General features: G+C 38.0%; 54 protein-coding genes, 2 tRNA genes and 1 pseudogene. 15 read left to right on the plus strand and 42 right to left on the minus strand.

Annotated elements, in window-relative coordinates; all coding sequences use genetic code 11:
- Window positions 1-303 precede the first annotated feature (303 nt).
- The 7 genes from lpdA to CBF29_RS10895 form a co-directional block, all read right to left on the minus strand.
- The gene (gene lpdA / locus CBF29_RS10865) at window positions 304-1,710 is read right to left on the minus strand and encodes a dihydrolipoyl dehydrogenase (protein WP_126809754.1); all 1,407 of its coding nucleotides are present in this window, start codon (window positions 1,708-1,710) and stop codon (window positions 304-306) included.
- Window positions 1,711-1,722: 12 nt separating this feature from the next.
- The gene (locus tag CBF29_RS10870) at window positions 1,723-3,336 is read right to left on the minus strand and encodes a dihydrolipoyllysine-residue acetyltransferase (protein WP_126809755.1); all 1,614 of its coding nucleotides are present in this window, start codon (window positions 3,334-3,336) and stop codon (window positions 1,723-1,725) included.
- Between the two features lie 34 nt (window positions 3,337-3,370).
- Window positions 3,371-4,348 (minus strand): alpha-ketoacid dehydrogenase subunit beta, encoded by a 978-nt coding sequence (locus CBF29_RS10875; protein ID WP_126809756.1) that lies wholly within the window; start codon window positions 4,346-4,348, stop codon window positions 3,371-3,373.
- Window positions 4,349-4,350: 2 nt separating this feature from the next.
- Window positions 4,351-5,463 (minus strand): pyruvate dehydrogenase (acetyl-transferring) E1 component subunit alpha, encoded by a 1,113-nt coding sequence (gene pdhA / locus CBF29_RS10880; protein WP_126809757.1) that lies wholly within the window; start codon window positions 5,461-5,463, stop codon window positions 4,351-4,353.
- A 733-nt stretch (window positions 5,464-6,196) separates the two neighbouring features.
- Window positions 6,197-7,186 (minus strand): aldo/keto reductase, encoded by a 990-nt coding sequence (locus CBF29_RS10885; protein ID WP_126809758.1) that lies wholly within the window; start codon window positions 7,184-7,186, stop codon window positions 6,197-6,199.
- A 252-nt stretch (window positions 7,187-7,438) separates the two neighbouring features.
- Window positions 7,439-7,918 (minus strand): flavodoxin domain-containing protein, encoded by a 480-nt coding sequence (locus CBF29_RS10890; protein ID WP_126809759.1) that lies wholly within the window; start codon window positions 7,916-7,918, stop codon window positions 7,439-7,441.
- Between the two features lie 199 nt (window positions 7,919-8,117).
- On the minus strand, window positions 8,118-8,726 hold the full coding sequence (locus CBF29_RS10895; RefSeq protein ID WP_126809760.1) for a TetR/AcrR family transcriptional regulator: 609 nt from the start codon (window positions 8,724-8,726) through the stop codon (window positions 8,118-8,120).
- A gap of 407 nt (window positions 8,727-9,133) precedes the next feature.
- Between CBF29_RS10895 and CBF29_RS10900 the strand changes: the two genes are divergently transcribed.
- Both CBF29_RS10900 and CBF29_RS10905 read left to right on the plus strand, forming a co-directional pair.
- A complete protein-coding gene (locus CBF29_RS10900) occupies window positions 9,134-9,715 on the plus strand; it encodes a transposase (protein ID WP_126809761.1) in 582 nt (193 codons plus the stop codon).
- Window positions 9,601-10,302, plus strand: a complete 702-nt coding sequence (locus tag CBF29_RS10905) for a transposase (protein ID WP_245987363.1) — start codon at window positions 9,601-9,603, stop codon at window positions 10,300-10,302. Before CBF29_RS10900 ends, CBF29_RS10905 begins: the two co-directional genes overlap by 115 nt.
- Before the next feature lie 360 nt (window positions 10,303-10,662).
- Here the strand turns inward: CBF29_RS10905 and CBF29_RS10910 are convergent, their stop codons facing one another.
- The 12 genes from CBF29_RS10910 to CBF29_RS10960 all read right to left on the minus strand — a co-directional run bounded on the left by CBF29_RS10910 (window position 10,663) and on the right by CBF29_RS10960 (window position 18,835).
- Window positions 10,663-11,079, minus strand: a complete 417-nt coding sequence (locus CBF29_RS10910) for a type II toxin-antitoxin system death-on-curing family toxin (RefSeq protein ID WP_126809763.1) — start codon at window positions 11,077-11,079, stop codon at window positions 10,663-10,665.
- A gap of 10 nt (window positions 11,080-11,089) precedes the next feature.
- Entirely contained in the window at window positions 11,090-11,338 is a 249-nt protein-coding gene (locus CBF29_RS10915) for an AbrB/MazE/SpoVT family DNA-binding domain-containing protein (protein ID WP_126809764.1), read from the minus strand.
- A 285-nt stretch (window positions 11,339-11,623) separates the two neighbouring features.
- The gene (locus CBF29_RS14055; protein ID WP_245987364.1) at window positions 11,624-11,866 is read right to left on the minus strand and encodes a GNAT family N-acetyltransferase; all 243 of its coding nucleotides are present in this window, start codon (window positions 11,864-11,866) and stop codon (window positions 11,624-11,626) included.
- Between the two features lie 63 nt (window positions 11,867-11,929).
- A complete protein-coding gene (locus tag CBF29_RS14060; protein ID WP_245987367.1) occupies window positions 11,930-12,091 on the minus strand; it encodes a hypothetical protein in 162 nt (53 codons plus the stop codon).
- A gap of 124 nt (window positions 12,092-12,215) precedes the next feature.
- Complete coding sequence (gene pcp, locus CBF29_RS10925) at window positions 12,216-12,857, minus strand: pyroglutamyl-peptidase I (protein ID WP_126809765.1); 642 nt, start codon at window positions 12,855-12,857, stop codon at window positions 12,216-12,218.
- A 171-nt stretch (window positions 12,858-13,028) separates the two neighbouring features.
- The gene (locus tag CBF29_RS10930; RefSeq protein ID WP_126809766.1) at window positions 13,029-13,958 is read right to left on the minus strand and encodes an aldo/keto reductase; all 930 of its coding nucleotides are present in this window, start codon (window positions 13,956-13,958) and stop codon (window positions 13,029-13,031) included.
- Window positions 13,959-13,983: 25 nt separating this feature from the next.
- Window positions 13,984-14,649 (minus strand): GntR family transcriptional regulator, encoded by a 666-nt coding sequence (locus tag CBF29_RS10935; protein ID WP_126809767.1) that lies wholly within the window; start codon window positions 14,647-14,649, stop codon window positions 13,984-13,986.
- Window positions 14,650-14,672: 23 nt separating this feature from the next.
- On the minus strand, window positions 14,673-15,797 hold the full coding sequence (locus tag CBF29_RS10940) for an ATP-grasp domain-containing protein (RefSeq protein WP_126809768.1): 1,125 nt from the start codon (window positions 15,795-15,797) through the stop codon (window positions 14,673-14,675).
- A gap of 61 nt (window positions 15,798-15,858) precedes the next feature.
- Window positions 15,859-16,500 (minus strand): glycoside hydrolase family 73 protein, encoded by a 642-nt coding sequence (locus CBF29_RS10945; protein WP_126809769.1) that lies wholly within the window; start codon window positions 16,498-16,500, stop codon window positions 15,859-15,861.
- Window positions 16,439-17,257, minus strand: coding sequence for a M15 family metallopeptidase (locus tag CBF29_RS10950; protein ID WP_126809770.1), 819 nt, complete (start codon window positions 17,255-17,257; stop codon window positions 16,439-16,441). The genes CBF29_RS10945 and CBF29_RS10950 overlap by 62 nt, the downstream gene beginning before the upstream one ends.
- Window positions 17,258-17,267: 10 nt before the next feature.
- Window positions 17,268-17,816 (minus strand): hypothetical protein, encoded by a 549-nt coding sequence (locus CBF29_RS10955; protein ID WP_126809771.1) that lies wholly within the window; start codon window positions 17,814-17,816, stop codon window positions 17,268-17,270.
- A gap of 71 nt (window positions 17,817-17,887) precedes the next feature.
- On the minus strand, window positions 17,888-18,835 hold the full coding sequence (locus tag CBF29_RS10960; RefSeq protein ID WP_126809772.1) for an aromatic acid exporter family protein: 948 nt from the start codon (window positions 18,833-18,835) through the stop codon (window positions 17,888-17,890).
- A gap of 121 nt (window positions 18,836-18,956) precedes the next feature.
- Between CBF29_RS10960 and CBF29_RS10965 the strand changes: the two genes are divergently transcribed.
- The 3 genes and pseudogenes from CBF29_RS10965 to CBF29_RS14065 all read left to right on the plus strand — a co-directional run.
- Window positions 18,957-19,562 carry an FUSC family protein gene (locus tag CBF29_RS10965; protein WP_126809773.1) on the plus strand — a complete coding sequence of 202 codons (606 nt, stop codon included), beginning with the start codon at window positions 18,957-18,959 and terminating at the stop codon, window positions 19,560-19,562.
- A gap of 513 nt (window positions 19,563-20,075) precedes the next feature.
- On the plus strand, window positions 20,076-20,546 hold the full coding sequence (locus CBF29_RS10970; RefSeq protein ID WP_126809774.1) for an ASCH domain-containing protein: 471 nt from the start codon (window positions 20,076-20,078) through the stop codon (window positions 20,544-20,546).
- A gap of 171 nt (window positions 20,547-20,717) precedes the next feature.
- Window positions 20,718-20,922: pseudogene (locus tag CBF29_RS14065) on the plus strand (helix-turn-helix transcriptional regulator); the annotation flags it as partial.
- Between the two features lie 639 nt (window positions 20,923-21,561).
- Here the strand turns inward: CBF29_RS14065 and CBF29_RS10980 are convergent.
- From CBF29_RS10980 to CBF29_RS11010, 8 genes are all read right to left on the minus strand, one after another.
- Entirely contained in the window at window positions 21,562-23,019 is a 1,458-nt protein-coding gene (locus tag CBF29_RS10980; RefSeq protein ID WP_126809776.1) for a flotillin lipid rafts scaffold protein FloT, read from the minus strand.
- 18 nt (window positions 23,020-23,037) lie between these two features.
- Window positions 23,038-23,559 (minus strand): NfeD family membrane protein, encoded by a 522-nt coding sequence (locus tag CBF29_RS10985; RefSeq protein WP_126809777.1) that lies wholly within the window; start codon window positions 23,557-23,559, stop codon window positions 23,038-23,040.
- A 370-nt stretch (window positions 23,560-23,929) separates the two neighbouring features.
- On the minus strand, window positions 23,930-24,100 hold the full coding sequence (locus tag CBF29_RS13795) for a hypothetical protein (protein WP_170170057.1): 171 nt from the start codon (window positions 24,098-24,100) through the stop codon (window positions 23,930-23,932).
- Between the two features lie 124 nt (window positions 24,101-24,224).
- Window positions 24,225-24,464, minus strand: a complete 240-nt coding sequence (locus tag CBF29_RS10990) for a hypothetical protein (RefSeq protein ID WP_126809778.1) — start codon at window positions 24,462-24,464, stop codon at window positions 24,225-24,227.
- A 208-nt stretch (window positions 24,465-24,672) separates the two neighbouring features.
- A complete protein-coding gene (locus tag CBF29_RS10995; protein ID WP_126809779.1) occupies window positions 24,673-25,356 on the minus strand; it encodes a hypothetical protein in 684 nt (227 codons plus the stop codon).
- A gap of 167 nt (window positions 25,357-25,523) precedes the next feature.
- Window positions 25,524-28,298 carry an ABC transporter permease gene (locus CBF29_RS11000; RefSeq protein WP_126809780.1) on the minus strand — a complete coding sequence of 925 codons (2,775 nt, stop codon included), beginning with the start codon at window positions 28,296-28,298 and terminating at the stop codon, window positions 25,524-25,526.
- 8 nt (window positions 28,299-28,306) lie between these two features.
- Entirely contained in the window at window positions 28,307-29,008 is a 702-nt protein-coding gene (locus tag CBF29_RS11005; RefSeq protein ID WP_126809781.1) for an ABC transporter ATP-binding protein, read from the minus strand.
- 25 nt (window positions 29,009-29,033) lie between these two features.
- Complete coding sequence (locus tag CBF29_RS11010) at window positions 29,034-29,603, minus strand: TetR/AcrR family transcriptional regulator (RefSeq protein ID WP_126809782.1); 570 nt, start codon at window positions 29,601-29,603, stop codon at window positions 29,034-29,036.
- A 118-nt stretch (window positions 29,604-29,721) separates the two neighbouring features.
- Here CBF29_RS11010 and CBF29_RS11015 point away from each other — a divergent pair, with 118 nt between their 5' ends.
- Genes CBF29_RS11015 through CBF29_RS11025 form a run of 3 tightly spaced genes read left to right on the plus strand, consistent with a single transcriptional unit; the run spans window position 29,722 to window position 31,579 of the window.
- A complete protein-coding gene (locus tag CBF29_RS11015; protein ID WP_126809783.1) occupies window positions 29,722-30,423 on the plus strand; it encodes a DNA/RNA non-specific endonuclease in 702 nt (233 codons plus the stop codon).
- Window positions 30,424-30,425: 2 nt separating this feature from the next.
- Window positions 30,426-30,821 carry a hypothetical protein gene (locus tag CBF29_RS11020; RefSeq protein WP_126809784.1) on the plus strand — a complete coding sequence of 132 codons (396 nt, stop codon included), beginning with the start codon at window positions 30,426-30,428 and terminating at the stop codon, window positions 30,819-30,821.
- Between the two features lie 59 nt (window positions 30,822-30,880).
- On the plus strand, window positions 30,881-31,579 hold the full coding sequence (locus CBF29_RS11025; protein ID WP_126809785.1) for an alpha/beta fold hydrolase: 699 nt from the start codon (window positions 30,881-30,883) through the stop codon (window positions 31,577-31,579).
- A 135-nt stretch (window positions 31,580-31,714) separates the two neighbouring features.
- Here CBF29_RS11025 and dltD read toward each other — a convergent pair whose 3' ends face one another.
- The 10 genes from dltD to CBF29_RS11070 form a co-directional block, all read right to left on the minus strand.
- On the minus strand, window positions 31,715-32,980 hold the full coding sequence (gene dltD / locus CBF29_RS11030; protein WP_126809786.1) for a D-alanyl-lipoteichoic acid biosynthesis protein DltD: 1,266 nt from the start codon (window positions 32,978-32,980) through the stop codon (window positions 31,715-31,717).
- Window positions 32,981-32,982: 2 nt separating this feature from the next.
- Entirely contained in the window at window positions 32,983-33,222 is a 240-nt protein-coding gene (gene dltC, locus CBF29_RS11035; RefSeq protein WP_126809787.1) for a D-alanine--poly(phosphoribitol) ligase subunit DltC, read from the minus strand.
- Window positions 33,223-33,233: 11 nt separating this feature from the next.
- Window positions 33,234-34,466 carry a D-alanyl-lipoteichoic acid biosynthesis protein DltB gene (gene dltB, locus CBF29_RS11040; protein WP_211334286.1) on the minus strand — a complete coding sequence of 411 codons (1,233 nt, stop codon included), beginning with the start codon at window positions 34,464-34,466 and terminating at the stop codon, window positions 33,234-33,236.
- Window positions 34,463-35,977, minus strand: coding sequence for a D-alanine--poly(phosphoribitol) ligase subunit DltA (gene dltA / locus CBF29_RS11045; RefSeq protein WP_126809788.1), 1,515 nt, complete (start codon window positions 35,975-35,977; stop codon window positions 34,463-34,465). The genes dltB and dltA overlap by 4 nt, the downstream gene beginning before the upstream one ends.
- 136 nt (window positions 35,978-36,113) lie before the next feature.
- Window positions 36,114-36,275 (minus strand): teichoic acid D-Ala incorporation-associated protein DltX, encoded by a 162-nt coding sequence (locus CBF29_RS11050; RefSeq protein ID WP_126809789.1) that lies wholly within the window; start codon window positions 36,273-36,275, stop codon window positions 36,114-36,116.
- A 669-nt stretch (window positions 36,276-36,944) separates the two neighbouring features.
- Window positions 36,945-37,784: a VanW family protein gene (locus tag CBF29_RS13865; protein ID WP_342775207.1), complete on the minus strand. Its 840-nt coding sequence runs from the start codon at window positions 37,782-37,784 to the stop codon at window positions 36,945-36,947.
- Between the two features lie 3 nt (window positions 37,785-37,787).
- Window positions 37,788-38,324, minus strand: coding sequence for a YqeG family HAD IIIA-type phosphatase (locus CBF29_RS13870; RefSeq protein WP_211334287.1), 537 nt, complete (start codon window positions 38,322-38,324; stop codon window positions 37,788-37,790).
- Between the two features lie 4 nt (window positions 38,325-38,328).
- Window positions 38,329-39,033: a hypothetical protein gene (locus CBF29_RS11060; protein WP_126809790.1), complete on the minus strand. Its 705-nt coding sequence runs from the start codon at window positions 39,031-39,033 to the stop codon at window positions 38,329-38,331.
- An 895-nt stretch (window positions 39,034-39,928) separates the two neighbouring features.
- Entirely contained in the window at window positions 39,929-40,543 is a 615-nt protein-coding gene (rpoE, locus tag CBF29_RS11065) for a DNA-directed RNA polymerase subunit delta (protein ID WP_126809791.1), read from the minus strand.
- 74 nt (window positions 40,544-40,617) lie between these two features.
- Complete coding sequence (locus CBF29_RS11070) at window positions 40,618-41,061, minus strand: YwiB family protein (RefSeq protein ID WP_126809792.1); 444 nt, start codon at window positions 41,059-41,061, stop codon at window positions 40,618-40,620.
- A gap of 190 nt (window positions 41,062-41,251) precedes the next feature.
- Here CBF29_RS11070 and CBF29_RS11075 point away from each other — a divergent pair, with 190 nt between their 5' ends.
- From CBF29_RS11075 to CBF29_RS11095, 5 genes are all read left to right on the plus strand, one after another.
- A complete protein-coding gene (locus tag CBF29_RS11075; RefSeq protein WP_126809793.1) occupies window positions 41,252-42,133 on the plus strand; it encodes a lipoate--protein ligase family protein in 882 nt (293 codons plus the stop codon).
- Window positions 42,117-43,484 carry an HD domain-containing protein gene (locus tag CBF29_RS11080; protein ID WP_126809794.1) on the plus strand — a complete coding sequence of 456 codons (1,368 nt, stop codon included), beginning with the start codon at window positions 42,117-42,119 and terminating at the stop codon, window positions 43,482-43,484. Before CBF29_RS11075 ends, CBF29_RS11080 begins: the two co-directional genes overlap by 17 nt.
- 100 nt (window positions 43,485-43,584) lie before the next feature.
- Window positions 43,585-44,391 carry a sugar-phosphatase gene (gene yidA, locus CBF29_RS11085; RefSeq protein WP_126809795.1) on the plus strand — a complete coding sequence of 269 codons (807 nt, stop codon included), beginning with the start codon at window positions 43,585-43,587 and terminating at the stop codon, window positions 44,389-44,391.
- Between the two features lie 75 nt (window positions 44,392-44,466).
- Window positions 44,467-44,841 carry a lactoylglutathione lyase gene (gloA, locus tag CBF29_RS11090; protein ID WP_126809796.1) on the plus strand — a complete coding sequence of 125 codons (375 nt, stop codon included), beginning with the start codon at window positions 44,467-44,469 and terminating at the stop codon, window positions 44,839-44,841.
- Between the two features lie 231 nt (window positions 44,842-45,072).
- Window positions 45,073-45,894: an NUDIX domain-containing protein gene (locus CBF29_RS11095; protein ID WP_126809797.1), complete on the plus strand. Its 822-nt coding sequence runs from the start codon at window positions 45,073-45,075 to the stop codon at window positions 45,892-45,894.
- A gap of 162 nt (window positions 45,895-46,056) precedes the next feature.
- Here the strand turns inward: CBF29_RS11095 and CBF29_RS11100 are convergent, their stop codons facing one another.
- From CBF29_RS11100 to CBF29_RS11110, 3 genes are all read right to left on the minus strand, one after another.
- The gene (locus CBF29_RS11100) at window positions 46,057-46,500 is read right to left on the minus strand and encodes a GatB/YqeY domain-containing protein (protein ID WP_126809798.1); all 444 of its coding nucleotides are present in this window, start codon (window positions 46,498-46,500) and stop codon (window positions 46,057-46,059) included.
- 24 nt (window positions 46,501-46,524) lie between these two features.
- The gene (rpsU, locus tag CBF29_RS11105; protein ID WP_023605663.1) at window positions 46,525-46,701 is read right to left on the minus strand and encodes a 30S ribosomal protein S21; all 177 of its coding nucleotides are present in this window, start codon (window positions 46,699-46,701) and stop codon (window positions 46,525-46,527) included.
- Window positions 46,702-46,805: 104 nt separating this feature from the next.
- Window positions 46,806-47,273: a Fur family transcriptional regulator gene (locus tag CBF29_RS11110; RefSeq protein WP_126809799.1), complete on the minus strand. Its 468-nt coding sequence runs from the start codon at window positions 47,271-47,273 to the stop codon at window positions 46,806-46,808.
- Between the two features lie 72 nt (window positions 47,274-47,345).
- Between CBF29_RS11110 and CBF29_RS11115 the strand changes: the two genes are divergently transcribed.
- A complete protein-coding gene (locus tag CBF29_RS11115; protein WP_126809800.1) occupies window positions 47,346-48,173 on the plus strand; it encodes a pyruvate, water dikinase regulatory protein in 828 nt (275 codons plus the stop codon).
- 260 nt (window positions 48,174-48,433) lie between these two features.
- Window positions 48,434-49,309: a carbon-nitrogen hydrolase family protein gene (locus CBF29_RS11120; RefSeq protein ID WP_126809801.1), complete on the plus strand. Its 876-nt coding sequence runs from the start codon at window positions 48,434-48,436 to the stop codon at window positions 49,307-49,309.
- A gap of 240 nt (window positions 49,310-49,549) precedes the next feature.
- On the opposite strand, the gene CBF29_RS11125 is transcribed toward CBF29_RS11120, so the two are convergent.
- Together CBF29_RS11125 and CBF29_RS11130 are read right to left on the minus strand one after the other, a co-directional pair.
- Window positions 49,550-49,631, minus strand: a tRNA-Leu gene (locus tag CBF29_RS11125).
- A 58-nt stretch (window positions 49,632-49,689) separates the two neighbouring features.
- A tRNA-Asn gene (locus tag CBF29_RS11130) sits at window positions 49,690-49,763 on the minus strand.
- Window positions 49,764-49,815: the final 52 nt, after the last annotated feature.

Here is a 49,815-nt window from a genome sequence, read left to right on the forward strand (position 1 = left end):
TTAGGCGCTTTAACCATAACAGATTGGGGCTCTTTTTGTACACCCAAAGGGTGTTAAAATAAAACAAGATAAACACCGTCACAAAAGTGTTTATCTTGTTTTTTCAAATAAGTATGAATTATCCAGGTTAATGGTAAAAATGTAAATTCTTTGTTTTTGCTACTAAACAAATCGGGTCTTTTAAAAAATGATATGATGAAAATCTAGTTTTTTCTTACTGACATCATAAATCGTTACTTTTCAAACCAACACAAAAAGAGGTGCCGCAGCACCTCTTCTCAAAATCTATTTTAATTCTTTTAATTAAGCGTGAATCGGCAACCCTAGCGCCAATTCTGCTGCGTCCATAGCAGCTTCTGCTAAAGAAGGATGGGAATGAATAGTCAAAGCAATATCCTCAGCATTCATACCTGATTCAATCGCCAAACCAAGTTCCGCAATCACATCACTAGCACTTACACCAGCAACTTGTGCACCCACCAGAACATTGTCATTCTTAGTTGTCACTAAACGGACAAACCCTTCCGTTTGGTTTAATGACAGCGCACGCCCGTTGCCTGCTAGCGGAAACTTCACTGCTTTCACATCTAAACCGGCTTCTTTGGCCTCTTTTTCAGTATAGCCGACGGTTGCCAGTTCGGGATCAGTAAACGCTACTGCAGGCATTCCGATATAGTCTACAGCGACTGGTTTGCCAGAAATCGCTTCAGCAGCAATCTTGGCTTCATAACTGGCTTTATGTGCAAGAGCTGCACCGGGAACGATGTCGCCGATAGCAAAAATACTTTTGATATTCGTACGTCCTTGCTCATCCACAATGACATAGCCTCGATCGTTCATTTCAATGCCGGCAACTTCTAAGCCAAGATCATCGGTATTTGGACGACGACCGACCGTGACCATCACATAATCAGCATCGATTTTTTCTTCCTTGCCATTCGCTTCATAAGTCACAGTAACACCTTCGCCATTATCGACCGCTTCTTTTGCCATCGCGTTGGTAACCACTTTGATTCCTTTTTTCTTAAATGATGTTTCAACTAAGCGAACCATGTCTTTTTCAAATGTCGGCAAAATCTGTGGTGAACCTTCAAGGATGATTACTTCCGCACCTAAATTTGCATAGGCGCCCCCTAATTCTGCCCCAATAACTCCGCCGCCAACAATCACCAGCTTTTTCGGTACTTCTGTTAGATTCAAGCCGCCTGTGGAATCAATGATGCGTCCGCCAAACTTAAAGCCTTTAATCTCAATTGGTCTGCTTCCTGTTGCTACGATAGCATTGTTAAAGGTATAAGTTTGAGCGCCATCTTCATGAATGACTCGCAATGTATGTTCATCATTGAAAAAAGCTTCTCCTTCAATAATCTCAACTTTATTTTTCTTAAGAAGACCTTTCACACCACCGGTCAATTTAGCAACAACTGTATTATCTTTCCAGTCTTGTGTTTTAGCAAAGTCTAGTGTTACATTCTCTGCTGTAACACCAAAAATATCTGAATCAAGTGCATCTTGGTACTTATGCCCTGCACTGATTAACGCTTTGGAAGGGATACATCCAACGTTTAAACAGACACCACCGATATATTCCCGCTCAATAATAGCAACTTTTTGTCCCATTTGAGAGGCACGAATTGCTGCGACATATCCGCCAGGACCAGCGCCAATGACCACTGTATCCAATTCTAAAGCAAAATCTCCTACTACCATACGTCACTCACCTTATCCTTCCATCAATAATAATTCTGGATCTGCCAGCAATCTCTTAATATTATTCATTGCCTGCTGAGCAGTAGCACCATCCACGATACGGTGATCGAAACTCAGTGACAGCTTCATCATACGTCCTACAGCTAATTCTCCCTCAGCATTGACAATAGGTTCCTGTTTGATTGTACCTACACCTAAGATCGCAACTTCCGGGTAATTGATGACCGGCGTAAACCACGCACCGCCAACTGAGCCGATATTAGTGATAGTAACAGTACCATTGCGCATATCCGCAGCGCCTAGTTTGCCTTCATGAGCCAAAGCTGCTTTTCCGCTGATTTCGTCTGCAATATCAAACATACTCTTCATGTCAGCTTGTTTGATGTTTGGTACGTACAAACCATGCTCAGTGTCTGTGGCAATTCCGATATTATAGTAATGTTTATAAACGACTTCGTTTGTTGTGTCATCAATTGAAGCATTTAACACTGGATATTTTTTCACTGTTGCCACTAAAGCTTTCACAACATACGGCAAGAATGTTAGTTTAGTGTCACGTGCAGCTGCAATATCTTTAAACTTCTTACGGTGATCCCATAATTGAGACACTTCCACATCATCGTGCAAGGTCACGTGTGGTGCTGTGTGCTTACTATTAACCATTGCCTTAGCAATAGCTTTTCTTGTCATACTCATTGCTTCACGGGTTTCCTGTTCAGGCATTCCCACAAATGGCTGTGCAGCTGCTGGAGCCGTTGAAGACACCGGTGCCTGCGTTTGTGCCGGAACTTCAGAAGAAACAACTGTTGCCTGAGCTGGTGCCGCTTGACCGTCTTGGGAGAAGGTATCAATATCTTCACGAACGACTCTTCCGCTTTTTCCAGTCGGTGTCACTAATGAAATATCTACGCCTTTTTCACGTGCATACTGACGGACAGATGGCATAGCCAAAACAGATTTAGAAGGTGTGCCGGTAGCTGACCCAGTTGAAGCATTTTTTGATTCCGGTGCAGAAACGGCTGTTTCAGCAGGAGCTGCTGCTGCGGATTCTGACACTACGACTGAATTATGTCCTGGAGCATCGATTTCAATCAGTACGTCTCCGACATTTGCTACTGTGCCTTCTGGTGCAACGATACGCACCACTTTACCTGTCACAGGAGAAGGGATTTCCTCCACTGACTTATCATTTTGTACTTCTAACATTACATCGTCTTCATTGATGGTGTCACCTTCTTTAGCGAACCATTTGACGATTTCTCCTTCGGCAATACCTTCGCCGATGTCCGGTAATTTAAACTGGTAGACAGCTTGACTTCCTGTATCAGATGTCGCTGGAGCGGCTGTTTCAGCTACTGAAACATCTTCCGGTTCATCATCCTCATGACCCGGTGCATCGATTTCAATCAGTACATCCCCCACGTTTGCTACTGTTCCTTCAGAAGCCACTATTTTTAAGACTTTACCTGTCACAGGAGAAGGGATTTCTTCCACAGATTTATCATTTTGTACTTCCAGCATCACATCGTCTTCATTGATGGTGTCACCTTCTTTAACAAACCATTTGACGATTTCTCCCTCGGCGATGCCTTCGCCGATATCTGGTAATTTAAATTTAAAAGCCATGCTATTGATCTCCTTTTCTAATGAATACTATGGATTAAAATTCGTAAATTTCTCTAACTTTTTCTTCAATATCCTTTGCATTCGGCAACCATGAACCTTCAGCTTGTCCAAAAGGAAAAATTGTATCAGGAGCAGATACGCGTCCAATCGGTGCCTCTAATGAAAGAATCGAACGTTCAGAAATTTCAGAAACCACTTGTGCACCCACACCACCTTGTTTCTGGGCTTCTTGAACCACGACCACACGACCTGTTTTCTCAACAGAAGAGATGATCGTCTTAACATCCAAAGGAGCAACAGTACGCAAATCGATAATTTCAACATTGATGCCGTCTTTTTCCAAAACTTCAGCTGCTTTCAACGCTTCACGAACCATAGCACCATAAGTAATGATCGAAACATCAGTACCTTCTTTTGTCACCGCTGCTTTATCCAACGGTACAGTATATTCTCCTTCAGGTACTTCTTCACGGAAAGAACGATATAGTTTCATATGCTCTAGGAAAACCACCGGATCATTGTCACGGATAGCTGAAATCAAAAGACCTTTCGCATCGTAAGGATTACTTGGAATCACTACACGAATTCCGGGAGACTGTGCAATCAAGCCTTCAAGGTTGTCAGCATGCATCTCAGGTGTGTGAACGCCTCCGCCAAACGGCGCCCGGATGGTTATCGGCATTTGGCGAGTGCCTCCCATACGATAACGAGTACGAGCCATTTGACCGATAATTTCATCAAAAGCTTCAAAAACAAAGCCGAAAAACTGTATCTCAGGGACTGGACGGTAGCCTTCCAAAGCTAAACCAAAAGCTAAACCGCCGATGCCTGACTCTGCTAAAGGCGTATCAAACACGCGCTCTTTACCAAATTTTTCTTGTAAACCTTCCGTGGCACGGAATACTCCGCCATTATTCCCAACATCTTCACCAAAGACTAACACATCTTCGTTTTTTTCAAGTTCAATTGCTAATGCATCTGTAATTGCTTGAATCATAGTTTTTTGTGCCATGTCTACTTCGACTCCTTCGCTTTGTAAATTTCAATTTGTTCTGCTATGTTCTGAGGTGCCACTTCAAACATTGATTCTAAAAATTCAGATACTTTTTGTTTTGGTGCGGCATCTGCCTCTTTGATTGCTTGGGCAATTTCTTCTTTTGTCTGGTCAATGATTTCTGTTTCTTTTTCCTCAGACCACAAACCCTTTCCAGTCAAATAAATCCGCAAACGATTTAACGGGTCACGTTTTTCCCAGTAATCTTCTACATCTTTTGTACGATATCTCGTTGGGTCATCCCCAGACAATGTGTGCGGACCATAGCGGAATGTCAATGTTTCAATCAAAACAGGACCATTGCCTGCGAGTACCCATTCCCGTGCTTGTTTCGTTACAGCATAGACTGCCAATGCATCCATACCGTCTACTTGAATACCGGGAATTCCTGCTGCAACAGCTTTTTGTGCCAATGTTTCAGCAGCCGTTTGCGCTTCTCGAGGGGTAGAAATAGCATAGCCGTTATTTTGTATGAAGAAAAGTGCATTCGCTTTATAAGCGCCAGCAAAGTTGACACCTTCGTAGAAGTCTCCTTGAGAAGATCCTCCGTCACCTGTATAAGTTACAACTAACGCTTGTTTGCCTCGCTTTTTCAATCCTAGGGCTACTCCAGCAGCTTGAACGTACTGGGCACCAATAATGATTTGCGGCGGCAACGCATTCAAATCAGGAGCATATTTGCTGCCGTCAACATGGCCACGTGACCATAAAAAAGCATCTCTCAATGACAAACCGTGTTGAATTAATTGAGGTACATCTCGGTAACCCGGTAAAACATAGTCTTCTTTAGACAACGCAAAGTGACTAGCCAACTGACTAGCTTCTTGTCCTGCAGTCGGTGCATAAAAACCTAGTCGTCCTTGACGGTTTAAAGCAGTGGAACGTTGATCCAACACACGTGCCCAAACCATTTTACTCATTAAGTCCACAAGTTCCTCATCAGATAAATCCGGCATCAAGTCAGGATTAGTCACTTTTCCATTTTCATCCAACACTTGCAGTGTGGAAAATTCTTGATTAATTACCTTCAATTGTGCTTCAAAATCAATCGTGTTTTTCTCTTTCTTCGCCATAGCTACACAATCCTCTCTTTTTCTTTTCATTAAGTCACAAAACAGATCAGCGAACTGTATCATTTTTATGTTTTCACATTCTCAATTTATCATGATGAAATAATTTATGCAAGCATTACGCTTCAACTGAACTGACTTTACGATACTGCTGAAAAGCTTTAAATAACCGTTGTTTGTGAAACATTAAACATGTTAATGTTTCTTTTCATTATTTCCTCCTTACTTATTAATTTTCTTTGTTTGTACTATTACATAAAACAAAAACTGTTATAGTATTTTTCGAAACAGTTTGTCAGCCAACTCAGACTGTCAATGAAAATCAAAGGATGCAAGATTGCTTTTTAAATATAAAAAAGCCAAACAGTCAAAGTCGCTGTTTAGCCTTTTCTGATGTTAGTGAGCCGCTAAGAATCATTGAAAAACTCACATTGCTAGAGTTGATCTTCTCTTTCAAAATTCTTTTTATAACTTTTTTCATACCAAATCTATACTTTTTTAAATATATTATTATTTAATCTCGAATGAGCAACTCAGCAAAGTTGCTTTTTTCCCCTAAAAATATTTCCTTCTTCGATTATGTTTGACTATGAAGGAATAATTGTGACACAAATCACATCAATCATGTTTAAAAGGAAACAACTATCTGTTAACTGTTTAAAAAAATTTACACATTTCAGAATATTTTCATCGGCAGTTAAAATGTCTGTCAGAAGAGATAAGCATCTAGTCTTTGCTATACCCTATTTTCTGCCATCACACCAACTAAACTATGAGGGACATAACTTTCCTCTAGATATTCAATTTCCTCTTTAGTTAAAGATACATCCACTGATTTCACTGCGCCTTCTACATGATGTAGTTTTGTAGCCCCTACTACTGGGGAAGTGGTCTTTGTTAACAGCCACGCAAGGGAAATCTCTGTCATGGAAACATTCTTTTCAGAAGCCAGCTTCGCAACTCTTTCGATAATGACATGATCATATTTCTCCATGTCGCTGTATTTCATTTTTGCATAGCTGTCTTCAACCAAACGTTTGGACGTTTCACCGGGATGCTTCGAAAGTCGTCCGCCAGCCAATGCACTGTACGGGGTCAAGGCAATATTTTCTTCTTTGCAATAAGGAATCATTTCCCGTTCTTCTTCTCGGAAAATCAGATTATAGTGTCCTTGCACAGAGACAAATCTAGCAAAGCTTTCCCGTTCTGCTAATGCATTGGCTTTAGCCAGCTGCCACGCAAAGCAATTGGAAATCCCAATATACCGTGCTTTCCCTGACTTCACCACGTTATTCAATCCCTCCATAATTTCAAAGAGGGGGGTATGATAGTCCCACATATGATAAATATATAAGTCGACATAATCCATCCCAAGGTTTGTGAGACTTTTGTCGATCATTTTCTCGATATGCTGCTGTCCGGAGACGCCGGCTGCAATCTCTTCCTGTGTACGAGGAAGAAATTTTGTTGCAACAACAACCTCCTCACGTGGAGCATAATCACGTAAAGCTCTTCCTAAATACTGTTCACTGGTTCCTCCCTGATACGCAAGTGCCGTGTCAAAAAAATTAATTCCTAATTCCAAGCCTCGTTTGATAATTTTACGGGAATCCTGCTCGTCAATCGTCCACGTATGCTGCCCTCTTCCTGCTTCCCCAAATCCCATACATCCCATACAAATGCGAGATACATTCAAATCTGAATTTCCTAATTTAATATAGTTCATTTTTTCCTCTCCATCCGATAGTACTAGACTGCCTAATTACTACATTATTTTTTCAAAAACAATCTCAGCCCAATTTAAAAGCAGAGTATTACAACCATTGTTGGAACACTTTTCGTGTATTTTGACGCAAGGTATCTAAGACAATTATCAACCTATATACCTTCCCGCTGAGGAATAGCTAGCACGCTTTTTGGCTACTCCTGCTAACAGGTTTGCGACGCTTTGATTTCTATTTCTTTTTTTTAGAATAAACTATTGATATGAATCGATAAATTCGATGAGTTTATCCATATTTTGATACAACATTTCCGGCTGTATATCAACCTTTTTTGAAACTATCTCTGTTAGTTTCCTTTCAAAGAAATTCAACTTATCTGGTTGAAGTTTCCCGCCAAAGTTGGTCCTGTATTTTGCAGAGTCATAAATTTTCTTTGGAAAACCATCTTGAATATATTTTTCTGCATCCCCAGGTATCATACAACACACGAATAAGGCCAGATTTTTGGTGGCAAGTTTATCCGTATTTTCTTCTAAGAAAACTTTGATTTTTTTATTTGTCTTACCGACATACACTGGACTTCCGATAATCACCCAATTAAATTCGTCATAATCAATTTTAGATGTTGTATTGATATTTACAACCGTCACATCGTGTTTAAAGTTATCTGCAAGATATGTGACACATTCCTCAGTAAATCCGTATTTGCTGGAATAAATAATAAGGCTCTTCATTTATCTTTTCCTCTTTCCTTGATTGGGTTTTCAACCATTTGTCGTATCATATGACTGTTAGTTCATGTTATATATTCCAAAGTAATACATTGTTTGTTGCAAGAGGATAGTAGCAAAAAATGCAGCGGCTAATCAAAATAGAAAAACTTGTTTTTGTCATAAATAGTTGGACTATTAAACGGATTTTTTTGGTTTTACATCATTTTCCACTTCCTTTGACCATACCATACATAAGAATATCAACAAACATTTCCACCAATTCTTCCCAATTATCTAGAAGATATAATTGGTTTTCGATAGCATTCATCCCAAAACCGATGAGTGCTGTTATAATCATCCAGTAAGAATGGCTGTCCAGTTGTCGGAGAACATCTTCGGAGTAACCTTTTACGAGCAGCTGGTGCAATAAATTTTCGTTATTTTTATCATCACTTTTCATTTTAAACATTGTATTCGAACCGCTTTTGATAAACGCTTTTCCCATTTCTGGATAGCTGGTCATGCTAAAAATAAATTGCATGAAAGAATATTTTAACTGCTTATCAATTGTCAGATGTTTATTTTTATTCACAGTATTGGTGACATCCATGACCATTTTTTCGTAAATTTCAATTCCTATATCCTCAGCAATTTCAGCTTTATTTTCATAATAAATATAGATGGTTGTTGGAGAATAACCAATCAACTCTGCAATCTTCCTCATTGATAATTTTTCAAAACCATCCTCATTGATAATTTTTATACCGGCATCTAAAATCAACTTCTTCATTTTCTCTTTTTCAAGCGTGCGCCTTTTTTCCATAGTCATTATTTACCTTCCCATTAACACTGTTAATATAGTTAACATCGTTAATGTATCACCACTTTATATTTACGTCAAGAGATAGCCTGTGTATTATCTTATGATTGGTGATTATTTATGAAGAAAAACATAGCAACAAGATTGTTTTATTTTCAACTCTTAAGTCATTTCATAAAATAAGGTGAGAATACTTTCTACCTAATGCCTACTGAATAATTGAGCTAATTTCATAATTCCAAAGCCTTATGGCAAAAGGGTTCAAATGAAATAAAAATAGGGAACCTCCCCATTTTTGATATAATGTAGTTACTACAACAACATCATCAAAAAGGAGTGTTTCCCTATGACCATTATACAACAACCAACATTTATTGACATAGAAATCTTAATGACCCTAGATATAAAAGAACGACATGCCCAAATCTTCTCCCCAATTGATTTTTATCCAATCATTTCCTTGTTTCAAAAAAGAAAATCAACGAGGTGCCCCGGTTTCTATCAATTACGAAGCAAGCATTAGAGCGATGATCACTCGTTACATAGAAGGTATCCCATCAGTTAAAGCCCTCGTTCGAAGACTAAACGAAGATGTTGCCTTTAAACTAAGTTTAGGGTTTCTTTACTCTGAGCGTGTGCCTTCAGAAGCAACATTTTGTAGAATGATGAAAAAATTAAGTAACCAGCCCACTGTTTTGAATCAATTGAATGATGAATTACTTTCTAAAATAAATCAAGAATTTAATGTTTTTTCTGAAGAGGTTGCCATTAATGCGACAGCTGTTAAAGCTCATTCCAAGTCTAAAAAAACCGAGAATACCAAAGTATCATCGACAGTAAATCAAAAAAACATGTCAGTGAAGAACGACTTCTTGAGCTGCCTATGTATCCTTCATGGGGAGTTAAATCCAATAGCCAAGGGAGACATAATTACTGGTTTGGGTATAAAGCTCATTATGCAACCACTGCAAGCACACACTATTTACTGGCTGGAATAACCACGTCGGCATTTATTGCAGATGTGAGTGTGGCCATCCCATTAATGGATAAGATTGCTAGTTTGGGTGTAAAAAACACGTTTGTCTTAATGGACAAAGGTTATGACCCCCAAGCCATCTATGAAAAAGCACATGATCTTAGTTTTGAGCCTATCATAGATTTAAAAAGAGTTCCTAAAAATGATGGAGAAATTGATAGCTTTTACGCTCCTACATGTGTTTTAGAATATAGCTATCAGTATGAGAGCTTTGATAAACGCTATTATGCCTTAAAATTCAAACGACCAGAAACCCGTTGCCGGGATTGTCCACTGAATAATGAAGGTTTATGTCAGAAAGTCATTAAAATAAAACAAGGGACAGATGTCAGAAAATATGCTCATCCTAGACGAGGGTCATTAGCGTGGAAAAAGCTGTATAAGAAACGGTCATCGGCAGAGCGTGTAAACGCCTATTTAAAAGAAAACTATCAACTAAATAATACGAACTATTATAAAGCCAGTCGAGTGGTCGTTGAACATCAATTGATCCAATTAGCTTACAACTTAAAAACATTTTGCCAGCAGAAATTAATCAAAAATAAATAGTCATATCTTTTCAAAAAAAGGTACTTTTGAAATTGGATGAGTGTTTACTTTTTGAAAATCTGAATTATGAAATTAGCTCACCTAGTTTTTTAAAAAAAAATTACTATCTTTTTCTATAATAATTGATTTTATTTGATTTTCCAATCAATGTAGTTTTGCTTTTAGAACAATATTGCATAAAATAATAGAAAAGAGAGACGCGCATAAACCTATCTCCCTTATACCATTAACACAAAGTCTGGAGTAGGAATAAGAAAAAAAGCCCTAAAGACCTTTGTTTATCGGTCTTTAGGTTTTTTTTGTACGACTGCATCAATTTTGCAACCAATTTACTAATCTGAAAATTTATCTCTTACAGAATTATATAGATGAAATATGCTTTGTCGTATTTAGGAAGTTTATGACATATTTTTTTAATTGGTCAAATTCCCCTTGGAATGTGACTATATTCATGATAACTTCTTTTGCAATCTCTTTTGGGAAATCTGTTGTATACCCGTTTGATTTTAAAAAAACGTCCATGCTGATCCATGCGGTCCTTTTATTGCCATTATAAAATGGGTGTTTTGTTGCCAAGTTGATCAATAGGATTGCTGCTTTAGAAATAATATCAGGATATATTTCTTTACCAAAAGCTTCTAATCTGGGTTGTGACACACACATTTGCAGTGCTCCTGGCTCCTTAACACCTAGCTGTTCTTTGGCGGAATATTTTACAATGACCAAAGTGTTGATTCGTATAATTGTCTCTTCTGTTAAATACACTGGTTTAGCCATATGCTCTCCTTTACATATCAACAAGATCTTCTAATAGTTCATGGTACTGGTTGATAGAATCATCTATTAAGGCCTCAATGTCAATTTTTGGTTCCTTTTTAACAATTTTTACAACGCTGTTTTCGACCACGAATGCCACTGTATCTCCTTCTTCTATGTCGAGGATTTCTTTAACTTTTGAAGGTATTGTTACCACATCACTATTCCCAGATCTCCTGACTTTATATCCAGTTAACTTTGCGTCTTCAGTCTTCATCATGACTAGGGCACCCCTTTTCTTAATTTAATTAAGTGTTTTCTGTATATACAGAGTAAAGGATGTGAGTATATTTGTCAAGTAATCACTGTATAAAAGTATATACTTTTTGGTTTACGTTTCAAAGACGTTAAAAAAACAAACCCTCTCACAGGTTTGCTCTTAATATTTTTTAAATTCTGAATATTTCTTTACTAACATTAGTCTTGCTGCCAATGACGTGTCAGCTTTGTCACCCAATCAGGCTATTTTCACTGGTTAATCTTTTTGTTGAAAGTATTGCCGTCATTATAGATAATAGGATAGAACAAGCAGTTCTCCTTTTGGTCCTTCAACACGTACTCCTTCATCTTTAAATCCGCAAGTCAAATATAATTTTTGCGCCACAGTATTGCGAACATTTACCGCTAATACAACTTCATTAACTGCAGGATGTTTTTCTAACATGTATTGAGGAAGGAGTCTCAAAGTTTTTTTGGCATACCCTCTTTTGATATATCTGGAATCTGTCGAAAAACTGCGCAATAACATTGAAGCACTGTTGTCTGTGCATTTTAATCTTTCGGTTCCCTCGTCCAAAACAAAAAATGTGACTTACTTTTTCTCATCTAAACATAAAACCGAGTGATGGTGTTTATTTTTGAGAGATAGTTCAACATTTTCCTGTGGTGTTGAAGTAAAATAGCTCATCTCAGTCGTCAGAAAATAATCTTCTATCTCTTTTTGATATGTTGATTCATACTCTATTAATTTCATTATTTCTCCTCAGAAAACTTCAGATTCTTTCATTTTCCCATAGTATACTACGAGTCTCAGTTCAATACATCAAAATGCTGTCTTCTATTGTTTACGCTAGGCTTTCCACTATCAGGTTCTTTGTTTAATGGGTTGTTCCGCCTGTCATTTTAATGTCTGTATCGTTATCCACAATTGCTTCAATGGCATAAACAAGCCCTTCAACAATGACATCTAAAGACATGCTGGGTATCCCATTTTTATCAATCACTTGTTCAGGAAGGAAAGGAATATGGATAAAACCAGAACGTTTTCCCGGGAATTTCGTCTGGACTAAATGTTGCACACCATAAGTGACATGGTTGCAAATAAATGTTCCTGCCGTATTAGAAATCGAAGCAGGAATGTTCCCTGCTCGAATATTCGCAACCATAGCTTTGATCGGCAAGTTGACAAAGTAAGCTGCTGGCCCATCTTCACAAACAGGCTCATCTATTGGCTGGTTGCCTTCATTATCAGGGATTCGGCAATCATCCACATTGATTCCTATCCGCTCCACTATAATGTCTGGTCGTCCTCCAGCCTGTCCAACGGAAAGTATCACGTCTGGATTGTGTTTCGCAACCGCCTCTTCTATTTTAGCAAGTGATTTTTTTACTACCGTCGGAATTTCCAACGTGATGATTTGTGCTCCATTGATTATTTCAGGCAATCTTTTAACTGATTCAATGGCTGGATTCACTGGCTCTCCTCCAAATGGATCAAATCCTGTGACTAATATTTTCATTTATTTCCTCCCAAAATACTTATAGCAATCTGTATCAATAACGTGATTTTAGCAAATATTTCTTCCGAAAACTAGCTATCTAAAACACAATGACCCCAGAAGTCAGATGAAAATTGACTTCTGGGGGTACGCCATAAATGTTTTTATTCCTGCTATTAAAACTTTTTTCTTCTAAGGCAACTTATTGCCCGCAGCACGGTACAATTCATACCAGTCCTCACGACTTAGCTGAATATCTGCCGCGTCTGTCACTTCTTTGACACGCGTTTCAGTCATTGTGCCAATAATGGTTTGAATATTAGCTGGGTGACGACTGATCCACGCGACAGCCAAACCTGTTTTAGTCACACCGTATTTGTCAGCCATTTTCTCCATGACATCATTTAACTCTTTGAATTTTGGATTATCTATAAAGACACCTTCAAAGAAACCGTACTGAAACGGCGACCACGCTTGAATCGTCACGTCATGAAGACGGCAATATTCAAGAATGCCTCCGTCTCGATTGATGGCTGGATCGATTTGCATGTTCACATTAAATCCTGCATCAATCATCGGTGTAAATGTCATACTTAGTTGCAGCTGATTAACGATGAGAGGAATATTTTCTTGATCAAGATATTTTTTCAACAACCTCATTTGTCCGGGATTTTGATTGCTCACGCCAAACTGTCTGACTTTACCAGCTTTTTTTAATGCAACAAAAGCTTCTGTAACTTCTTCTGGTTCCATCAAGGTGTCAGGCCGATGCAGTGCCAGTACATCTAAATAATCTGTGTCCAGTCTTTCTAAAATACCGTCCACAGCGGACAAAATATGTTTTTTGGAAAAATCAAAAAATCCAGGGCGAATGCCGCACTTCGATTGCAAGAAAATATCTTCCCGCTTAATAGAAGTTTCCTTAAACCCTGAAGCAAATTTTTCTTCACATTCTCCCTTTCCATAGATATCTGCATGATCAAAGAAGTTTATTCCTTGTGCCACCGCATGTTCTAAATAACGGCTGATTTCAACCGTTTCCAATTTAGTCATGCGCATACAGCCAATGGCAATTTGTGAAGCTTTCATGTCGGCATTTCCACCAAGTTCCAAATACTTCATTTCGCTAACCTCAACTTTCCTCTGCTTAAGATTGATATTTATTCTGAATAATCTCCTGTTTGTCTAATAGCTGAAGCGACACACGATTAACAAACAACCGGATTTCCTTGCGTGCGTATGCATACTTCCGTAAAAGCAAATTGGAGACAATACTGCTCAAAAATTTGATAAACAAGGACATAAGATCCGCTTGTCTGATACTATACCTAGAAAAATCTGCTGCTAGAAACTCATCGACTATGGTCATCATGAGCTCTCGGTAATAGTGATTTTTCTGAAATATTAAAATCTCTGTCAGCAAATCTTTTATCAGATACTCTTGTTCTTCCGTCTTTTGTACTTCGGTTAGCTTTTCTGTCAGAGGTAAAATTTTTTCTTCAGAAAAAATTTGTTCCCATCTCTCAACGTCAAACATATATTGACTAAACAATAATTCAAAAACTTGCATGCGATCTATAAATTCTTGTTGGGTCAAGTTTTTTTCTCGCACGAAGGCACCTTTATTGGGTCTTATCTCAAGGTAGCCTAAGGATTCAAGTTTCTTAAAGGCCGCACGCACAGGGGAGCGACTCACATTCAGCTCTAGAGCAACATCAACCTCATTTAATTTCATTTTCGGTGTTAATTTTCCGTTAGTTATTTGTGTCATAAGATAGTCTAGAACCCGTGTTTCTGCTTTTTTTTTCCCCATAGTTTTTCCTTTCGGTTATTGTTTTAATCACTCCAAATCTGAGACTGAATCACTTTAGCAATACTATCTGATAACTCACTTGCTGGGATGTTCACAACACCCATCAATTCATCTTTACGCGTCATCTCACGTCCAAAAAAGTGAAAGTACCAGTCAGGCTGATAAGGAATCTGCCCCAGTGCACGACTATATTCACGACCTGTCACTTTAAGTGTCAGCCATTTCCCATGATGTTTCATCTGAGGTATCGGCCAGCCGCAAATCCCTCTGATGTGTGCATCATAGTGCGAGAGCGAACATCCCTGTTCGCTGTAAAATCCATCAGTTTCTGGGATAGAAGTGATGGAGTTTACATAAATCGTTCCCACATCATTGACAAACATCTTAATATTTAAAATGCCCTGAACGTGAAGTGTCACAGAGAGAATATCAGCAATACGATAAATTTCTTCTGCTGTTTCTTCTGGCAGATCCACTGAACCAACCGTACCTGACAACCGACTTGACAATGAGATTTTTTCTGCAATCGGGAAAAAGACAGGTTGAGCATCGCCATTACTTGCTACCATAACTGAAATTTCCCTAGCTTCAGAAATCATAGATTCCATCAAACAAGGACCATTCGAAATCAAAGGTATACAGTCAGTCAAATCTTCCAATCGATAAATCATTTTAACATTACTGGGATTCTCACGGTCATAAGCTGTTTTTAGCACGCAGGGATATCCAATTTGCTCCAACGCGTTATGGACATCCAGCATTGAGTAAACTTCTTGGTAGGGAGCAATATTTACGTTGCTTTCTTCTAAAAATCTCCGTTCTTTTATTCGGTCCTGAGCAAAAATAGCCGTCAATAACCCTTGAGGAATGGCTACCTTTTGATTTAGTGACACTAATAATTCTTCAGGAAGATTTTCATTTTCATAAATGACCACATCACATAATTCTGCCAGTCTTTTCAAGCCATTTTGACTTGTGACATCAGAAATAATCTGCCATGAAGCCACTTGCCCGGCAGGACAATTTTCATCTGGGTCGATTACACCAACTTCAATACCAATTTTTTGTGCTGAAATACACAACATTCTGGCAGTGTGTCCGCCGCCAATAATACCCAAAACCTGACCTGGAATAAACAAACTCGACATGTTGCCTCCCTACTCTGCTTCACATTTAAACTTCTATTTCCAATACTTCTCCTGCTTTTATCTAATCGTATGCAGACAGCTGATATGTTTCAATCACACTGATGATTTTACTGGCATAATCAGGGTCTGTCGCGTACCCGGCTCTTTCCAGCGCTAAGGAAGCTTCGCGATAATCCGGTGCACTTAATACGCCATGATAGAGAGTCGGGTCCCAAGAAACACCGTTGACAAAGAGCAAACTATGATCCCGCATCGAATCCGCCCAACTGTCATATACTTTGAAATTCCCGTCAATTTCAATCCACTGATTATTTTCAAATTCTTTTGTTTTTAATATAACTCCCTTACCTTCTTCATGATTCTTGACCCCAAAAAGGTTGTGGTATTTTGCCGCCAATTCACTGCGGCCCCAATCTGATTCTAGGATTGCCTGCCCTAAAATGATGCTGGGGAGCACACCGAACTCTTGCCTAAGAGACTGTGCGACTGGCACCAGCTCACTGATAAAGTCCTCTTTGCTTGTATCCGGCTCTTGGACTTCTGAAGTATTCCTATCTAAAAAAACAACACCGACCACATTTACTACGATTGAACTTAAACCAATCAAAGCAAAAAGAAACACCGCTAGTGTTATCAAATGTCTAAGATTTTTTTGTCGTTTCTTTTGACGTCGATTTTGACGTCTCACTTTCTTTTTTTTCATGTTGTTCATTTTCCAAAAGCTCAATATATTCCTCCAAAACTAATCCGTGAGTTTTCATATACTGGGCGTGTTCCTTTCCTATGTATCGTAAATGCCATGGTTCATACTGTATTTTGGTAATATCCTCTTTATCTTTTGGATAGCGGATAATAAAACCAAATTCTGCACAATGTTCATCCAACCATTTTCCTGCCTCAGTTTCACCAAATTCTCCGACCAGACCATTACCGCTGTCCAGCCATGTGACATCTAATACATCCAAAGCCAAGCCCGTATGATGCTCACTTGTCCCGGGCTTTGCCACGTAATCTTCCGTTAATTTTTGCGCTTCTTTTTTTGTACTTCCTTGATTTAAATTCTCAGATAAATTATCCTGATAGACTTGTTCCTGATAAGAAACTGAGCGATAAGCAGAAATAATTTTCAATGTGATCCCAGCTTTATTCGCTGCCTTTTCCATTGATTCATAAGGAGCCACAACAACTTCCGCAACTTCGTACCCCTCTGCCAACGGTTTTAAGGGCATCGTCAAATCTTCGTCTGTAAAGGAATGGTCACTATTAATCAATCTTAGACAATAATCTGATAAATCAGACTCTGGCAGTGTTTCTTTTTCGATTTCCTCCGCCGTTCCCTTAGAATAACTATATTTTTCAAAAATTGGCACGTCCAGCTGACGTTCTTTCAATTCTTTTAAATGAATAAAAAGGAAAAAACTTGCCAAGGCACTCAATACTATCAATATCTTTTTAGACATCTACTTCATCTCATTCTTCCTGCTCAGAATACAAATAGCTTTCTGTCAGATTTTCATTTACCCATTCTAATAAATCTACTGGCGAATCTTCAATTTGCCGTTGAATCATTGTTGGAAGATGGAAGGTCAAAATATCATCATACCCCCATGAATCATACTCCAGTGAGACTTTTAAGTGAATCATACTGTTAATTTTCCACGAACGTTCACGATGAGATTGAGAGTCCTTTTGGGTAATCAGCTCGACTGTAGCTTCTCCCGTTTGAATCCATTTTTTTGCAATAATTGTCTTTAGACGTTTATATTCTGAAACGATATAATTTCTTTTTTCAGGAAATAGTGCCGCTTGCCGAATCATCTTTTGAACAAGCATCCATTCATAATCTGAAAATAAATTTTTGATTTTCTGAACGGTCTCATTGTTTAGTGTGTTTCCGCCAAGTTTCCACTCTTCCCACCTTGCGGCTTCCACGTTTAAATAACTTTCGCAGAAATCCTGTTCTGTAGAAAACTGATTGTGAACCCGGTCAACAATAATTGCTACCAATGCTTGATGCATTCCTATCACCTCAATTATTATTTGCTTTCTTTCATCATAACAAATTTTTGGTTAAGTCTGTGTCAAATCCATTAAAATTTAAAGAAACTTTTCTTAATCTCTAAGAAATGTTCAAATTCAGTGAGAAAATAAAATAATTGTGCCCGATATTCAAATTCTTCACGGTTTTCCGGCAACTCGCTGCGACGGTAAAAATCATACACTTCTTCTAACCGTTCAAGTAATTCCGTCCCGTCATTTTCTTTTGAAAAACGATAAACAGTTTCCCGCAACAATCCAGCAATGATCCGCCCTTGACCTTGTTCCAAAGGTAAGACGCTTTGAATGACAGAATTCATTTTTTCAAGGGACTGAACTTGCAAGGCACGCATGGAAAAATAAGAGGCATAATAACTTTCATCCCTGAACAAAAAATTATCATCATGTTTTCTTGCCCATTCTTCTGACTGTTCCAGCGTATTTTTTAAAATAGCCAGCTTATTATCACAATTGCCGGATCTTTTAGCTTCAAGCAAATCTGCAAAGCTCGTTAACACTTGCGTCAGTTCCATATCGATTAACTCTTGTTTTTCCTTTAGTTTATCTTCTGTGTTTGGCATATAAAGATTCACTAATAATGCAAATCCTACCCCAATAATCAACAGCATATAGGCATTTTTTATCAACTGAAAATTAACATCACCTGCCATCAAAAATTGCGAGATCAGTACTGAACTGACTGGAATACCTTCGTTTAAATGAAAATGATTAGCTAAGACAATAAATATCAGCAAAAAAAGGCCAAAAGACAACGCGTGATAGCCTAAAGAAGGAAAAATCAGCCAAGCAATCAAGGCCGCGATACTTAGGGCTACCAATCTTTCGATTCCAACTCTGATCGTTGATTTTTTTGTTGCAGTCACACTGAGTAAAGCAATGATGCCCGCAGACGCTGGGTTCAATAACGCGAGTTGTTTGGCAACAAAAATAGCGGCTGTGGCACTGACTGCCGTTTTTATCGTTCGCAAACCAATTTTCATACAACGATCCCCTTTTCTATTCTCAAACTATTTTACCATGTTTTTTAATATTGGCTAGTCCCTGATTTTTTTAAAAAATTTTGTTATAGTATAAGTAGGAAAACAGGAAAGAGGAAGAAAAATGACATTAGGATCTTTCAGACTAGGTTTTCGGACATTTAAAACAGCATTATCAGTTGCCATATGTATCATTTTGTTTAATTTTTTTGGCGACCATTCGCCAATGATTGCGTCATTAGCAGCCGTTTTTGCTTTAAGGGAAGACCTTTCCAGCACCTATTCATTTGGCGGCTTAAGAATTTTTGGTACGGTTATCGGCGGATTAGCAGCAATCGGCTACTATTTCTTACAACAGCCCTTTCACCAAAAAGACATTATAGAAATTATTCTGATTCCTTCCTTTGTTGCCGTGATTATCATTTTTTTAAATGGTATCAATATGAACAAAAGTATTATTGCCAGTGTTGCTACCTTTTTAGTCATTGTCTTTGGGATTCCACAAGGTGAAGCTTACCTTTATATTATCCAACGGACATTTGATTCTTTCATTGGGGTCATCATTGCTGTGGCCGTCAATCGTCTCGTAAAATCACCGCCACAAGAAATTGAAGAAGCCATCAGCCAAAAAGAAGCTGCTGAAGAAGTTGAAAAACTAAAAATCAAAGAACTTGAAAAAGAAATCAGCGAATTGAGAAAAAAATTAGAAGATAAAAAATCATCTCACTAGTTTAGCTATTTGATAAGGAGTGAGAAAAAGCCTTTCCCACATTTTACTTCCTGTGTTTACTTGCTAAAATCAAGACCATTAACCAAACTAACAGGGAAAATTAAGATAAATCAAATCATAGGCAAACCAATCTTATGATTTGATTTATTTTTTAGCTTAGTTCATACGTCTTTTAGACGGTCAGGGCAAGTCCTAACAACCCTGAACCAAAAAAGTAATGACTGACATCCATGAAAAAGGTAAAAGAATAACCGTCTATTTTTCATCGAGATAACGATTATAATTTAATTAAAAAATTGCCGCCAGCTTAAACGGTACGATCGCTCTTTATAAGTGTATTGTATCATTTTTGAACTTTTTTGCTAAACAGCAAACTCAATTAAACAGCTCTAACGGGCTCTCAGGACCTCTTGTAAGTTTTTGAAGAGTTGGCAACACGCTTTTAGGCAACATAGCTGGAGATTATATCGTTTAAATAATGTATTATATTTATAGTTAAGGGGGATGATGATTATGAATAAGGAGCAACAAATATTTTGGGAAGAGTTTAAAAAACAGAATTCAAATTTAGCTGAAATAAATTTTGGCCATGCTTGGGGATTTGGAGATTCTTCTGAAATGGCCGATAGATTAGCCAATCTAGTCTTAAAAGGAGAAAAAACAACGACTACAGGTTCATTAATTGAATATGAAATTGTTAATGAAAAAGTTCCTGAAGTTGATATGACACTATTTGACATTTTATTAAATGGAAGTGACAAACCAGTAGCTATTTTAAGAACTACAAATATTTTTGTAACGCCTTTTAGTAAAGTTACAGAAGAACACGCTTATAAAGAAGGGGAAGGAGACAAGACTCTATCTTATTGGCGTATGTCTCATGAAACATACTGGAAAAGAATTTTTAAAGAATTAAATATAGATATTGATATCCCGACAATGGATGTTGTGTGTGAAGAATTTGAAGTCTTTTGGAAGCCTTAAAATAGCTATTTAAGAGTTAAATCATCACAATCTCGATTATATGAAGTTAAAATAAAAGTTCATATTTAAGCGTCAAAAGACCTTTACATTGCTATAATTGCAATAAATGTAAACTACCTTTGATGGGAAAAACATAGAATATCGAATAAGATAATGAGTAAGGAGAATGAAATGAACATTGGAGAATCCATAAAAATTAATCGTAAAAAATTAAGTTTAACTCAAGATGAATTGGCAGAAAAAATTCATGTATCTCGGCAAACTATATCTAGTTGGGAGAATTTGAAAAGTTTACCTGATATTACGAGTTTAATTTTATTGAGTGATGTTTATGAAGTCTCCTTAGATGAATTAATAAAAGGAGATATTTCTATGGTTAAAAAATTAGAGTTCAAAAAAAGTAAAGTTAAGTTCAAGGAAAAAATTATTCCTAACTTGATTATCAATTTATTGTTACTTGTAATAGTATTTATTCTAGGTTTTACGGGTTATAAAAATGACATTGTTTATTACATTATAATAATTTTATTTTGGCTTAATCTTCATGCTATTCCATCTGAATTTAAAGAATATAAAGACATATCTAAAAAAATGGATAAAATTAAGGAATAAATCTAATATCAAAGTACTTTTAGCGGAAAGAGTTTAAATAAAATATCTAGTTAATGAATGGCTTAGTAAACATATTAAAGAATTATGCGAAGTACTTACTCCCCAAGAAATAGAGACGAAGAGATTTTGAAAACAATGTGGCATAGCTCAAGGCGTACTGACAATGTTTATTGGTACGTCTGTTTCTTTTGTCAAAAGATCGTGGATTGGATCAAAAAAAGAGATGAACATCAATTAAAATATTCTATTGATTGAATAAACGTTGCCAAAACCTTTAACTGTCCGCACCGGATCTTCACTGGCCTGCTATTAAATCTCAACTGGAGTCAGTTCTTTGCAAGGTCAAAAAAAACGAAAAAAAAAAATCAAATCCACGCTCAGAAATCGAGCGCGGATTTTTTGATTATTTATTTTCAGTATCAGAAATATTTACTACCTTGTGTTCTCCACGCTTAGAAAAATTTTCTATCAATTCTTTGACATCTAAACCTGTCGTTTCTTTCAAGGTTTCTTGTGTGGCAGCCAGCAAATTAGTCGCATAATCCGTCACACGATTAGCCCCGCTTCCCTCGCCGCCGTGACCGGTATCCACGACAGAAATTTTATCAATGTTACCAAGAGGTTGTGCCGCCTCTTTAACAATTGACGGAAGCATTTCTATGACCATGCTAAGGACTGCTGCTTCACCATATTGTTTGAATGCTTCTGCAATCTTCTCTTTTGCTTCTGCTTCAGCTTGTCCTTTTGCCAAAATAGCTTCAGCAGCTGCCAGACCTTCCAAACGTACTTGTGAAGCATTTGCTTCAGCCATTGCTTCAATTCTAAATCTTTCGGCTTCTGCCTGAGCAACTTCACGTGCCTTCCCTGCTAAAGCTTCTTGTTCTTTGGCATAACGGTCAGCATCAGCTTTTTTCTTCACTTCAGAATCATATTGTTTCTCACGACGAATGATTTCTTTTTCTTCCAGCTCGATTTGCTTTTGCCTCTCGATGACTTTAACTTCCATCTCTTGGGCGATTACTTCTTGTTGCGCCCTGGCACTTTCCAACCCGTAAGCTTGGTCAGCACGTGCTTTAGCAATATCTTGTTCTTCTTTATACGCTGCTAATTTCAATTCTTTTTCTTTCGCTGCTTCGGCAATTTCAGTCTGCCGTTCCAGTTCAGATTTTTGTGATTCTTTTTCAGCTTGCGCCCGCTTGATTCTAGTTTCTTTATCTGCTTCAGCTTCTGCAATGTTTGCATCACGTTTGACTTGAGCGATCCTCGGTTTACCAAGAGAATCAAGGTAGCCGTTTTTATCTTTCACTTCCTTGATAGTAAATGAAACAATGATCAGACCCATTTTGGCCAAATCGACACTGGCAACTTCTTGAACACTTTGACTAAATTTATCTCTGTTTTGATAAATCTCTTCAACGGTCATGGAGCCAAGAATCGAGCGCAAATGACCTTCCAATACTTCACGGGCCTCGTTCTCTAACTCGTCCCTTGTCTTACTTAAAAACTGTTCCGCTGCAGTAGCAATTTCTTCCACAGAAGAACCTATTTTAATAATGGACGTACCGTCAGCCATCACTGGTACACCCTGTTCTGTGTACACTTCCGGTGTAGAAACGTCTAACTTGCTTGATAATAGGCTTAACCGATTCGAACGTTGAAAAACAGGAAGTACAAAGGCTCCGCCCCCACGAACGATTTTTACTTTATTGCCAGCCTCGTCACTATGAACATTTTTAGTTCCTAAATAGGAACCACTGATAATTAAAGCCTCATCAGGTTTTGCTGTTTGATATTTTGAGACAAACACTATCAGCAGCATTAAAAAAACAAATACTGCAATACCAATGGGTATAAAAAACATTTTCTTTTCCTCCTGACATCAAATAAAATTCTCTTTATACGGAACAACGTAACAAACTCTTTCTTTGATTTCGATAATCAAAACTTCTTTTCCCGCAAGTATAGGCTCCTCTTGCGGTTCGTAAAGTGTTGCTGGCCGAGTCAAAGAACCAGTGACACTTTTAAACTGAATTTCTCCCATTCCTTTGACGGGGATTGGTGTGACCACTGTTGCAATTCGTCCTTCCATATCTTTCTCCGAAATCGATATCGTCGCTTCAGAATTTCTCAAAGGAACGATGATATAAAAATTAAGCAAGAAAACTAGCAAGGTGGAAATCCCGCCACTGAGCAAGAATATAGAAATGCTGCTTAAATCAACAAATTGTTCCCCTAAATATCCAAAAAGTGACGTAAACGCAACCCAAGGCACAATCAGCATCGGATCAACAGGACCGTCAAAATCAAAAATATCTCCAAATAGAAAAAGCAATACTGCTATCCCGGCACAAATCAATAGAGCATAAAAGTAAATGGTTTCTAATTGTACCCCTTCAATCATTTCATCACTCCCTTTCCTCCAACAAGCGTATCTCTATTTTATCAATTGTTAGTTAAAAAGAATAGTAATTTCATCGAAAACTTACATGTTATAAAAAAATAAGACACTGTCTGTCTGTTATGTCTCTTTGTCAGAAATATAAGAGTGTCGCTTATCTACTTTCACCAATTTTTTTTGCTTTCCGAAGGCTAATTTCCTAGAAATTAGCTACGTGACTAAAAAAATTCTAAAGAAAATAAAATTGCACAGCAGACATTTTTGATAATGCGCCGCGCAATTTAGTCATGGTAAAGTATTGAATTGTCTCTATTTCGAAAATTGTCAAAAATTTCCTAACCCTTTTTAAATACTCTGACCTCATCACAAAAAATCAGAATGGCTTAAATTTCTTTACGAGAGAAACGTAAATAACAAGTAAGACAATTCCCACCATCGCAACACTTTTTAATGTGACATAACTGAACAAATAATCAGCGATATTAACGCCAAAAAAGACTAAAATCAAAGCCAACTCCAATTTATACTTTTTTATAAAGTTCACACCAACCACTCCTTTTTTTGCTAACCAATGCCATTATATCAACTAATTTCAGCAATGAACAGAAAAGTACCAAAACATAGAACGACTATCCCTGAATAAAACTGTTATTAAAAAACGCACAGGACTAACCTATACGTTTGCGTTTCTTAGTGATTTCTTTCTGACAATTCGGACAAATAAATTTTGCGTGATTTCCGGTAACGTGGCCAAGTATCTCATTTGCTTGCTGTTCATTCTCAAAATTTACCGTAGAAAACTCAGAGTCATCCGTGTCTAAAGAGACTGTTGGGGGTTCAAAAGTGACACCTGTGAACTGCATACCGCAAGAACAGCGGATTTTGTACTTCAACTTGTCATTCTCCATTGAATCACCTCTATCCAGATTATACGCCTTGGTAGAGAAAAAACAAAACAAATATACAAGCCAAAGTTAAAGTCCTAGCCAGCCCAAAGATTATTGGAAAACAAGTTATAGATAACCCAAATTCCGCCATTGTCAATAACACATATAACACTTGGCCTAGCTGCCTGAACAAAAATTTAAAACCCTCTCTTTAGGAACAAAATCAATCTTAATGAATAACCATGACCTCAATCAATTGTCTCACTAGCGCTGGATCACCTGCCGGAATTTCTACGATATGTCTTTCATCAACTATTTTTTGCGTTATCTGCCTGATATATTCTTCATCGCTCCGATAAGGTTCATCTATATGCCAATGGGAAGGAACATTATACTGAGTAATCGTTCCATTATGATTACTCGAGTAAATAACGTGCCCTTCAACCGTCATATTTCCAGACAACACTGTCACATCTTCCGGATAGGAAACACTTCCTTGATCGTACTGATCGATGGGACTCCCAGCTTTAATTTTAGCTACGTTAAGATTAAAATCAAAGTCTGGTGAGGACATGTATGGAATAAAGTTTTCACCCATCACTGCGAGCCACACTCGCGCATACTCAATTTGCAAGTCCGAATATCCGGATAAAATCTCCAGAACGGCCTCTGCTTTCGCCTTCGAACTATCGCCACTTGACATATCAGATTCACCAGCATCTTTTTTTACAGAAGCAATCTCCTCTGAATGACCAGTAGTCGTACTATCAGCAGTTTCCTCTTTTATTTTATTTTTGGTCGCCAAGGTGGAGTCATCTCCAGATTTTTTTGTTTCTTTATTCTTAGCAGAACATCCCCACATCAAACCTAAGCAAATAAGGCCCGCTGAAAATACTAAAAGCATTTTTTTCATATTCTACATCCTCCAATCACCTACATAACATTATTATTACACAACCGTCGCCAAAATTATACCTTCGTTAAAATATATAAAGCAGGTTCCCAGACATAATCAGTCTAGAAAACCTGCCTCTTTTGATTTTCTCTTATCGTTTACTACTTAACTCAAACAATTAGTCTTTATTCATTAGATTTCAATGCTTCAATCATATCGATGTTTTTCAATTTCCGGTGCATCACATACATCACGATTCCTGAAAACAGTAAGGTCAGGATACCTGCGTAAACAAAACTCTCCCAGTGTATCGTTGGAGAAAACATCACCATATCCACTTCTGCTGTTTGAAGAACAAACGTATGCAGTAATTTTCCTAACACCATGCCCACAATGATTCCCAGCCACGTTAAGATATTATTTTCCCGATACACATACATGGTGACTTCATTGGGATAAAAGCCAAGGACTTTGATCGTTGACAACTCTCGGATACGCTCTGAAACATTAATGTTGGTCAAATTATACAGGACAATAAATGCCAACAAACCTGCACAAATAATCAGAACCCAAACAACGATGTTCAAACTGCCGATCATATCAGACATCGACTTACTTGCATCACTGGTAAACGTGACGTTTAATACATTGTCTACTTCCATGAGCTTGGTCGACAGAACATCCTCTTCTTTACTGGTCAGCTTCTCATTAAAAATCAGCAAATCCGTTTGATACGAGGGACTTTCTCCAAACATTTTTTCATAATAAGCCGGTGTCCCGTAAACATAGTGCATTGCATAGTTTTCAACAATATCTGCAACTTTAAATTCATAGGTTTGATCCTCATCGTCTGTCATTTCAAAGGTATCACCTACACTTAAATCAAAGAGTTTGGCCAGCTTTTCTGTCACCAACACGCCATCATCGACCATTTTATAGGTTTCACCTGATTTGCGATCATTGAATAATACAAATTTATCCATTTCCTCAGCTTTTTCAGGAACTTCAAAAATCACATCTTGATTTAAAACATCTTGGCCGTTCATGGTAAAGTTTTTCATTGCCACTGCCATTTTTTTATCATAAGCATCTTCTTCAGCTAAAATTTCTTTATAAACTTGTTCCTCTGTTTCTTCATCCTCGTCTTTAGTCACTATCGCTTGATACTGCCAAAGCTTGCCATACTGAATAGAAACGACATCTGAAATGGAATCTCTGATACCAAAGCCTGTGACCATCAATGCCATACAACCCGCCACGCCGAAAACCGTCATAAACATTCGCTGCTTGTAGCGAAACAGATTACGAGCCGTCACCTTGTGATTGAAATTCAGCCGTTTCCAGATAAAAGTCATTCTCTCCAGAAAGATACGTTTTCCGGCTCGTGGTGCTTTAGGCCGCATCAATGTTGCCGGCTTGCTGAATAAATCGATTCGCAAAACTACCAATGTAGAGAGTAGCGTACACGCAATAGCAACAATAAATGACTGTATAGCATAACTAGTATAATAGGTAATCTCCACTGTAGGCAGATCATACATTGCCCCATAAGCATCAAAGATTATTCTTGGGAACAAATTAAATCCAATCACTAACCCCGATACCGTACCAATAATCGTGGTAATTGTCGCATAGACGACAAATTTTTGGGAAATTTCAAAATTCGTATAACCCAAAGCTTTCAGAGTCCCAATTTCCCCTCGCTTCTCCTCAACCATTCTAGTCATTGTCGTTAAACAGACCAAAGCCGCAATCATGAAGAAAAACACAGGAAACACGGTTGCAATGGAAGAAATCCTATCTGCGTTTTCGCTGAATTCCAGATAACCCGGATTATCATCGCGAGAAGAAAAAAGGTATTCTGGTAGTTTCAACTCAGCTAACTCTTGCTCTTTCTCTGCTAATTCACTCTTAGCATCCAGTAACTTTTCTTCTTCCTCTGCCAGCTCTGTTTCAGCCTCAGCCAACTTTGTTTTGCCTTCTTCAATTTCCTTTTTAGAAATTTCTATCTGGGCGGCGATTTCCGGTAACTGGGTCATGCCGCTTTGTTCTGCTTGGTCAACTTGAGCTTGAGCAGCATTCAGTTTATCCTTTTCATCTGCCAGCTGTGCCTTGCCCGTCGCCAATTCTTGTTCCCCGTCGGAAATCTTCGTTTTGGCTTCCTCAATTGGTTCGGAAGCTTCTTTCTTTATTTCCGCTAGGCGTTCTTGGGGACGAGAAGAAAAATCTTCTTCCAATTGTTCCAGATGGTCCTCAATTTTATCATCATAATCATCAGTGTAGACAATTTCTTTCGCTAAATCTCTATAGGTTAGATAGATTGTCGTATAAGTCTCCATCTCAAAATCATCTTCAGAAATCACCGCAAAATAATCAATGGAGCCTTTGCCGACATTTGTTCTCCCACGGGAAGTTTTTTCAATGTATTGGGGAGAATACACAAAGCCTACAATTTCAAAAGAGGTTACCTTGAATTGATCCTTTGTTTCTTTATCAGTCACTAGCTTGTACTGATCACCAATTTGATAATCGTCCAGCGTTTGAGCCGACTGGTCCAGCACAATCTCACCGCTTTTCTTCGGCAAACGACCTTCTGTCACGACCAGTTGATTCAACGCTTTTTTATCTGACGGGTCAAAGGAAAGTACACGAATTGTCCGACTGTCTTCTTCAAAATTCACATCCAAATCATAACCTGGCTGGATTTTATCAATACTTTTATTTTTCTCTAAGATGGCCACATCATCTTCTGTCAGCCCCATAGTAGAGACGATACTTGCTTCCATCAACGACTGTTTTTTATAATACTTATCTACTGTGTCCAGCATGTTAGGGCCAGTTGCCTTGATCCCTACATAAAACGAAACACCCAGCATGATAATCCCGAGGATGGAAAAAAATCTGGATTTTGATTGCCAAATTTCTCTAAAAATTGTTTTTCGCAACGATTTTTTTCTCACAGTCTCACCTACCACTCAATCGTTTCTACAGAAACTGGATTTTCATTGATTTCAATCTCACGTACTGTGGCATCATTGATATGAATCACTCGGTCTGCCATCGGTGCAATAGCAGAATTATGCGTGATGACTACTACCGTTTTCCCTGTGATACGGCAACTGTCTTGAAGTAATTTTAAAATTTGTTTCCCTGTTTTATAGTCCAAAGCCCCTGTCGGCTCATCACACAACAGCAGCTTAGGATTTTTAGCCAGCGCCCGTGCAATCGCCACTCTTTGCTGCTCCCCGCCGGACAATTGTGCCGGAAAATTATCTTTACGGTGAGATAATCCCACCTGTCCCAAAACTTCATCTACGTCAAGTGCGGCAGAAGTCACCTGAGAAGCCAACTCCACATTTTCTTTCGCAGTCAGGTTTGAGACTAGATTATAAAATTGAAAAACAAATCCCACATCAATCCTTCGATAAGTCGTGATTTTTTTCTCGTTAAACGTAGCAATATCCGTCCCATCCACAATGATCTGTCCCTCATCACAATTATCCATGCCTCCGAGGATATTCAAAACTGTAGATTTTCCAGCACCGCTTGGACCAAGAATGATGGCAAATTCCCCTTCATTGATTGAGAAGTTGATATCATTATTAGCCACAATAATATTTTCACCCATGTGATAACGCTTATAAACATTTTTTAATTCTACGTAGCTCATTTTTTACCTCATTTTGATTTTATTTTTATTCTTTACCAATATAACGCGTCCCTTGAATGACTGTTTGATACAATAAATGACCCATTTCTTCTTCTGATTCCTGCATTCCCTCTTCGAACCATTTTAAAATTATCCCCGCACTGCCGCCAACAATAAATGTGATGAGATAGTTAGTCCAATTGGAGCTGGAATTTGATAAATCAAATTCTTCTGCAAAATCGTCTTTAAACAACCGGCGAACAAGCTGATCCATCTGATAAACAAAAGTCAAGGTCGTATCAGTTGATAAAATCAGGGAAGCAATCTTCTCATTTTCTCGAATACAACGGAACACACCGTAAAATGCCGCCATCGTTGACTTTGATGTTTCTTCTTCAATCATTTTCACTAACTCTGTCAATAGTTGTTGGCTAAGTTGTTGGAGCATGTCGTCAGGATCTTTATAGTGCAAATAAAATGTAGCTCGGCTGATACCTGCTCTTTTAGTCAATTCACTCACACTGATAGCATTGATCTCTTTTTCTTTTGATAACGACACAAAGGCATCCAATAATTCTTGTTGTGTTTTTAAGATTCTCTTGTCCGTCTTTTTCATCAAAACTCCTCCAAATCTGTATAAATTTTCTCACAATAATTGACAACTGTCAATTATTTTATCTGTTTGAAATTTCCATATTCTTTTGTATAATAGTCATACTTAATGGAGGTTGAAAATGAAAAAGAAGCCATATAAAAAGAAATCATATAAATCTAGTCTTGCCAGAAATAAAAAAAAGAACAAACTGTTCCTCATAGGAGCCATAGTGGTTTTAGTTCTTGGGCTCATCGGTGTTGAATTACCAAAAGCAATGATGGATTTTTTTGATGTGCCAGAAGTCGGCACAGTAACTAAAATCCAACCTGATGATCAACAAACAAACAATGGTTCCGACGAGAAAGCCTCGCATTTTTCTGCTGAAGACTTAGCATTTGAAGGGAAAGGCTGGATCGCCTACGGTCCTCTTGATAAAGATCAGCGGGCCACCGGTGCAGACGCTCTGATTACTAAAGAAATGATTGGTACCGGCACTAAAGCAAACAGCAACATTCGCCCCCCCGGCTTTATTTCTGGACTGGCACCCCACGGACATTCTCGGGGACACTTGATTGGCAAACAGTTTGGCGGCAGCGGAGATGACGAACGAAACCTGGTCACTTTATTTCAATATCCCGTCAACTCGCCTTACATGACCAAATATGAAAACAGAATTCGCCAAGCCGTAGATCAGGGTGAGACAGTAAGGTATCGTGTAACGCCTCTATATGATGGAAACGAACCGATGCCCGCTGCTATCCAACTAGAAGCTAAAAGTATTTCTTCTAACGGCAGCATTGACTTTGATGTGACGATTATGAATAAGCAGGAAGAGGAATAATCATGATAGGACAGTTATTTATTACTCAGCTGCTGGCATTAGAGGATGATTCGATAGTCTCCTTCAAAAAGATGCTTGCCAGCGAAAAAATTGAAGAGGTCAACGATGTGTTGATTTTTCAACAACCAATGGTGACAGATGTTTTTAATAACGTGAGTCAATCTTTGTACTCTCCTTATACTATCTCCAATAATTTTTTGCTGGAAAATGAAGCTGAAGTTTTGGCGATGACGATTGATGGAGATTTTATTTGCGGCAATGAGCAGTACACCTATTGCATACCAAAAAATCTGCTTAAATCCGATATGGAAAAATTTAATCTGCCTATAAGGAGTTTTTTTCTAGCACTGGAATCCGGTGAAGAGCAATCTCAAATCCTTCCCGATCATCTTTTTTGAAACACTCTGCCGGAAAGAAACAAGCCTAAGTAGCAGCAGCTTTTGAAAAGAGGGATTTAATGAAAAAAATCATGCTTACTAAAGACAATAGTCCTATCTATTATGATGTTTTGGGCGAGGGGAAACCTCTATTATTTCTCCATGGCAACAGCCAAAATAATCGTTATTTTGAAAAACAAATCAAGGATTTCTCAAAAAATTACCAATTATTTTTGCTGGATACAAGAGACCATGGCAAATCCAGAAATACCCAGAAACATTTGGACATGGCTTTAATCATCGAAGATATCCGCCAACTGATGACAATTGAAAAATTAGCCTCCCTTAGTATGATTGGTTTCAGCGACGGGGCGAATATTGCTCTGACCTATGCTTGCAAATATCCTGAACAAGTAGAAAAATTAGTTTTATCCTCCCCTAACGTTTATGCAGAGGGACTTAAAGCTGCCCATCTTGTAAAATCAACTGCTTTACTTCGTTTGACACGTTCATTTAAACTGACAAAAATCAGCCGTGTCATCAATTTAAGCCTAACCGATTTACCCATCACTAAGGGGGAAATGAAAAAAATCACCTGTCCAGTCTTAGTTATAGGAGGAGCTTTCGATATCATCAAGCTCAGCCACATGGAAAAAATAGCAGAGCAACTGCCCAACGCTTCTTTTATCGTGGCTAAAAATACAGGCCATTCTGTGCCGAGACTGCGGCCCAAATGGTTCAATCACCATGTCTTGTCTTTTTTAGCTGAAAAAAATTAGTTGATTGCCTTTCGTACAAACAAAAAATAAAAAAATTCCCCATGAGATAGATTCATTGATTCTGTCTCATGGGGGTCATTTTCAATTTTTTAATTCTCTCAAATATAGACATTTATAAGCTGCCAACAACGACAATCAAAACTGTCGTTCTTTTTGCCATTCTTCCGATAAAAAGTAATGATTATCAATTTTAATTTTGTCTTTAGGTTCCTTTTTATCTTTTAAAAATGTCTGCAAGTCCTGATCTAACAGTAACCAGCCGCGCCAGCCAATATGTATTGTATCTTCCATAAAGTAATCTTCTCCACGAAGGTGTGTGTAATCTGCTACTTGGTTAAATCCTTGGGAATGCAGCTGCTTTGTAATTTTTTCACTAAAGTCATCCAGCATCTCTCTAGACAACCCCGTATAGTCCGACCAACGTTGATTGACTGGCGGGATAACGAACAAGGCATCCACATTATTTTCTGCCAACTCATTTAAAACCAGTTGGAAATCCGAAAATTCAGGGGACTCAAGATAATCATAAGATGTCTGAGAATTTTCCAGCTTGTCTTTTAACGGTGCAATCCGCTGTGAATAAAAATTATTGGCAATGCCAAAGTCATTATTAGTTGTTTTCTGCTCGCCTATTTTATATGCAAGTGTCTCTAATTTCCCCAATGAATAATCTTCCGGAAGTTCATTGATTGCTTTTTTAATCCGGCTTTCCTTGTGTTGAATGGCTATCCGACTGAAAATCAAATCTTCGTGCGCCAGCAAGTTGTATTGCCGGCGACAATTTTTAAGTTCCAGCTTTGATAATTTTTGCTGCTCTTCGATTTTCCCCAACATCTGACTTAACCTAGTATCAGAAGTAATGCTAGAGAAGCTCAATAATCGCTCCGCTACAAACTGTTCATCTTCCCCAATTTCTTTTCCTTCAAGGGACAGCAGCCACTGATAGGTTTGCAAAGGCGAGTAGTAAACTGAAAACATCTGATCACTCACACCGTTCTTGACGAACCACTGTGGAGAAATGATAAACACAATCTGCTTTCCTTTCAGCTCATCCTTCATCGAATGAAGCATAAAAAAATGCGACAATGATTGTGTGCCCGGTGCCCCCAAAAGAAACGGCTCATATCCCCGATGATACTTTCTTGCCATCACTGTAGGATGAAAAGCATTGATCCGACTCAGCTCAGAAGAACCCAAAAAAGGCAAGTAGTCCGAGGAAGCGGCCGCACTATTTTTATAGGTATTCCCTTTAATCACATTGATGGACATGGAGGGGGCAGACTTCTTCAATTCTTTTTGCGACGGTGCTTTGAGCCAGTCTATCGGAGAAAAAAACAGTGCCAATAAGAGCAGTACTGCAAGCACTAGCGGGCCCAGAGCCATTGTTATTTTCTTTTTCATGATTATCCCTGCAAGCTGACTACTTGATCAATAATTTGTTGAGGTGTGCCCCAATCTGATCGATCAAATTCTGACACTGGCACCGTCACATCCAGTTGATTTTCAAGTTCTACTAACAACTGTACGGTTCCCAATGAGTCTAAAATACCTTCGTCATAAAGGTCCATATCTAAGACTTCTTTGACCTCGTCACTTCCAGTGATTGATTCTAATATATCCAAAACGGTTTCTTTTGTTGTCATAATAAATCCTCCTAAATGTTATAAGTGAAAAAAAGTTTGAGCAGTGTATCAAAGTAGCCTGAAAAAATCAGTAAACTAAAGCAAACAGCATGAAAAGTCAGAAAAATAGATAATCCTTTTGTTGCCATATTGCTTGGGATTTTTTCCTTGTGTTTCTTTTTAAAGCGAATCCAAGCATCCGTCAAACAGATGAGTGACGCATGGAATAATCCGTAAACGATATAATACCATGTCAGTCCGTGCCAAACGCCCATAATGAGAAATAAAGCAAAGTAGCCCACATTAGAAGCTACGATTCGACTTTTGAATACTTTTTTCTTTATTAATGTAAACATCAAACGCATATAGACATAATCTCTGAACCAAAATGACAGAGACATGTGCCATCTGTTCCAAAACTCTTTGATATTGGCACTGATAAAAGGTTTGTTAAAGTTTATCGGTGTTTCATGCCCTAATAGGTAGCTGACACCGACAGCAAACAAACTATATCCCGCAAAATCAAAGAACAAATAAAAGCTGTAAGTATACATGTAACCTAAACTGCCTAAGAAAAGAAAGCCTTGATTCACCGCCTTATCTTGGATAATCGGTAACAGCTGGCTCCCTAAAACATAACCGATAATAAACTTATACAGACAGCCGATAATGATGTAATGAATACCTTTGCCCAATAGTTCAACATATTTTTCGCTGGAAGGCGGTTGATGAAGCTCCGCAGTAAACCGGCGAAAACGATCGATAGGTCCGGAAGATATGGTTGGGAAAAAAATCAAAAATTGTATGTAATCTCTGAGTCTCAGCTCTTTGATTAATCCGTCCCGTATTTCCATTATTACTTGAACTGATTTGAACGTAAGATATGAGTACCCTAAAAAATATAATAAGGGCTGTGTTTCCGTATAAAGTGGCAAAACTTTGATTAATATCATCGGCAAAAGACTTAAAAAGATACTCAGATAAAACCAGCTGCCACGGTTCGCTGTTTGCCGGTAGCGAACATAACTAGCAGCTATTAAGAGTTGCCACACCACATAAGCAATTAAAGCAAACCCTTGCTGACGATGGGGTCCGCCAAAACTCATCCACAAGAAAAATAATGTGAGAAAAGCTTGATATCCTCCTAATCGTTTGCCTTTCAAAGAAGCAAAAATCGACGGCAGCAATAAAATTCCCAATATGACAAAATAAAAAGGTTTTTCATAAGGGGTTAAAAATGGGAAAGCACTCAACCATTGACTCATGACGGATTCACCTCTGCCATCAGCTGTTTACGATCGATTTTTCCGTTGCTGGTCAAAGGCAGCTGCGAAGCAAACACAAATTTTTGCGGCATCATATAAGCCATTAATTTTTCTTTCAACAAGCCTTTTAATGCTTTGGCAGTTTCTCTAGGATTTTCCGGCTCCCCTTGTTCCAAAACCACATAAGCAATCAACTGCTGAACTTTATGATTTTGATATTTAGGAACCACACAGGCTTTTTGGACCGATGACAAACTCAAAAGATGGTGGTCAATGTCGCCCAGTTCCATACGATACCCATGCCATTTGATTTGGAAATCCAACCGTCCCTGATAAAACAGCAGACCATCCTTCAAGTAACCCCCATCTCCTGTACGATAAGCTGGTAATCCTTGGTAGGAAAAAAAGGATTCAGCCGTTTTGTCTGCATTTCTGAAATATCCTCTAGAAACACTTGGCCCTGCAATCACTACTTCACCAAACTCGCCCTCTGACAAAGGTTGGTCCTGATCGTCAAAAATATATATTTTAGTATCTTCTTTTACTTTTCCTAGGGGTAATCGTTCATATTTCTCTAAAATTTCTTTGGTGATTTGAACACCAGAAACCGCAACCGTAGCTTCTGTCGGTCCATAAGTATTATATATTTTTGCTTGAGGAAAACGTTCCAATAATTTATCAGCGACTTTATGAGGCAGCTCCTCGCCGCAAAACAAAAAATGAGATAGCTCCGGCAGTGTCCCTGCCCTGAAGTCGGGAGTCACTAAACAAATTTCTATTAAAGAAGGGGTAGATACCCAAACATTTAATTTCAAATCAGGCAGTGTTCGAAATAAAACCGGGAAATTATCAACCGTGTCTTTTTCAAGGGGAACCAGTGTCCCGCCCGTCAATAGTGCAGGAAAAACATCCATAACAGACAAATCAAATGAAAATGGTGCCTGACATAAATACCGCTGACCTTGAGCAAGACTAAAATCTGTCATCATCCACTGAAGAAAACTTGCCAGATTATTGTAACTGATTTGAACTCCTTTAGGTTTTCCAGTGGTCCCTGAGGTAAAAATGATATAGGTCAAATCATCTCCTGTAACCTGATTTTCAGAAGGATAGGATTTGCTTTTTTTAACAATCTCATCAAACTCTTTAAGACGAACCAAGTGTTTCGCAGGTATTTCCCACTGATCAAAAGCTACGACACAAACTGGTTCTGCCTCCTCATGAATCAGCTTTATCCGTTCCGCAGGCGTATGGGAGTCTACCGGGACATAAGGATGTCCTGCTTTCATACAGGCAATAAAACTTACCAATACTTCTTTGGTCAGTCCTCCTGCCACTAAAATAGGCTCTTTACCTGAAAATTTACTACTGAAATACGCAGCTAGGCCATCCGATTCTTTCTCTAGTTCGCCATAAGTCAACGTCTCCCCAGTTTGTCTGTCATCGAAACACAAGTGCATCGGTGCAGTTTTTGCTGTTTGGCTAATTGCCTCAAGGATTAAATTTCCCATTGTTTCATCACTCCCTTTTACCCGTTGTTTAATTTCCAAAACTCTGACTGGTAGTTATTACCGGTTGGATTCTGTCTAAAATCCTTCAAAATACTCGGCTTCATGTCATCTTATATGTCCTAAAATCTAATTTCCCTTAGAATTGGTTATAAATAAATGACCCTCCGCCCACATGACTGTAATGATATAGGTAAAACAGAACGAGTAGAATAAGGAAATACAGCACGGTTTTTCCAACAAAAATCCCTGTGTTTTTTATTTTTTCATTCTGATAAGCCTTCGTTAATCTCAAAAACATTTTAATCACATTCCTTTCTCAAGATACTTTAGTTATAAATGAATACACTGATAGGAACTCCTGTGTATTTTTCATCAATCATCAAAAATCATATCTGACCCTATCATAGTATTCTTTTCTCCGAACTTCTATCCATCATTTGGAGGAATATTATCTCCTACTTAAGACGGATTTTTTCGGATAATTTAATGTTAGCTCCCGAATACGTTTAGTATTATATCACCGGGATTCCATCACACAACTAACAAAATTGTAAGGTAACTAATAAGTTGCACCATAAGACCTTACATGTTCAAAAAAATATTTTAAAGAGCTCTTGCTAAAAAGTAAACTAAAAAAACTGACAATCCTCGTCATCGTCTTTGACTGAATTTTTATCAATTAATACTTTTACGGAGTAAATTGAGATGGAATTTTTAAAAAAACCGGCAGAGAAATTTTCTCTGCCGATTTCACGATTTATATTCAATTTTCTGTTTCTCTGCCTCCCAATGCCTTAGCTTAAAAAGCCGCTACTGCTTTAGGTGATTTTCAAACAAGATGGTAAGAACTCTCAAAAAATTAACATTACTTAAAATCGTCATCGGAAAAGAGAACATCGATTCGTCATAAGATTAATGTAGATAAATTATAGAACGATGAAATAAATTTCAAGCTTAACATCATCTTTTATGCTTCATTTTTAATCTGGTCTTCAGGTATCATGGAATAATCGTACATGACTTCCGAATGATTGTCCCAGATTAGATCTTTGGAAACAACACGTCCCGTTGTCCGGTCAGTCGTTTCTTTGTAAATTTTGGAATTGCGAAAATATTTATTTTGTTCCTTTTTAAAATGATGGTTCTCCTCAACTATCCCGTATGACCAAGGGAATTCCCGTTCGCTCCTTAATTCAGCATGCAGCATTTCACCTTCGCACCAGACAAGCAGTTGAATCAGTTGATCCGTGTTATTTTTAAAACGATAGTCAAGATTGTTATAGCTGACTGAAGTCCCAGCAGCTAGTGGCGTTCGTTTTCCCTCATCGGGCGCCAAAGCATCAGAATGGGTGTGGAATTCAGTGACTTCCAATGGACTATGAACAATAAGCAAATGAATACTATTACTTAAATTGCAGATGCCCCCGCCAATGCCAAGAACTAGTTTATTCTTTTGAATCACCCGTCCTTTGCTATACCCTTTTTTTTCAGATATTCTCCCTACAAGTTGCCAAAATGAAAAAACTTCACCTGGCCTAATTAAGATACCGTTAATCTTTTTGCAGGCCAAATCGATGTTGTTGGCCTTATTTATTTGCGAATCTAAATTCACACCTGCGGCTCTTTTAATCATATTCGATGCGTTATGAGATACTACATTAGGTAACTTCTCCGTCTGAAAGTCCTGTGCAAATTTTTCCTTATTCAGTAAATCTTGTAAATGCCGCTTATAAATTTCTTTTTGTAAAGAAATAGCATAGCAAGTCGGATTGATGTCGCAAAAAAGCTTGTCTTTATTCCACAGCATTATTTACTTTCCTCCTTTATGGATATTTCCTATCCTGTTTTGATAAGATTTACGCCAATTATAAGAATGTAAGATAAACTTTTCGATATTTCTTTTTATCCCTATTTTCTTTTCGTCTTCATACCTTAAGTACTTGACCAGAATATTGTCCATCCCACATTTATTAGCCCCCAGTATATCTGTGAACACTTGATCTCCTATCATGACAGCCTCTTCGATCTTTATATCAAGCATGTCTAAAGCTTTCAGATAATTCATGACATTGGGCTTGTCAGCATCACTTATGAAGGGTGAGTCGATATTCTTAATAAAGCTTTCAATTCTTTCATCACAATTATTAGATAACAGCATCGTTTTTAAACCTGTTTGATGAATAACCCTGAAAAGTTCGTCAACCTCTTTAGTGGAATCCTCTCCGTGATGAACAAGGGTATTGTCGATATCAAAAATAACTCCCCTATATCCCATGGTATACAATTTTTCATAGTCAATCATAAAAACACTTTCCACATATTCGTAGGGGTAAAACTGCTTTAACATTCCTTCATCCTCCAAATTCCAACGATGTTTCTTTACAGTTCTTCTTCATATAATCACACACATGATTGATTTGATTACCAAACCCGCTCTCAAACTGATTGTTAAAAAAAGCTTCTCCAATCGTAAATGCCCACGGAACTACGTCCTTTATTGTATCAAGCTTTTGAAAACTATTTATACTGCCCGCAATACACACCGGCCCATCTACCTGTGCCACAATTTCTCTAATTAAATTTTCTGAATCACCCGTAAATCTGTAAGCTAGCAAATTTACTCCCGCTGCACCTTTACGAATGTATTCGTTCGCTTCTTTGATCATTTCTTCGACGCTTCCTTCAAGAACCGAAGGGCGATGCTTAACATCCCCAACAAACGGCATATATTGGATTTTGTTTTTTCGGCAAAGTTCACTGACAGAATCAAAAAATATAGTGCCTATTAAAATATGGCATCCACATTCAACAGCAAGCTCTGCCCCTTTCAAACACTCCTCCTCTGTATATTGTACCACTTCCAAAATCGTTGTTTTTCCACATGCTTTCATATAGGAGTATAATTTTTTCATTTTTTCAACCGAAAGTCCTATTTCTTTAAAGCCCCAAAACTGTGCTTTCGAATCTTTGTATTTCTCAAAAACATCGTACGCGTTGGCTACCGTACAATCATTTAGTGTTAGCATAACAATCAGACTCGGATTGCTTTTCAACATGTCATTATCTCCTTCCAAAAAGAAAAAATCCATTTTTAGGAAAATCGTCTAATAATTCGATCAAAGTTATCGAAGTTTCTACAGATCCCAACCAAACTTTACTGCTTTTTTTAAATCTCCACGTAACCTTAACATCAGACAGCAGTCAATAATCTCCTAGTCTTTACTTCTTTTCAAGGAAATAATATCGGTCACTTAGCACACATGTAACATGTGTTTTTTTACATTGAAATAAAAGCTGTTCAATCCTCTCGCACTTATAATCATGATGGTACATGCAGCATCAGCTGATACTATCCAATAGAAAAAATGTCAAAAAAAAGAAAAGAGACTCTTATTTTTTTAATTTTAAAGGATATCCCTCAAGTAGCACTTTACCTAAAATTCCAGTGAGTCACTGCTAGTCAAATGCGTTTTATTATGTTCATAATTGTATCAAAATAAGGGGAGTAAATAAAGAGAAAGTTAGTCTATCAAACGAGTCTTCTGATGATACGTGCCAGTAATGTTTGCTCCCGTTGCTGTTCATTTATCATCTCTTTTACATCACGGGCCTATTCCTCTCATACGTCACGTTTATTTTTGCTTGGAAATCACAGTATTCAAAACGATTAAAATTAAGCTTTGTGGGAAGTGTATCATGCCTTTGGGCTTTCTCTATGGTCTGATTTCAGTCATTGTTTGCTCCTCTTCCTCTCTGTGGTAAGGAAGTCTAAACCCAAAGTCATATCAAACAGTTTGTATCAATATAAAAGCTCCTTAATATACTCTCAAAATAACAATGGGAGTTATCTAAAATGTGAATATTTTAAATACCATTCACGACAGGAATCGTGTAGAAAGCATAGAAAAAGAGTGATCACGTGGTGCTCTCAATCACTCTTCTAGCAGTACCCTATTCTTCTTCGTCTTCCGTTTCAAAATCCAAATCGGAGTCGATATCATCTTCATCAACGACAGTCAGTTCATCCTCAACACCCTCAGGAATTTCATCTTCATCGTCTATATTATCTGCGCCGATTTCAGATAAATCTTTATCGTAAGCAGAAATTTCTTCCTCTTCTTCTTCCTCATCATCAAGAATATAGTTGTCATCTTCGTCAGTCAAATCACTGTCTTCTGGGTCATCATCATTGTAATCGATGGCATCTTCATCATCCATATCAAGGAAAGCATTCACACGCTTGCGTTTTTTGCGTTTCGGACGATCCTCATCGTCTTCGTCATTATAACTTGTCACTTCTTCATCAATCGAATCGATCGGATACCATGACCGCAATCCCCAGCGATTTTCTCCCAGAGAAATAAAACTGCCGTCAATATTTAAATCAGTATAAAATTGAGATAAATCTTCACGGATATCACTATCAGCTTTTCCTAAGTAATTTTGAATTTGATTCACAAGATCAGAGAAATCCATAATGTCCCCACGCTCTTCTAAAATAGCATGAGCCACTTCGATCATGGATAATTCTTCTTTATTAACACCATTAAACGCTTTTATCTCCAATCATTACACGTCCTTTCAAAGTCTACTGTTTATCATACATGATTACCACGCCATAATGCAATCAAAAAAACATTTTATGCTGTAAATTTAAGTCTTAGATGGTAAACTCCCAGTTTTTCCTGCCCAGCATACAATTCATAATCAATAATAACGTTCCCTGAGGCCGGCCGATCCTTCAAAGTCACCCGCAAATTGTTAGTGATCGTTCTGATTTGCATCATACCAAAAGGGGTACGGTAGTTGGTATAGTTTTCCTCCTGATAGCTGAATCTAAGACGCATTCTGTGCTCATCCGCTCTAATCAGCTGTACACTTCCATCAGACTCGATCTTAAACGTCACGTTGATGTCATCCTGTGTGCCGTCTTCCCGTTTGACTGGTTCTTGGTACCGAAGATATAAGCTGTCGCCGATTTGAACAAATTGGCCTGGCACATCAAAAAAATGTTCATCCAACTGCCCGTTTTGAAATATTTCTGTTTGCAACTGAATAGCTATTGGGATACTACTTGTTTTCATTCTGCTTCGACTCCTAAATTTAATCATCTTTCACTATTTTACCAAATTATTTTTCTTTTGTCCCATTGATAGGCACCTCGATTCCATTGGAAAATGATACTCAGACAAAAATCAAAGCAAAAAGTAACTTTTTCTTTTGAAATCAGCTATAATTAACAGTGAAAGAAATTATGAAAAAGGAAAATAATTCATGAAAAAATATATTAAAGGGCTCCGTTCTTATGCTCCTAAACTGGCAGATCAACAAGTTGTTAAACAATCAGATGCTTTTCTTCCCTTTGCCTTAACAGATGTTTTGACGGCTGAGGCAGGTGAAAACAATTCAGCTATCATCCATTTTTGGGAATTTGAACAGACCGTTATCTTAGGTATGAAAGACTCTCGGCTTTTATACTTTCCAGAAGCACTCAACTACTTGACAAAACAAGAGTACCATCCAATGCTAAGAAGTTCCGGAGGTTTAGGAATCGTTGCCGATCAGGGAGTCCTGAACATCTCTTTTATTTTACCTAATTTCCCTGATAATAAACTTAATATTCAACAAGGCTATGAATTTGCTGTCCAAATCGTCAAACAAGTTTTTTCGGACTTTCCTGTCACTATTGAAGCACGTGAAATCAGTGACTCCTATTGCCCCGGAAGCTATGACTTAAGCATTGACGGAAAAAAGTTTGCCGGTCTTGCACAACGGCGGATAAAAAATGGTATCAGTGTGATGCTTTACCTCAGTGTTTCAGGTAATCAAAAAAAACGGGGCGAGTTGATGGCAAACTTTTATCATGCCGGTTTGAAAGAAGCTTTCGGCACCAATGGTTTCCCGCCGGTTAATCCCGACACCATGGAAAATTTAAATACTTTATTGAAAACATCTTTTTCTATGACCCAGCTAAAAGAAAAATTTAGCCATGTGTTTCAAAACTTATTTGATTTAACACTTGATGACACCTATCTTGAAACAATGAATCAGTCAAAAAAGTTTAATCAAAGTATCCTGAACCAACTGGAGCGCATGGAAAACCGCAACGCTGCCATCACAGATATTCTAGGAGGTGACTATGGAAAAAACAGTTAGAGAGCAGCTATTACCAATTGAAAAAGTCTTTCGCGACCCTGTGCATAATTATATCCATGTGCAGCATCAAGTCATTCTCGATTTGATCAATTCAAAAGAATTTCAACGTCTGCGCCGTATCAAACAATTAGGAACCACTTCTTTTACGTTTCACGGAGGGGAACACAGCCGTTTTTCTCATTCTCTAGGCGTGTATGAAATCACCCGGAGGATCTGCAATATTTTTGCCAGAAACTTTTCTATTAAAGACAATCCGGTGGATGGTTGGGACGATTCTAACAGACTGATTGCTCTATGTGCAGCTCTGCTTCATGATGTAGGTCATGGTCCCTATTCACATACCTTTGAAGGGATTTTTGAAACAGATCATGAAGCCGTTACTGTTGATATTATTACTTCTCCGGAAACTGAAATTTTTTCTATTTTAAATAAGGTTGAAGAAAATTTCCCTGAGAAAGTTGCCAGTGTGATTACCAAACAATTTCCCAACCCTCAAGTAGTACAAATGATTTCCAGTCAAATAGATGCCGATCGCATGGATTATTTATTGCGTGATGCTTACTTTACCGGAACCGAGTATGGTACCTTTGACTTAACACGGATTTTACGTGTAGTACGTCCATACAAAGACGGGATTGCCTTCACTACGAACGGTATGCATGCTGTTGAAGACTACATTGTCAGTCGTTATCAAATGTACATGCAAGTTTATTTCCACCCGGTGTCAAGAGGGATGGAAGTGATTTTAGATCATCTGCTGAAGCATGCGGCAAAACTTTACCAAAAAGATGCCAATTTTTTCCAACTACACTCGCCGCTCTTGGTCCCATTTTTAGAAAATCGCTACACCTTGTCAGAATATTTAAAATTAGACGATAATGTCTTAAACTGCTACTTTATGATGTGGTGCGAACATCCTGACCCTATCCTCAGAGATTTAGCCAGTCGCTTTCTAAATCGGCGGCCGTTGAAATCAGTGAAGTTCGTCGCGAATCAAGACGAGCCCCTCATTGCCGAAATGACTGAAATCATTGAAAAACTCGGCTATGATGCAAAAAACTACACGGCCATCAACTCCAGTTATGATTTGCCTTATGATTTTTATCGGCCAAATCAAAAATCTGTCCGGACCCAAATCGAATTGATGGAACACGACGGCAGTCTAGTGGAACTTTCTAAACAAAGCTCTCTCGTTCAAGCTCTGGCAGGTGAAACTCACGGAGATGAACGTTTCTATTTTCCTAAAGAAATGTACCAGCCGGCATCAGACCTCTTTCAGGATGACACCCGTCTTTTTGCCTCTTACATACATAATGGCAAAATCATCAATCCTAATAAAAAGAGCAATTAGTGACGGATCAGCGCAGCAGGGCAGCAGTAATCACTCTTTTATATTTAACAGCAACACTCGCTTTACACATAAAAAAACAAAAAAGGAGCAGGATTTCATTTTGTCTATAAAACTTGTCGCCATCGACATTGATGGCACCCTACTGAATTCTCATCACCAAATAAGTAAAAAAACTATTGATATTATCAAACAAAAACGTCAAGAGGGCCTTCGTATCGTCTTAGCCTCTGGACGCCCCCTAAACGGGATGCTGGCCTATACAAACTCTTTAGGACTGACTACAGAGGATGATTACATCATTAGCTACAATGGCGCTTTGGCTATAAATAGCGGAACAAACGAAGCATTTGTCAAGCATACCCTGAATTATGATGACTTGATCGAATTCTATCAGTTAAGTCAAAAATTAAACGTCCATTCACACTTTGTAGATTCTAAAGCTATTTACACACCAAACAAAGACATCAGTCCCTATACGATTCACGAAGCCTTTCTGACTAAGATGCCTTTATTCTACAAAGAAATCGAAGAGGTGTCCCCAACAGCCTCTATCAGTAAATATATGATTATTGATCATGAAGAAATCATTGATTTTGTCATGAAAGAAATCCCTCAACCGTATTATGACCGTTATAATATCGTAAGAAGTGCTGATTTCTTCCTTGAATTTCTAAACAAAGAAGCAAGCAAAGGGCTGACCTTAAAAAATCTATCTGATAAATTAGGCATTCAACAATCAGAGGTAATGGCGATTGGGGATAACGAAAATGATATCTCTATGCTGGAATATGCAGGTGTCGGTGTAGCTATGGGAAATGCAACCCAAACCACAAAAAAATTCGCAGACAGAATTACTTTGGCAAATGATGATGAGGGCGTTGCACATGCTCTGGAACAATGGACATAAAACATTAGTTTCTTTCGATCTCATCCTAATTTTGATATACTTGAAATAGCTTAGTAGAAAGGAATGATCCAAACAATGAGAATGGCACATACGTGTGTTCGCGTAAAAGATTTAGACGCATCACTAGAATTTTATCAGACAGCGTTTGGTTTTGTAGAAACCCGCAGAAGAGACTTCCCAGAAAACAAGTTTACTTTAGTCTATCTGACATTGCCTGATAATGATTATGAATTAGAGCTGACCTATAATTATGACCACCCCGGATATGAATTGGGAGACGGCTATGGGCATATTGCCATCGCTACAAATGACTTAGAAGGTCTTCATGCCAAACATACGAATCTAGGCATTGAGGTAACACCGCTTAAAAATCTGCCAGGAGTTCCTCCGTCCTATTATTTTGCGATTGATCCAGATGGTTACAAAGTCGAAGTCATTAGGGAAAAATAGAAAAAGCAACAATTGTTATTAAAAAAATAAACAAAGCACCCCATTGCAAGAAATTATATTCTTGCGACGGGGTGTTTTATAAGTTCACGGGAACACTTGAAACTATGAAGATTAAAAAAATGGTCAACATAAACAATCCAGATGTTGATATTTTCTTATTTGATTAATGTTTTTTTATTTTTTTTCTGCTACAATAAAGTCAAGATTACTTAAATTCAGGGGGAAACACGAATGAAGGAGTTTGCAAGCAAAGAAGCAGAAAAAAACTATTATGAAACTCAAGCGGCAGAAGAAGAATTCCTAGAGTGGTATGCCCATCAGGAAAAACCTGCCTATATAAAGCCTGCTGTGACTGTAGACAATGTTTTATTAAGCTATAATCGAAAAGAAGATCAATTGAAAGTGCTTCTGATTCAAAGAAATACTCATCCGTTTCAATATTCTTGGGCGTTGCCTGGCGGATTTGTCCATCCCAATGAATCTACTGCAGATAGCTGCATCCGCGAAACCAAAGAAGAAACCAACATTTCTATTTGCACTGACAATATCGAACAGCTTCACACTTTCAGCACTCCGGGAAGAGATCCCCGCGGCTGGGTCATCACTGTCAGCTACTTGGCATTTATCGGTGAAGAACCGTTAACTGCAGGTGACGATGCAAAACAAGCGCTGTGGTTCACCTTAGAGCGCAAAGACAACTTATTATATCTCCAACATGAAAAATATGAAGCAATTATTTTAGATATCAATACTGGAGAATCCTTAGGAAAAACCTCTCTGGCTTTCGACCATAGTGAGATTTTTTTAAAAGCTTTCAAAAGGATCAAAAATAAGATGTATCATGAACCTAAAGTCTTGCAAGTACTTGGAAAAGAATTTTCAATCACGGAAGCCCGCAAAGTCTTCGCTAAATTTTTGGGCATCTCTTTCCATGACATCGACCATTCAAATTTTAAAAAGGCCATGCTTCAATATTTCGAAGAAATTGGAGAGCGCCCAATCGGCATTGGCCGACCTTCAAAAATTTACCGTTTGAAAACAATCGATGAATAAATAAATCATAACATCCATTCAATACTAGAAACAGTCTTTCTGATTATCAGTTTGGTTTAACCACACTGCTTCATCAGTCGGCTGTTTTTTTTATAGCAAAAAAATATTGACAAGAAATCATACCGATCTCTTGTCAACATTATTAATTATCAAACTAAATGTTTAACTTAAAAGTTCTTTCACAATGCTGTTAACCATACCGCCGTCTGCTTTGCCTTTCACCTGAGGCATCACTAGACCCATGACTTTACCAAACTCCTTCATAGAGGTCGCTCCACTTTCGGTAATAGCCTTTGAGACCAGCTCGCGAATATCAGATTCAGTCAACTGAGCCGGCAAATACTTCTCAACAACTTTTAATTCAGCCTTCACTTTTGTTACTAAGTCTTCACGATCAGCTTTGCTGAACTCGTGAATAGAATCGCGGCGCTGTTTTACTTCCCGAGCTAAAACAGTCAATTCTTCATCCTCTGTCAGCTCACGTCCCACCTTGATACCTTCATTCTGCAGCGAAGACTTGATCATCCGTAGAGTAGTCAACGTCTCACGATCTCTCGCTTTCATTGCTACCTTGATATCTTCATTTAAAGTATTTAATAATGACATACTTTCCAGCTCCATTCACGAAGATTAAAATTTCTTACGCTTTCTAGCTGCCTCAGATTTCTTCTTACGTTTGACACTTGGTTTTTCGTAGTATTCACGCTTGCGATACTCTTGCAGTGTACCTGTTTTTGAAACGGAACGTTTGAAGCGACGAAGAGCATCATCAAGAGATTCATTTTTCTTAACGACTGTTTTTGACATGTAAATTCCCCTCCCTCCGAGCCTAAAAAGTAACCGTTTTTTCTTTGAATTACTCAGACAAAAAAACTGTCCTTACACCATTATATCTAATTGCTATTTTAACGTCAACTTTTATTGGAAAAACTGCCATTTTTTTCGGATTTTTTTGCGACACAATCTGCACATTTTCCGAAAATTTCAAAACGATGCTCTTCTATCTCTGCCCCGTTCAATTGCTCTTCAAAATAATCCATCGGACACATCTCAAGGACTTGCGTCGCCCCGCACTCTGTACAGATAAAATGATGGTGGTGATGAGTGCCGCCATGAGCACAGTGAAAGCGGAATTTTTTTTCGCCGTCAAATTCAGTCTCTTCAAGAATGTTCAGTTCTGTAAAATCACTTAAATTACGATAAATCGTATCAAAACTAATACCTTCATAATGTTCATTCATAAAATCATAGACCTCTTTTGCAGAGATATATTTATCTTCTGCTTCTAAATAGGTCAACATTGCTTTTCTTCGCTCAGTAAATTTAAAGCCTGATTTTTTCATAAGTGCCAGAGCTTGATTAATTTTCAAATCACCCATTTTTACCAGTCCTCCGTTTTCTAAACTTATGCTATAATAAGTTGGAAACAAAATCAAGAAGGGAATCTCAAGATGAACGAAGAATGCGTAAGTATATTTGTAATTTCAGATTCAGCAGGTGAAACAGCATCAAAATTAGCATCGGCTGCGATCGCTCAGTATCAAGATTTAAATATTTGCTTAGTTAGAAAAACATTTATCAATGAAAAGGAAGATTTAATGGAAGCACTGGAAACGGCACGTTCTTCCAACTCCATGATTATACACACAATGATCTCTACTGAACTAGTTAATATCGCAAACCAATATTGTGAGGAACACCAACTGTTTTGTATGGACATACTTTCACCAATCGTAGGAGAAATCGAGCAAAGATCCCATGTAAAACCAAACCGTATGCCGGGAGCACTTCATTTTCTGGACAAAAATTATTTTAAACGTATTGAAGCAATGGAGTTTGCGGTAACCTATGACGATGGTAAAGATCCCAACGGCTTCCTCGAGGCTGACATCGTTCTTTTGGGGGTATCCAGAACCTCAAAAACACCTTTGAGCTTGTTCTTAGCCAATAAAAATCTTAAAGTAGCAAACTTGCCTTTGATTCCACAGGCACACATTCCTAAACAGCTGTGGGAAATCGATGCTAAAAAAATTGTCGGCTTGACGAACGATCCCCATGTTTTAAACAGGATTCGTCAAGAAAGAATGAAGGCGTATGGACTCAATCCAGATACGGCCTATTCTAATATTGATAAAATCAATGAAGAATTGAAATTCGCACAAGATCTTTATCAAAAATTAGGCTGCATTGTTATAAATGTGGCAGATCGCTCTATTGAAGAAACATCTTCCATGATTTTGCATCTGTTGGAGATTGACGAGCACAGTTATTACGGATGAACATCATAAAGCAGCATGGCCAAAAAGCTGTGTTGCTTTACTTTTTATCCCTAATATTCCTGTTCAGAGTCAATAAAAAAATATCAGTATTTTTAGTAGCCGTTGATTTTAAGTCCTTATTTTCCTATATATCAAGATGTCGTCTTATAAAAATAATCGACTTACTTTCACTATATGATAACATATAAGCTACACTGAAAAAACTTTTAGCAAATGAGTAAAACCGTTCTCCTCTAGTGCCAAAAGAAAGGATTCAGCCGATGAAAAATATAAAAATTGCGTTGTTGCAAATCAAACCTTGCGATAGGTTAGATGAAAATTTGAAAAAAGGAATTGAGTATTGTAAAAAAGCAAAAGAAATGAGGGCTGACATCGCCTTATTCCCCGAAATGTGGAGCAACGGCTACAACATCCACGATCGCCCTATCGACGAATGGAAAGCAGAAGCCATTACCGCTGACAGCGAATTTGTTAATACCTTCGGAGAACTTGCCAAAGACCTCTCTATGGCGATTGGGATTACTTTGCTGGAAAAAAATGAAAAAGGTTTGCGAAATACACTCATTCTTTTTGATAGATTTGGTGAAAAGAAACTTACCTACGCCAAAGTACACACATGCAATTTTGACGTGGAGCAATACTTGACTCCTGGAGATGATTTTTATGTTTGTACTCTAGACACTGCTACTTGTGGTGAGATAAACATCGGCGCAATGATTTGTTATGATCGGGAATTTCCTGAAAGTGCAAGAATCCTTATGCTCAAAGGAGCAGAACTTATCCTCGTTCCTAATGCTTGTCCAATGGAAATAAATCGCTTATCACAGCTTCGAGGCAGAGCATTTGAAAATATGTTGGCCATCGCCACTTGCAACTATCCTGAAACCGTACCTGACTGTAATGGGAATTCAACCGTTTTTGATGGTGTTGCTTACACTCCAGAATTATCTGGCTCACGAGACACCTGTATCCTACAAGCAGACAGCAAAGAAGGCGTCTATGTTGCAGAACTTGATTTGGAACAACTGTGTCACTATCGCGAAACTGAAGTACATGGGAACACGTACCGACAACCCCAAAAATATGATGCTTTAATTGATACAAAAATAGCTCCTCCATTTATTAGAAATAAATAATAGTAAGATAAAATATTTTTTTGTAAGATAATCTATCGGAATAAATCTTACAAACTATGGAAATGCATACAAAAAGAACATTTTTGTATCCGCGTACTAGCAATAGAAGTGAAATTTTTATTATTTCAAGTTTATTTTTTAGAATTTTAATCTTTACATCTGCTAGTTCAATAATTCCTTACTTAAATTAAAAAGCTGAAACGAAAAAATCTAATCGTTTCAGCTTTTTGATAATTTTTATGCGAGAAACGGGATTTGAACCCGCACGAGCTAAGCTCATACGCCCCTCAAGCGTACGTGTCTGCCGTTCCACCACTCTCGCTGGACAATTTCCCAAGATACTCTATAAAAAAAAGAAACTAGACGAACTAGTTTCTCAACTCCGGCAGTAGGACTCGAACCTACGACATCATGATTAACAGTCATGCGCTACTACCAACTGAGCTATGCCGGATAATACCTAAAAAAGCGTGGCAGCGTCCTACTCTCACAAAGGGTGTCCCTTC

Origin of the sequence: Vagococcus elongatus, from assembly GCF_003987645.1 — a bacterium.
Classification (GTDB): Bacteria; Bacillota; Bacilli; order Lactobacillales; family Vagococcaceae; genus Vagococcus_A; species Vagococcus_A elongatus.

What these genes read in the sequence shown, in the direction of transcription:
- lpdA (WP_126809754.1), bottom strand. Translation starts at nt 1,710, where the DNA reads ATGGTAGTAGGAGATTTTGCTTTAGAATTGGATACAGTGGTCATTGGC.
- CBF29_RS10870 (WP_126809755.1), bottom strand. Translation starts at nt 3,336, where the DNA reads ATGGCTTTTAAATTTAAATTACCAGATATCGGCGAAGGCATCGCCGAG.
- CBF29_RS10875 (WP_126809756.1), bottom strand. Translation starts at nt 4,348, where the DNA reads ATGGCACAAAAAACTATGATTCAAGCAATTACAGATGCATTAGCAATT.
- pdhA (WP_126809757.1), bottom strand. Translation starts at nt 5,463, where the DNA reads ATGGCGAAGAAAGAGAAAAACACGATTGATTTTGAAGCACAATTGAAG.
- CBF29_RS10885 (WP_126809758.1), bottom strand. Translation starts at nt 7,186, where the DNA reads ATGAACTATATTAAATTAGGAAATTCAGATTTGAATGTATCTCGCATT.
- CBF29_RS10890 (WP_126809759.1), bottom strand. Translation starts at nt 7,918, where the DNA reads ATGAAGAGCCTTATTATTTATTCCAGCAAATACGGATTTACTGAGGAA.
- CBF29_RS10895 (WP_126809760.1), bottom strand. Translation starts at nt 8,726, where the DNA reads ATGACTATGGAAAAAAGGCGCACGCTTGAAAAAGAGAAAATGAAGAAG.
- CBF29_RS10900 (WP_126809761.1), top strand. Translation starts at nt 9,134, where the DNA reads ATGCCCAAATCTTCTCCCCAATTGATTTTTATCCAATCATTTCCTTGT.
- CBF29_RS10905 (WP_245987363.1), top strand. Translation starts at nt 9,601, where the DNA reads ATGTATCCTTCATGGGGAGTTAAATCCAATAGCCAAGGGAGACATAAT.
- CBF29_RS10910 (WP_126809763.1), bottom strand. Translation starts at nt 11,079, where the DNA reads ATGGCTAAACCAGTGTATTTAACAGAAGAGACAATTATACGAATCAAC.
- CBF29_RS10915 (WP_126809764.1), bottom strand. Translation starts at nt 11,338, where the DNA reads ATGATGAAGACTGAAGACGCAAAGTTAACTGGATATAAAGTCAGGAGA.
- CBF29_RS14055 (WP_245987364.1), bottom strand. Translation starts at nt 11,866, where the DNA reads ATGTTATTGCGCAGTTTTTCGACAGATTCCAGATATATCAAAAGAGGG.
- CBF29_RS14060 (WP_245987367.1), bottom strand. Translation starts at nt 12,091, where the DNA reads ATGAAATTAATAGAGTATGAATCAACATATCAAAAAGAGATAGAAGAT.
- pcp (WP_126809765.1), bottom strand. Translation starts at nt 12,857, where the DNA reads ATGAAAATATTAGTCACAGGATTTGATCCATTTGGAGGAGAGCCAGTG.
- CBF29_RS10930 (WP_126809766.1), bottom strand. Translation starts at nt 13,958, where the DNA reads ATGAAGTATTTGGAACTTGGTGGAAATGCCGACATGAAAGCTTCACAA.
- CBF29_RS10935 (WP_126809767.1), bottom strand. Translation starts at nt 14,649, where the DNA reads ATGGGGAAAAAAAAAGCAGAAACACGGGTTCTAGACTATCTTATGACA.
- CBF29_RS10940 (WP_126809768.1), bottom strand. Translation starts at nt 15,797, where the DNA reads ATGTCGAGTTTGTTTATTCCAGGTCAGGTTTTGGGTATTATTGGCGGC.
- CBF29_RS10945 (WP_126809769.1), bottom strand. Translation starts at nt 16,500, where the DNA reads ATGAAAAAAAAGAAAGTGAGACGTCAAAATCGACGTCAAAAGAAACGA.
- CBF29_RS10950 (WP_126809770.1), bottom strand. Translation starts at nt 17,257, where the DNA reads ATGTCTAAAAAGATATTGATAGTATTGAGTGCCTTGGCAAGTTTTTTC.
- CBF29_RS10955 (WP_126809771.1), bottom strand. Translation starts at nt 17,816, where the DNA reads ATGCATCAAGCATTGGTAGCAATTATTGTTGACCGGGTTCACAATCAG.
- CBF29_RS10960 (WP_126809772.1), bottom strand. Translation starts at nt 18,835, where the DNA reads ATGAAAATTGGTTTGCGAACGATAAAAACGGCAGTCAGTGCCACAGCC.
- CBF29_RS10965 (WP_126809773.1), top strand. Translation starts at nt 18,957, where the DNA reads ATGACATTAGGATCTTTCAGACTAGGTTTTCGGACATTTAAAACAGCA.
- CBF29_RS10970 (WP_126809774.1), top strand. Translation starts at nt 20,076, where the DNA reads ATGAATAAGGAGCAACAAATATTTTGGGAAGAGTTTAAAAAACAGAAT.
- CBF29_RS10980 (WP_126809776.1), bottom strand. Translation starts at nt 23,019, where the DNA reads ATGTTTTTTATACCCATTGGTATTGCAGTATTTGTTTTTTTAATGCTG.
- CBF29_RS10985 (WP_126809777.1), bottom strand. Translation starts at nt 23,559, where the DNA reads ATGATTGAAGGGGTACAATTAGAAACCATTTACTTTTATGCTCTATTG.
- CBF29_RS10990 (WP_126809778.1), bottom strand. Translation starts at nt 24,464, where the DNA reads ATGGAGAATGACAAGTTGAAGTACAAAATCCGCTGTTCTTGCGGTATG.
- CBF29_RS10995 (WP_126809779.1), bottom strand. Translation starts at nt 25,356, where the DNA reads ATGAAAAAAATGCTTTTAGTATTTTCAGCGGGCCTTATTTGCTTAGGT.
- CBF29_RS11005 (WP_126809781.1), bottom strand. Translation starts at nt 29,008, where the DNA reads ATGAGCTACGTAGAATTAAAAAATGTTTATAAGCGTTATCACATGGGT.
- CBF29_RS11010 (WP_126809782.1), bottom strand. Translation starts at nt 29,603, where the DNA reads ATGAAAAAGACGGACAAGAGAATCTTAAAAACACAACAAGAATTATTG.
- CBF29_RS11015 (WP_126809783.1), top strand. Translation starts at nt 29,722, where the DNA reads ATGAAAAAGAAGCCATATAAAAAGAAATCATATAAATCTAGTCTTGCC.
- CBF29_RS11020 (WP_126809784.1), top strand. Translation starts at nt 30,426, where the DNA reads ATGATAGGACAGTTATTTATTACTCAGCTGCTGGCATTAGAGGATGAT.
- CBF29_RS11025 (WP_126809785.1), top strand. Translation starts at nt 30,881, where the DNA reads ATGAAAAAAATCATGCTTACTAAAGACAATAGTCCTATCTATTATGAT.
- dltD (WP_126809786.1), bottom strand. Translation starts at nt 32,980, where the DNA reads ATGAAAAAGAAAATAACAATGGCTCTGGGCCCGCTAGTGCTTGCAGTA.
- dltC (WP_126809787.1), bottom strand. Translation starts at nt 33,222, where the DNA reads ATGACAACAAAAGAAACCGTTTTGGATATATTAGAATCAATCACTGGA.
- dltB (WP_211334286.1), bottom strand. Translation starts at nt 34,466, where the DNA reads ATGAGTCAATGGTTGAGTGCTTTCCCATTTTTAACCCCTTATGAAAAA.
- dltA (WP_126809788.1), bottom strand. Translation starts at nt 35,977, where the DNA reads ATGGGAAATTTAATCCTTGAGGCAATTAGCCAAACAGCAAAAACTGCA.
- CBF29_RS11050 (WP_126809789.1), bottom strand. Translation starts at nt 36,275, where the DNA reads ATGTTTTTGAGATTAACGAAGGCTTATCAGAATGAAAAAATAAAAAAC.
- CBF29_RS13865 (WP_342775207.1), bottom strand. Translation starts at nt 37,784, where the DNA reads ATGCTGTGGAATAAAGACAAGCTTTTTTGCGACATCAATCCGACTTGC.
- CBF29_RS13870 (WP_211334287.1), bottom strand. Translation starts at nt 38,324, where the DNA reads ATGTTAAAGCAGTTTTACCCCTACGAATATGTGGAAAGTGTTTTTATG.
- CBF29_RS11060 (WP_126809790.1), bottom strand. Translation starts at nt 39,033, where the DNA reads ATGTTGAAAAGCAATCCGAGTCTGATTGTTATGCTAACACTAAATGAT.
- CBF29_RS11070 (WP_126809792.1), bottom strand. Translation starts at nt 41,061, where the DNA reads ATGAAAACAAGTAGTATCCCAATAGCTATTCAGTTGCAAACAGAAATA.
- CBF29_RS11075 (WP_126809793.1), top strand. Translation starts at nt 41,252, where the DNA reads ATGAAAAAATATATTAAAGGGCTCCGTTCTTATGCTCCTAAACTGGCA.
- CBF29_RS11080 (WP_126809794.1), top strand. Translation starts at nt 42,117, where the DNA reads ATGGAAAAAACAGTTAGAGAGCAGCTATTACCAATTGAAAAAGTCTTT.
- gloA (WP_126809796.1), top strand. Translation starts at nt 44,467, where the DNA reads ATGAGAATGGCACATACGTGTGTTCGCGTAAAAGATTTAGACGCATCA.
- CBF29_RS11095 (WP_126809797.1), top strand. Translation starts at nt 45,073, where the DNA reads ATGAAGGAGTTTGCAAGCAAAGAAGCAGAAAAAAACTATTATGAAACT.
- CBF29_RS11100 (WP_126809798.1), bottom strand. Translation starts at nt 46,500, where the DNA reads ATGTCATTATTAAATACTTTAAATGAAGATATCAAGGTAGCAATGAAA.
- rpsU (WP_023605663.1), bottom strand. Translation starts at nt 46,701, where the DNA reads ATGTCAAAAACAGTCGTTAAGAAAAATGAATCTCTTGATGATGCTCTT.
- CBF29_RS11110 (WP_126809799.1), bottom strand. Translation starts at nt 47,273, where the DNA reads ATGGGTGATTTGAAAATTAATCAAGCTCTGGCACTTATGAAAAAATCA.
- CBF29_RS11115 (WP_126809800.1), top strand. Translation starts at nt 47,346, where the DNA reads ATGAACGAAGAATGCGTAAGTATATTTGTAATTTCAGATTCAGCAGGT.
- CBF29_RS11120 (WP_126809801.1), top strand. Translation starts at nt 48,434, where the DNA reads ATGAAAAATATAAAAATTGCGTTGTTGCAAATCAAACCTTGCGATAGG.